Raw genomic sequence first — 54,837 nt, 5'->3', positions numbered from 1 at the left:
GCGGGTCCCCCCCCCCCCCCACCCCAGGCCCCCACACCCGCCTTGCGGGGGGGGGGGGTGGCCCCGCGTCCCCCCCCCCCACCCCCCGAAGTCAGTCCTAGTCCTTGGCCCTGGTGGGGCGCAGGAGGGCCTCGGCCAGGGCCAGCATGGTCTCCTCCAGGGCGCCCAGGCGCTTGGTGAGGTCGTCGGTCGCGGGCTGGACGATGCCGGTGACCGTCTCCGTGAGCTGGTCGCGGTCGGGACGCGCCGTGACGAGCTCGGTGAGCGCGCTCGCGGCGGCGGTCAGGCGCTCGGCCTGGTCACCGGCGTGCGCCTGGAGCAGCTCGCTCTGGCCCGCCAGGGCCTCGGGGAGGCGGCCCACGCGCTCGCTGACGGTCTCGATGCGGTCGTCGACGGACTCCAGGTGCGCGCTGGCCTGCTCGGCGCGGGTGGCCAGGCCGTTGAGGTGGGTGTCGAGCCCGTTGAAGCGGGTGTCGATGCCGTCGAACCGGCTGCTCAGGTGCTCCTCGGCCTCGACCAGGCGCTCGTCGACGGAGTCGATCTGGGTGTCGAGCTTGTTGAAGCGGCCCTCGTTGCGCGTGGACAGCTCGCCGAGGCGCTGGTCGGAGGTGGCCATGCGCTCGTCGAGGGCGCCGAAGCGGGCGTCGATGCGTACGTCGAGCGCGTCGAACCTGTCGTCGTGGCGCCCGAGGTGGCCGTCCACGGTGCCCAGCCGCTTGTCCACGCCGCCGAGCTGGTTGTCCACGGACAGGAGTCGCTTGTCGACGCCGGCCATCCTGCCGTCGAGGCCGTCGAGCCTGGTGTCGATGTCGGCCAGGCACTCGTCGGCGGACTCCAGACGGCTGTCGAACCCGGTGAGCCGCGAGTCGAGCCCCGTGAGCCTGCCCTCGACCCGGTCGAGCCGGGCGTCCACGCCGCTGAGGCGGGCGCTCAGGCGCTGCTCGCTCTCGCCGAGCTGGATGGCGAGGTGCCGGTCGGCTTCGTCGAGCCTGGTGGCGAGGCGCAGCTCGACGTCGGACAGGCGGCTGCCGAGCTGCTCGTCGGACTCCTTGAGGCGGCTGGCCAGCCGCTCGTCCGCCTCGACGAGGCTGGTGGCCAGGCGCTGGTCGGTCTCGTCCATCCGGGCGCTCAGCCGCAGGCCGGTCTGGTCGATCCGGTCGGACAGCCGCTGGTCGGTCTCGTCGAGCCGGTCGGAGAGCCGCTCTTCGGTCTGGTCGAGGCGGTCGGACAGTCGCTGGTCGCTCTCGCCGAGGCGGACCGTCAGCCGCTGGTCGGTTTCGTCGAGCCGGGTCGTCAGTCGCCGGTCGGTCTCGTCGAGGCGGTCGGAGAGCCGTTGGTCGGTGTCGTCGAGGCGGGTCGTGAGGCGCTGGTCGGCCTCGACGAGCCGCGTGGTCAGCCGCTGGTCCGTCTCGTCCATCCGGACCGAGAGCTGCTTGTCCTGGGCGCTCAGCCGGGCGGTGAGGTGCTCCGACAGGTCGCCGACCGCGACCTCGACCCGGTCGGTGCGGGTGGTCAGGTCGGCCATCGACTTGTCGAGCCTGGTGAAGCGGCTCGCGGCGGCCTCCATGCTGCTGTTGAGCGTGGCCAGCGTGGCGGCGAAGTCGGACATCCCCTTCGTGAGGCCGTCCGTGCTGTCGAGCACCGTCTGCAGGCGGGTGAGCGCCTCGTCCACGCCCTCGCCCATGGTGCCCAGGTCGGCCCGCAGGCCGGGCAGGTCGGCCACCGGGGCGACGCGGGCGTCCACGTCCCCGATCCGCTCCCCGACGGCGTCCACGTGGTCACGTACCGCCTCGACGTGCTGAGCCAGCCCCTCCGCCCACATCGGCGGCTTGGCGGTGATGTCGTCGAGCCGCCCGCTGACCGCCTGCAGCGTGCCGCTGAGGCCGCCGAGCTCGCGCTCGCGGACCTCGCGCAGCAGCCACTCCATGCCTTCGAGCCGCTGGCGGATCTCGTCCAGCACGGCCCCCTGCGTGCGCTGCTCGTACACATGATCCTGCGAGGCGCGCGCCAGCAGGTCCCGCATCCTCTCGGAGATGCCGGACTGGCCTCCTGCCTGGAGAAGGGTGGTGTGGTTGGAATGGTCCACCGAAAGCTCCTTTGGCTCGCCGACGGTCTGCCGCGCAGCGGTGGGATATAGGTCGATTTTCAGATGAACGAGCGGGAACGCGGAAAACCGCATCAGGGGAGAACTCCCGTCCGCCCACCTTAGCCTCTCGATCAAGGTCCGTCAGGGGCGAAGAGAAAGATCGAGGTTAACGGCAGAATGACCGGTTCAGGCAGGTGGAGAGGTGTCGCAGATGATGACCGATGGCTTATCGATGATTCGGGTAAGGATGATAGTTGCCGATTTTTCGCCATTTAGGCGGAGATCTGAGCGGAGGCGCTCGATGTCGACGGCGGAGCCGCGCTTCTTGATGGTGACATTTCCGACTTGTCGCTCACGGAGGGCGGCGCGCAGCTTTTTCCCTGAAAAGGGGAGAACGTCCTCTACTTCATATCTGGCCGCCCATGGGGTGTCGATCCGGTCGTCACCGGTGATGTAGGCGATCATCGGGTCGAGCAGGCGTCCGTTCACGATTTCCGACACCTCGCCCACGAGGTGTGCCCGGATGGCCGCGCCGTCCGGCTCGTAGACGTACCTGCCGACCGGGCCGACGGCGGCCTCGGCGCCCGTGGCGGTCAGAGTGTGGCCGCCGGGCAGCAGGGTGGCGCGGCGCCCCGCTGCTCCCTCCTGGCCGCTCCAGAGGGCGGCCTCCTTGACCTCGCCCTTGTACGAGACCCACTCGGCCTCGGCGCCTCCGGGGATGAACTCGTACGGGATGCCCGGGGCGACCTTGACGCACGCCCGGGAGGCCCTGGAGACCAGGTCGAGCACCACCGGCCAGGGCGGGGAGTAGGCCATGGGGTCGAACGTCCTGCCCCGGCTCGTCCGCCTGGCCGGATCGGCGAAGAGCACGTCGTACTCCTCCGGCCGGACCTCGGCCGCGTCCCCCACCGACACCGTCACCCTGTCGGCCAGCCCGAGCGCGTCGGCGTTGGCCCTGGCCACGGCGACGGTCAGCGGGTCGGTGTCCACGGCGGACACGGTGCAGCCGGCGCGGGCCAGCGCGAGGAAGTCGCCGCCGACGCCGCAGCAGGCGTCCACGACCCTCAGCCCACGCCCGAGCCCGTGCGGGGGTGCGTCCGGTCCGTGCGGGGGCGCGTCCGCGACGCCGAGCCCGTGCGGGGGCGCGTCCGGTCCGTGCGGGGGCGCGTCCGCTCGTGTCTCGGCGGTCAGGCGGCGGGCGCGGTGCTCGGCGACCTCCGTCCGCGTGGACTGCTCCAGGCCGTGCGGCGTGAAGTACATCCGCCCGGCGTCCTCGCCGAACTTGGCCCTGGCGCGCTCCCGCAGCCCCGCCTGGGTGAGCGCCGCGGAGGTCAGCGCGGCGTCGTACGTCTTGCGCAGCCTCGTGGCGGCGGCCACCGGATCCGTGCCCACCAGCTCCACGGCCTCCGCGAGCGCGCGCTGCCCGCGCGGTGTCAGCAGCTCGTCGAAGGCGTCAAGGTCCACATCACCCGACGTTAGTGCCATGTCCGACCCGGTCGGACCATGGGCGTACCGTATCCAGAGGGGGTGGATTCGGTCTGATCGCTCTCAGCAGACGCGTTCGTGTTGACTGTCAAGCCCCTCTTGCATATGTTTCCTGTTGGCACTCTCCCCTTGAGAGTGCCAACGTGCGACGAGGCAGGTCTGACACCCGCGACGGCAGGCCCAGCTGGTCGCCTCTTCTAGATCATTCAAATCTGAAGGGGAGGTCCGATCGTGACGACCGCCACCAAGGTTCCCGTTAAGCCGCTCGGCGACCGCATTGTGGTTCAGCCGCTTGAGGCCGAGCAGACCACCGCTTCCGGCCTGGTCATCCCGGACACCGCCAAGGAGAAGCCGCAAGAGGGCAAGGTCCTCGCGGTGGGCCCCGGCAACTGGGATGAGGACGGCGACAAGCGGATTCCGCTCGACGTCTCTGAGGGCGACATCGTCCTCTACAGCAAGTACGGCGGCACCGAGGTCAAGTACGGCGGCGAGGAGTACCTCGTGCTCTCCGCCCGCGACGTTCTCGCGATCATCGAGAAGTAAGCCGGATGTGTCGAGCCCCGGGCGCTCTTGAGGGCGGCCGGGGCTTTCGACGCTAGGAGAGGACTTTCAAACAATGGCGAAGATCCTGGAGTTCGACGAGGATGCCCGCCGCGCGCTCGAGCGCGGTGTGAACGCCCTCGCCGACGCCGTGAAGGTAACCCTCGGCCCGCGCGGCCGCAACGTCGTCATCGACAAGAAGTTCGGTGCGCCGACGATCACGAACGACGGTGTGACCATCGCTCGTGAGATCGAGCTGGAAGAGCGCTACGAAAACCTCGGCGCCCAGCTCGCCAAGGAAGTTGCCACCAAGACCAACGACATCGCGGGTGACGGCACCACCACCGCCACCGTGCTGGCCCAGGCCATGGTCCGCGAGGGCCTGCGCAACGTGGCCGCCGGCGCCTCGCCGCTGTCGCTCAAGCGCGGCATCGACAAGGCCGCCAAGGCGATCAGCGACAAGCTGCTCGACAGCGCCCGCGAGGTCGCCGACAAGAAGGAGATCGCCAACGTCGCGACGATCTCCGCCCAGGACGCGCAGATCGGCGACCTGATCGCCGAGGCGTTCGACAAGGTGGGCAAGGACGGTGTCCTCACCGTCGAAGAGTCCAACGCCATGGGCATGGAGCTCGAGTTCACCGAGGGCATGCAGTTCGACAAGGGCTACGTGTCGCAGTACATGGTGACCGACCCTGAGCGGATGGAGTCCGTCCTCGAGGACGCCTACATCCTGATCAACCAGGGCAAGATCGCCTCCATCGCGGACTTCCTGCCGCTGCTGGAGCAGATCGCCCAGACGAAGAAGCCGCTGCTCGTGATCGCCGAGGACGTCGAGGGCGAGGCCCTGGCCGTCCTGGTCACCAACAAGATCCGCGGCACCTTCACCTCCGTGGCCGTCAAGGCCCCGGGCTTCGGCGACCGCCGCAAGGCCATGCTGCAGGACATCGCCACCCTCACCGGTGGCCAGGTCGTCAGCGAGGAGGTCGGCCTCAAGCTGGAGCACGTCGGTCTCGAGGTGCTCGGCACGGCCCGCCGCGTCGTCGTCACGAAGGACAACACCACCATCGTCGACGGCGCCGGTGACCCGCAGGCCATCGAGGACCGCGTCAAGGAGATCAAGCTCGCCATCGAGCAGTCCGACTCCGACTGGGACCGCGAGAAGCTGCAGGAGCGCCTGGCCAAGCTCGCCGGCGGTGTGTGCGTGCTGCGCGTCGGCGCCGCCACCGAGGTGGAGCTGAAGGAGAAGAAGCACCGCCTCGAGGACGCGATCTCCGCGACGCGCGCCGCGATCGAGGAGGGCATCGTCTCCGGCGGTGGCTCCGCGCTGATCCACGTCTCCAAGACTCTCGACGACCTCGGCCTGACGGGCGACGAGGCCACGGGTGTCGGCGTCGTGCGCCGCGCCCTGGTCGAGCCGGCCCGCTGGATCGCCGAGAACGCCGGTCTCGAGGGCTACGTGGTGACGCACAAGGTCGCCGAGCTGGAGGCGGGCCACGGCCTCAACGCCGCGACCGGCGAATACGGCGACCTGATCGCGCAGGGCGTCATCGACCCGGTGAAGGTCACGCGTTCGGCCGTCCAGAACGCCGCGTCGATCGCGGGCATGCTCCTCACGACCGAGGCGCTCGTGGTGGACAAGCCCGAGGAGGAGGCCCCCGCCGCCGGCGGCGCGGGGCACGGTCACGGCCACGGCCACTGACCCGGCTCTTCTCTCGCCACGGCCCGCACACCCGAAAGGGTTGCGGGCCGTTCGGCGTTCCGGGGACGGTTCAACGCAGGCCGATCGCGCTCTCCCAGAACCAGTTCCAGCGGATCTCGTCCCGGAAGCGGTTCGCGCCCGCCTCGTACAGGACGCCGATCGCGCCGTTGCCGAGAAGCGCCATGTCGGAATATCCGGCGTGGTCGCCGTCGATCCTCACCCCCGCGTTGTTGGTGGAGTTGTCGTAGTTCCGCCAGGTCGCGCCCTCGTCGAAGGACGAGCGCACGTTCATGCCCACCGGGTTGTTGTCGGTCTTCGGCGTGGCGGGCGCGGAGAGCAGGATCCGGGTGTAGGGGGCCTTGTCCCGCTGGCGTAGCAGGGCCGGGTGGGTGGGCGGAGCGGTGACGGCGCCGTCGGCCCGGAAATCGCCGTCGAACGACTCGCCTCCGTCCGTGCTCACGCCACGGGCCAGGCCGTGGACGGAGGTCTGGTCGTCGGGTACGGCGCCGTTGCGGGCGATCACGAGGATGCCGCCGTCGGTCCGCTCGACCAGGGTCTGCTCGCCCAGCTTCAGGACCGACTTGTCGTAGGTCGCGGTCGCGCCGATCTGCCACGTCGCGCCGTGGTCGTCGCTGTAGATCAGCCGTACGCTCTGCGTGTCGCCCACGCTGAAGTAGACGGGCACCACCAGGCGGCCGTTGTGGGCCGGTTGGGTCAGCTGGATGCCGTGCCCCGGCCCCGTGGCGAACCAGTCCCCGGCGCCCGCGGGCGCCTTGATGACCCCCGACAGGTCCTTCGGGCTCGACCAGGTGACGCCGTCGTCCGTGCTGACCTGGACCTTCGGCGTACGCGGCGTCGTCTGGGACGCGGTCGGCTCCGAGGTCGTGAACAGGAACACCGGCCCGCCGGAGTCGGCGACCACGGTCGCGTTCCCCTGCAGGGCCGCTCCGGCCGTACTGGGCAGGACGACCCTGCTCGCCTCCCAGGTGACGCCGTCGTCGGTCGAGCGCCGCATGACGACGTCGAACGCGCCGTGGTCGGCGCAGTTGTTCTTGTTGCGCCGCTCGGCGAAGGCGAGCAGCACGTCGTTCCTGGTCTTCACGACCGCCGGCAGCCGGTAGCAGGTGGCCCCCTGGGATCCGCTGGCGGGGATCGACCTCCACAGGGTCTGCTTGTGGAAGACGTACGTGGGGGCCTGCGCGGCCGCCGCGGGTGATGCGCTGAGGGCCACGGCCATGAGTGCGCCGGCTGCCGCGGTGAACGTCCGAAATGTACGCATCAATGCCTCCATTTACGCGTTCGCGGCCATGATCGTCTCATCGGTCGTCCCCCTGATCCACTGCCTCCTGAAGATCGGCGCCGTGGTTGCGGTGCGTCGGCGACGGCCGGCGGCCACCTGGCGGTTCCACATGCGGTGCGGGCGCGGTTCGGGGCGTCCATGGAGCGATCCTTCGCCCGGTCGATCGCATCCGCACGACGCGGCACGAAAGCGCGTACCCGACCAGCAGCACCTGGATCGGTGAGGGCAGCGTCCGCGACGACCTGCCGGCGGCGACCGCGGTCGTGGACGCGGCGGAACGGGCGCTCCCGTTCGTCCTTCGGCGCGCATCGTGAAGGCCTTGTCGGCTGAGGGCTCGGTCGGCTGTGGGGCGAGCGGTTGCGCTTGTGGTGGTGACGACGCTCTGCCGGAACGGCTCTTGGTGGGTGGGGATCGGGGTTGCCCCTTCAGGGCTGCCTGGGCTCTCCATCGCGCGAAGCGGGTCGCCGGTGTGAGGAGCATGCCGTTTGCCCCGGGACCCCTTGGGCGCGGGCGGTTGGGGAGAAGTGGGCGGAAAAGGTGGATTATTGGAGTAAACCGGCAGTGGGTGATAAGCGTCCGGGATCTGACAATTGTCGTGCATTCCAGGTTATGGGATGAAACATTATGTCACTAGTTAAGCCTTAGTGTGGTCATTTGATTACTGCCCGTTATCGTCGCTTCAATGTGACCAATCCGTAGCCGTTCGCCATGACGACAGGCCGGATCAGTGCGGGCATCATGCCTATCGTGAGCGAGGGAAGCGTCGCCGACGCCAAAATTGGGGTAAGGCTCGCGTCGAGACTTCCGGCACGGACGGATGACTCCGACCTTAGGGAACTGACGAGCCTCGCCGTGCAGGGAGATCGCAGTGCGATCGAATCCCTGCTCGGTGAGTTGCGTCCGATGGTGGTGCGGTATTGCCGCGCCCGGCTGGGCAGGGTTTCAGGGCAATATCACATTGCCGATGACGTAGCCCAGGAGGTGTGCATCGCGGTCCTGTCCGCGCTGCCGCGATACCGCGACATGGGGCGGCCGTTCGCCTCCTTCGTGTTCGGGATCGCCTCGCACAAAGTGGCCGACGCGCTACGGAGTTCGGTGCGCTCGGCCGTACCGACTCAGGATCTGCCCGATGGGCCGGACGACGGGCCGGGGCCCGAGGAGACCGTGGTCCGCTACATCGAGGTCGAGCACGCGCGCAGGCTCCTGGCCAGATTGCCCGAGAATCAGCGCGAGTTGCTGCTGTTGCGGGTGGTGTCAGGGTTGTCGGCTGAGGAGACCGGTAATGTACTCGGTATGTCACCGGGTGCGGTTCGTGTCGCCCAGCATCGGGCGCTTGCCAGGTTGCGGCAGATGGCCGAGCTGGAGTCGGCTTGACGCCAGAGGAGGAGACCGACGCGCTGCTCGACGCGCTCGGTCGTGGAGAGAGCCCTGACTCAGGCGATCCAGCCGTGCGGTTGCTGGCCGTGCTGCTCGATGATGTCGGTCAGCGGCGTTCCTCCGTGTCGATGACGCCGTCGACGTAGCCTCTGGCGTACTCCCAGCTGACGTAGTCGGCGGGGTCCGGGTGAAAGGCCGGCTCGTGGACCTGCGGCTGGCCTTTCTCGATCATTTGTCGTAGGTTGCCGCGCAGCAGCTCCCAGTCGAAGAAGTGCTGCTCGCCGCATTCAGGGCAGTCGAGTACGAGGCCCAGGACCCCCTGCGGTTCGAGCAGGGAGCGGAAGACCTCGACGTCAGCGAGGTCCGTGATGGCCTCGTCGCGTTCGGCTGCGGTGAGTGGCTCGGCGTCGTCGAGGGCGCCCATCGCCGAGGAAGGGTCGTTCGGGTCGTCCGCGAACGGGTCGCGGGGGACGTCTTCCAGCACCTTCCCACCATATGACCGAAGCGGCCCGAGCGGTGGACATTACCTCAGCCATCCGCGCCTGGCCGCCTCCACGCCTGCGTGGAAACGCGACTGAGCGCCCAGTTCGGACATGGCGTCCGCGAACCTCGCCCGGACCGTTCGCACCGATACGCCCAGTTGGCGGGCTATGGAGTCGTCACACATGCCCTGGGCGGCCAGGCGGAGGACCTGGACCATGCCATCGCCCCGGCGGCCCCACGGCAGGGGCACGGCCCTGGCCCACAGCTCCCTGAACAGCGTGCGGAGCATGCCCACGACGATCGGCGTGCGGATCAGATAGAAGTTGTACGCGTGGTCCGGAAGGTTGCCGCCCCAGTACGGGGGCAGGCCCGCGACCTCGGGCCCCGCGGTCATGAACCAGCTCGGCACCCGGTCCAGCGTGCGTACCTTGCCGCCCGTCTCCAGCACCCGGGTGAGCTGGTCGCGTACGCCCGGCAGAACCAGAGTCGAAACCGGAATGATCACGTGAACCGTGAGAAGTTTTCGTTCTTGCGCGTCAATCCATAGTTCCGCAAATTTGCGCGCGAAATCGATCATTGTGCGTTCGTCGGGAACCGCGGTCAATAATTCCATCGGCGGAGACTGCACGGCTATACCGACCACGCTCTCGTACAGCACGTCGGCCCCGTTCACCATCTCCACCGTGAAGGTGCCGCTCTGGTAGTCGCGGCCGGCGTCGTAGTCGCGGATCAGCGACCGGATCGAGCCGAGTGCCGAGTCGATCCTGCGGCTCTCCTCCGCCAGCCGGTCGAGCCGATCGGCGATCACCCTGCCGAGGGCCGCGGCCGGGTGCCTGGCCAGGTATTCCCCCGATTGCTCGTCGATCACGCCCAGCTTGACGAGGTCGTCGAGCTGGCGGCCGACCTTCTCGACGGGACCGTCCATGGCCTGCGCGAGATCGGTGCGGGTCGCGCGGTGCAGGCGCAACACCGCGGTGTACAGCGCGGTCTGCGTCGGGTCGAGGCCCAGCGTCTCGAAAGGATCAGGCATCGTACGGGGCTCGTTGCGCATTATGGGCGGCTCCGTTGGGGGGACACGGGCGTGCCGTGAGGATAACCCCGCATTACGCTCGTGTCCCCCCGTTGCGGTGACTGGTCGGAGCGCGGTGTGCAACTTCGTGCAATTGCACGTTTTCACATTGCGTTGTTCCGTTCCGTAACGCAGGCTTTACCTAGCGTCGGCATCCTGTGAGGGCTGAAGCGACAGCGGGCCATCAGGACGCGGAGGGGGGTTCGGTGGCGCCAAGCGTCGCCTCGACCCGGATGCCGGTGGCCGAGACACGGGACGGATCACCGACCGTCCCGTGTCTCGGCACTTTTCGATGCCGGGAGTACGACGGGCCGTGGGGGTCATCGTGCTCCCGGCATCGCCGTTTTCGCCGCGGCCCGGGTGGTGCGGCCGACGGGTGGCGGCGGCGTCGAGCGGGGTATGCCGGATGGCGACTGGCCCTCGCTTGGTGCCGATGACGCCCCCAAGGGTGGCGGTCGTGGGACGTAAAGGGGTCGTGGTGCGGTGCGGGGTTGCGGTGGTTCGGGATGGCGGCTGTGCGGTGGCGGTGGGGAGTGGGGAGTTGGGGGCCGGTGGGGGTGATCGGTTGAAGGGGGTCCTGGGGGTGGAGAAGGCGGTGGGCGTGGCGGGTGTGGGTGCTGCGGCGCAGTTTGGAGGCAGGGCCTAGACTTGGCTCAATCAGAGCAACGGCAAGAGGGGGCCGCAGCATGTCCAAGTTCACCGAGACAGGTTTGACCTTCGATGACGTGCTGCTGGTGCCCGGCTATTCAGACCTGCAGCCAGGCGAGGCCGATACCAGGGCCCGGCTGTCCCGAGGCATCACGCTGTCCATCCCGCTGGTCTCCGCGGCCATGGACACCGTCACCGAGGCCCGCATGGCGGTCGCCATGGCCCGCCAGGGCGGCATCGGCATCCTGCACCGCAACCTGTCGGTCGAGGAGCAGGCCCAGCAGGTCGACCTGGTCAAGCGGTCCGAGGCCGGCATGGTCACCAACCCGGTCACCTGCAGCCCCGACAACACGCTGGCCGACGTGGAGAAGCTCTGCGCGACGTACCGGATCTCGGGTGTGCCCGTGACGGACGTGGACGGCACGCTGCTCGGCATCGTGACCAACCGCGACATGCGCTTCGAGACCGACCAGTCGCGTGCCGTGCGCGAGGTCATGACCAAGATGCCGCTGGTCACCGCCCCGGTCGGGGTGTCGCGTGACGAGGCGTTCGCCCTGCTCCGGCAGAACAAGATCGAGAAGCTGCCGCTGGTCGACTCCGAGGGCAGGCTGCGCGGCCTGGTCACGGTCAAGGACTTCACCAAGAGCGAGCAGTATCCGCTGTCCACCAAGGACGCCGACGGCCGGCTGGTCGTGGGGGCCGCCGTCGGCGTCGGTGGCGACGCCGAGCTGCGGGCCAAGGCGCTGATCGAGGCCGGCGTCGACGTGGTGGTCGTCGACGTGGCCCACGGTCACTCCAAGGGCCTGGCCGACATGGTCGGCAAGATCAAGGCCAACAGCAAGGTGCAGGTCGTCGCGGGCAACATCGCGACCCGGGCCGGGGCGCAGATGCTGGTCGACGCGGGCGCGGACGCGGTCAAGGTGGGCGTCGGGCCCGGCTCGATCTGCACCACGCGGGTGGTGGCCGGGGTCGGCGCGCCGCAGGTCACTGCCATCTACGAGGCGTCCAAGGCGTGCGCGCCCGCGGGCGTGCCGGTCATCGGCGACGGCGGCCTGCAGTACTCCGGCGACATCGTCAAGGCCATCGCGGCCGGCGCCGACACGGTCATGCTGGGCTCGCTGCTCGCCGGCTGCGAGGAGTCGCCCGGTGAGCTGATCTTCATCAACGGCAAGCAGTTCAAGTCGTACCGGGGCATGGGCTCGCTCGGCGCGGTGCGCAACCGCGAGCGCGGCGGCACCTCCTTCAGCAAGGACCGCTACGCCCAGGCCGACGTCGGCGGCGACGACAAGTACATCCCCGAGGGCATCGAGGGTCAGGTGCCCTACCGCGGCCCGGTCGCGGCCGTCGCGCACCAGCTCGTCGGGGGCCTGCGCCAGGGCATGTGGTACGCCGGCTGCCGCACGATCATGCAGATGCACACCGACTGCGAGCTCATGCCGATCACGGCGGCGGGCCTCAAGGAGAGCCACCCCCACGACATCCAGATGACCGTGGAAGCTCCGAACTATCACAGAAGGTAAGTTCATGACTCAGCAGGTGGAGATCGGCCGGGGCAAGGCCGGACGGCGGGCGTACTCGCTTGACGAGATCGGCCTTGTTCCCTCGCGGCGCACTCGGGACCCGGAGGAGGTCTCGATCGCCTGGCAGATCGACGCCTACCGGTTCGAGCTGCCGGTAGTGGTCGCGCCCATGGACAGCGTGGTGTCCCCGGCGACCGCGATCGAGATCGGCCGCCTCGGCGGCCTCGCGCCGCTGGACCTCGAAGGGCTCTGGACGCGTTACGAGGACCCGTCGTCGCTGCTGGAGGAGTGCGCCGCGCTCGACGCGGAGGCGGCCACCAAGCGGCTCCAGGAGATCTACGCGGCGCCGATCCAGGAGGACCTGATCGGCCGGCGGATCGAGGAGATCCGGGCCTCCGGCGTGACCACCGCCGTGCGGCTGTCGCCGCAGCGTACGGTCCAGTACCACAAGGCCGTGATCGACGCGGGTGTCGACATCTTCGTCATCCGCGGCACCACCGTGTCGGCCGAGCACGTCTCGGGCCGGGCCGAGCCGCTCAACCTCAAGCAGTTCATCTACGAGCTGGACGTGCCGGTCATCGTGGGCGGCTGCGCCACGTACACGGCGGCCCTGCACCTGATGCGCACCGGCGCGGCGGGCGTGCTGGTGGGCTTCGGCGGCGGCGCCTCGCACACGACGCGCAACGTGCTGGGCGTCGCCGTGCCGATGGCCACGGCGATCTCCGACGTGGCGGCGGCGCGGCGCGACTACATGGACGAGTCCGGTGGGCGCTACGTGCACGTGATCGCCGACGGCGGCATGGGCACCTCCGGTGACATCGCCAAGGCCATCGCCTGCGGGGCCGACGCCGTGATGGTGGGCTCGCCGCTGGCCAGGGCCGCCGAGGCGCCGGGTCACGGGTTCCACTGGGGTTCGGAGGCGCACCACCCCGACCTGCCGCGCGGCCGGCGGGTCGAGTTTGGGACGGTCGGCACGCTGGAGCAGATCCTGCACGGGCCGTCGAGCGTGGCCGACGGCTCGATGAACCTGATGGGCGCGCTCAAGCGGACCATGGCCTCCACCGGCTACTCGGACATCAAGGAATTCCAGCGCGTCGAGGTCGTGGTGGCCCCGATCCAGCGCTGACGCCCATGCCGGAGACCGCGGTCGAGCGGGTGTTCCGCGAGGAGTACGGCAGGTCCGTCGCGGTGCTCGTGCGGGTCTTCGGTGACATCGACATCGCCGAGGAGGCGGTGCAGGAGGCGTTCAGCGTGGCGGTGCGGCAATGGCCGTCCGCCGGCGTGCCGCCGAGCCCGGCCGGGTGGATCATCACGACCGCCCGCAACCGGGCCGTCGACCGGTTGCGCAGGGAGTCGGCGCGGCCTGGCAAGTACGCGCAGGCCGCGCTCCTGCACGCCCAGGACGAGCCCGCGGACGTGGGGCCCGTCCAGGACGACCGGTTGCGGCTGATCTTCACGTGCTGCCACCCCGCGCTGGCCGTCCACGCGCGGGTGGCTCTCACGCTGCGGCTGCTCGGCGGGCTGACGACGGCGGAGATCGCCCGCGCGTTCCTGGTGCCCGAGGCGACGCTGGCGCAGCGGCTGGTGCGGGCGAAGAGCAAGATCCGGACCGCGGGGATCCCGTACCGGATCCCGGCGCAGGCCGATCTGCCCGAACGCCTGCGCGCGGTGCTGGCCGTGGTCTACCTGATCTTCAACGAGGGATATACGGCCGTCCGCGCGGACCTGTGCGCCGAGGCCGTCCGGCTCGGGCGGTTGCTGGTCGAGCTCATGCCGGACGAGCCCGAGGTCATGGGGCTGCTGGCGCTGATGCTGCTGATCGAGTCGCGCCGCGCCGCCCGTACCTCCGAGGAGGGCGAGCTGGTGCTGCTGGGGGAGCAGGACCGCGGGCTGTGGGACCGCGAGCTCATCGCGGAGGGCCAGGAGCTCGTACGGCGGTGCCTGCGGCGTGACGAGCCCGGCCCGTACCAGATCCAGGCCGCGATCAACGCCGTGCACAGCGACGCGGCGAGCGCGAAGGACACCGACTGGGGGCAGATCGTGCGGCTGTACGACCTGCTGGCGCGGCTCGACCCGGGCCCGGTCGTGGCGGTGCACCGGGCGGTGGCGGTGGCCGAGGTGGAGGGGCCCGAGGCGGCGTTGGGGCTGCTCAAGGGGCCCGACGACTACTACATGTTCCACGCGGTGCGGGCCGACCTGCTGCGGCGGCTCGGGCGCGAGGAGGAGGCCGCGGCGGCGTACGAGGCCGCGGCCGCGCGGGCGGGCAACGACGTGGAGCGGGACTTCCTGCGCAGGCGGCTGATCACTGGCGGGCGTACGTCATGACCACCGCCCCGTTGCTGTACGTCTTCGAGCCGGTCAGCGTGAACACGGTCGGCCGGAACTCGCCGTCGAACGCCGGGATGCCCGCCCCGGCCACCACCGGGTAGCACTTGATGATCAGCTCGTCGATCTCCGGCAGCAGGGCGCCGGCCAGCTTGCCGCCCCCGCAGAGGTAGATGTCCAGACCCTCCTCCTGCTTGAGCCGGCGCACCAGGCCGAGCGGGTCGCCGGTGACCAGCTCGACGGCCGGGTCCTCGACCTCCATGGTGCTGGACACGACGTACTGCCGCAGGTGGGCGTACGGGCTGGTCACGGCCTTGTCGACCTGGTAGGTGGCGCGGCCCATGAGCACCGTGTCGAAGCGCTGGTTGGGCGCGTCGAGGCCGATCATGGCGCGGAGGTGGGTGGGGACGGTCTCGGGGTAACGGGCGTTGACGTCGGCCATCATGTCGTCGGCCCACGGGTAGAAGTCGAACTCGCCGTTCGGCCCCGCGATGTAGCCGTCGATGGAGGTGGCGAGGTAGTACACGAGCTTCCGCAACATGACTCCAGATAAAGTACTATGGTTGAAGTGGTTTGACCGTAGTACTACAGATGGAGTGGTGTCAACGTGGTCAGGCAGAACGTCGCCAGGCGGACGGCGCTGGTCGATGCCGCGATCGAGGTGCTGGCCAGGGAAGGGGCCCGCGGGCTGACGTTCAGGGCAGTGGACAAGCAGGCGGAGGTGCCGCCGGGCACCGCGTCCAACTACTTCCCCAGTCGCGACGAGCTGTTCACCCAGGTGGGCGGCCGGATCTACGAGCTCCTGCAGCCGGAGGCCGCCATGACCGCCGCCCACATGAGCGGGCCGCGTGACCGCGACCGGGTGGTCGCGCTGATGCACGAGGTGGTCGATCGCGTGGCGGCGTACAGATCGGGCTACCTGGCGCTGCTGGAGCTGCGCCTGGAGGCCACCCGGCGGCCGGAGCTGCGGGCCGTGCTGACCGAGCGGATCCGCGCCGACGTGGACGCGAACGTGCGCAACCACCTCGAATCGGGCCTCCCCGGCGACACGACGAGCGTGGTGCTGCTCTACCTCGCCATGAACTGGCTGGTCGTCGAGCGGCTCACGCTGCCCGACGTGTTCGGCGAGGAGGAGATCCACAAGCTCGTGACCAGCGCCGTTGAGCGGTTGGTGCCCTAGCATGCGGGCATGGCCGACCTACGCCACACGCACGAGCTGGCCTTCGCCGGCGACGTCGTCATCAAGCGCTACATGGACAGCAAGCCCGGCGCGGCCGAGCGCGAGTGGCGCGCGCTGAACCTGCTGGCCGAGCACGCCCCCGGCCTGGCCCCCGAGCCGATCGGCTACGAGGACGGCGTGGTGACGATGTCCCGGATCGACGGGGTGTCGCTGCGCGGGCTGCTCGCGACGGCCGTACACGTCGCGGCCCTGGTCGAAGCGCTGACCGAGCTGCACACCGCGGTGCCGCCGCACGTGCTCCGGGCCGTCCCGCTGCGCCCGTGGCAGCTGGAGGCGCTCGCCGACTGGACCGGGCGGCGCGGCGAGCGCTGGCAGCCCAGGGACCCGCTGGCGGACCGGGCGGTCAAGGAGGGCACACGGTGGCTGCGGAGCTGGTCGCCGGGCGAGTCGGGGGTCACGCCGGCGTTCGGGGCGGGAGACGGCAACCTGGCGAACTTCCTGTGGGACGGCACCCGCGTCCGCATCGTCGACTACGAGGACTCGGGGCGCAGCGACGTGGCGTTCGAGCTGGCCGAGGCGGCCGAGCACGTGTCGATGTGGGTGGACGGCGAGGTGGAGATCGCGCACCGGTTCGAGCTGAGCCCGGCGGAGGAGCGGCGGATGCGCGACTGCCGCAAGCTGCACGCGCTCGTCTGGCTGTTCCTGCTCTCGCACGAGCACCCGCGCAATCCGCCGGGCACCTTCGAACGACAGGTCGAACGCGTGCTGGCAACATTGGCGGCATGAGACTGGCGGATCACACCGACAAGGCGGCCGTGGAGCGGCTGGTCCACGACGCGTACTCGCCCTGGATCGAGGTCGTCGGCATGCGGCCGCTGCCGATGGAGGCCGACTACGGCGCGCTCATCGCGGCCGGCCGGGTGCACGTCACCGACGCGCTCGACGGGCTCCTCGACGGGCTCATCGTGCTCGTCCCCGAGGACGGCGTCCTGCTGGTGGAGAACGTCGCCGTGCGGCCCGGCCGCCAGGGCAAGGGCCTCGGGCGGGCGCTGATGGCGTACGCCGAGGAGGAGGCGCGCAGGCTGGGGCTGCCCGCGCTGCGCCTCTACACCAACGTCAAGATGACCACCAACATCGCGCTGTACGAGTCGCTCGGCTACGTCGAGACCGGCCGCATGGGCGTCGAAGGCCGCTCCGCGGTCATGATGCGCAGACAGCTCACCCCGTGAGGACACCCAGGAGGTGGCTGACCTCCCTGGCCACCGCGTCCCGCCCGGCCTTGAGATATTTGCGGGAGTCGACCACGCGCTCGTCGTGGGCCAGGTAGTCGCGCACCGCGCCGGTGAACGCCTTGTTGAGGTGGGTCGCGATGTTGATCTTCTTCATGCCGGTCCGCACGGCCTCGCGCAGCACGTCGTCCGGCACCCCCGACGAGCCGTGCAGCACCAGCGGCACCGGCACCGCGGCCCGCAGCTCGGCGATGAGCGCCAGGTCCAGCACCGCGTCCTTGGTCGTCATGGCGTGCGAGGTGCCCACGGCCACGGCCAGGGCGTCGACCCCGGTCTTGGCGACGTAGTCGACCGCCTCGTGCGGCTTGGTGCGCGCGCCGGGCGCGTGCACGCCGTCCTTGCCCCCGACCTCGCCCAGCTCGGCCTCCACCCACACGCCGCGCTCGTGGCACCACGCCACCACCTCGGCGGTCGTGCGGACGTTGTCGTCGTCGGGCAGGGCCGAGGCGTCGAACATCACCGAGCCGAGCCCCAGCTTCACCGCCTCCTCCACGAGCGCGCGGTCGGTGGCGTGGTCGAGGTGGACCGCGACCGGCACCTCGGCCCGCCTGGCCACCGCCAGCGACGCCAGCGCGACGGGCTCCAGCGCGCCGTGGTAGCGCACGCAGTTTTCGCTGATCTGCAGCACGACCGGCAGGCCCAGGGCCTCGGCGCCGGCCACGATGGCGGTGGCGTGCTCGAGCTGGATCACGTTGAAGGCGCCCACCCCGGCGGGCGACTGGCGGACGATGTCGCCGATGGCAACAAGGGGCATGACGTGCTCCTTACGTGATGATGATCTGGGGGTGTATGTCGGCGTAGACGTCGGGGTCGAAGTCGCCGGCCACGGGCGCGGCCACGGCGGCCGCGCCGAGCGCCGCGGCCCGCCTGAGGCTGTCGGGCCACGACGCCGACTCCACCAGCCCCAGCGCGAGCCCGGCGACCAGCGAGTCGCCCGCCCCCGTCGGATTACCCCGCACGGTGTACGGCATGCGCGCGGTGAAGGTGCCCTCCCCGGTGACCGCCAGCAGCCCGTCGGCGCCCATGGACACCACCACGGCCCCGGCGCCCTGGCTGCGCAGCGCCTGCGCGCCCTCGGCCGGGCTGCCGCCGGGGACGGCCCTGGCCAGCTCCTCCCGGTTGGGCTTGACCACGGAGGGGCGGCCCTTGGGAGCGTGGCGGAGGGGATCGCCGTCGGCGTCCACGATGGCCGGGACCCCCTTGCCGGCGGCGACGGCCGCCAGCGTGGCGTAGGTGTCGGCGGGGACGCCACGCGGGAGGCTGCCCGAGATGACGACCGCGCCGGCGGCGTCGAGGAGCGATTCGAAACGCCGGACGAAGCCCGCCAGCTCGGCGGGGGTGACCTCGGGGCCGGGCTCGTTGAACAGCGCCGTACGCGTGCCCGCCTGCTCCGAGACGACCAGCGTCGTGCGGGAGTCGGCGGCGACGGGGTGCAGGGCGGCGGGCAGGCCGGCCGCCCGCAGGTCGTCCTCGATCGCCCGCCCGGTGGGGCCGCCCGCGAGCCCCGTGACCAGCACGTCCTGGCCCAGCGCGGCCAGGACGCGGGCGACGTTGACGCCCTTGCCGCCGGCGCGCCGGTGCACCGCGCTGACCCGGTTGACCCCGTCCCAGTCGACGTCCGGGACCTGGTAGGTCACGTCGAGGGCGGCGTTGAGCGTCACGGTGAGGATCATCAGGGCTCCGTGATCCAGACGCCGTCCTTCATCACCCCGGCCACCTCCAGCGAGTCGGACAGGACCACCAGGTCGGCCGCCTTGCCCACGGCGATCGAGCCGATCCGGTCGGCCAGGCCCAGCACCCGCGCGGGCGTCAGGGAGGCCACCTGGACCGCGTCGGGCAGCGACATCCCGACCTCCTGGACGCTGCGCCGGAACGCGACGTCCATGGTCAGCGTGGATCCCGCGATCGAGCCGCCCTCGACCAGCCTGGCCACGCCGTCCTCCACCCGCACCCGCATGGGGCCGAGCACGTAGTCGCCGTCGCCGAGCCCGGTGGCCGACATCGCGTCGGTGATCAGCGCCGTCCGGCCGGGACCCGCCACCTCGTACGCCAGGCGCAGCATGGCCGGATGCACGTGCACGCCGTCGTTGATCAGCTCGACCGTCACCCGCTCGTCGTCGAGCAGCGCGGCCACCGGGCCGGGCGCGCGGTGGCCCAGCGGCGGCATCGCGTTGTAGAGGTGGGTCGCCACGCTCGCGCCCGCCTCGATGCCCTCGATCGTCGTCTCGTAGTCGGCGTCGCTGTGCCCCACGGCCGCGATCACGCCTTCGGCGGCGGCCATGCGGATGAAGTCGAGCGCGCCGGGCAGCTCGGCCGCGACGGTCACCATGCGGACGTGCCCGCGCCCGGCCTTCAGCAGCTCCGAGAGCTCCTGCCGGGACGGCTCCCGCAGCAGCGTCGGGTCGTGCGCGCCGCAGCGGGCCTTGGCGATGTAGGGGCCTTCGAGATGGATGCCGGTCAGCAGCCCTTCCTCGCACAGCTCGGCCAGCGCCGCCACGGCCCTGGTCAGCCCGTCGATCGAGTCGGTGACCAGGCTGGCCATGGTCGTGGTGGTGCCGTGGCGGCGGTGCAGCTCGACGGCCTCACGCGCCTTGTCCTGCTCGCCGGTCGGGAACGAGCCGCCCGCGCCCCCGTGGTTGTGGATGTCCACGAACCCGGGGATGACGTGCCGCCCACCCACGCTCAGACCCTGACCTGGGGCGGATCCGCGGCCGACATGCGTGATGCGGCCGTCTTCGATGGTCAGCCACCCCTCGTGGACCCCCTCGGGGGTCACGATCCTGGCGTCGGCAAGAGTAAGGCTCATGAAGAAAGGATCACAGATCGCGTGAGGTGCATGGGCTCGTCCGGGTTCAGCCCTTGGGCGAAGGCCCGGGCGACGGCCACCCGCTGCGCGCGGATCAGCTCGGCCATGGGGTCGAGCGCGGTCTCGAAGAACGTCCCGCCGGTCTCCTCGACCTGCGCGCGCAGGCCCTCGGGGGCGGCGCCGAGCATCCACGTCACGCGTCCGGGAGCGGCGATGCTGATCGGGCCGTGCCGGTACTCCATCGCCGGGTACGCCTCCGTCCACGAGCGGGACGCCTCGCGCATCTTCAGCGCCGCCTCCTGCGCCAGGCCGACCGACCAGCCGGCGCCGAGGAAGCTGAACTGCTCGGCCCGCACCAGCTCGTCGGGCAGCGGCGCGGCCACGGCGGCTTCGGCGTCCTCGACGGCCTTGGTGAGGTCCTCGCCGAGGCTGGCACGCAGCAGGGCCAGCTGCGTGGTCGCGAACCTGGTCTGCACGACCGACTGCTCGTCGGCGTAGTCGAGCACGACGACCTCGTCGGCGGCCGTCATGATCGGAGTGTCGGGGTCGGCGGTGATGGCCGTGGTCTTCGTGGTCGTCCTGGCCAGCAGCTCCAGCACCTCGGTCGTGGTGCCGGAGCGGGTCAGCGCGAGCACGCGGTCGTACGAGCGCCCGATCGGGGCCTCGGAGGCGGCGAAGGCGTCGGTCTCGCCGTGCCCGGCCCGCTCGCGCAGGGCGGCGTACGCCATCGCGATGAACCACGACGTGCCGCACCCGACCACGGCGACCCGCTCGCCGTGGCGCGGCAGCGCGTCGGCGGGAACGCTCGCGATGGCGCGGCGCCAGCACGACGGCTGGGACGCGATCTCGGCCTCGGTGTGGGTGGTCACCACTTGCCTCCCCGGCGATTGATTGTTTCTGCTGGTTTTATACCAGGAAAGTGCATTAATGGACACTGTTGGCCCTGCCCTGGCTGGTTGTGCCACGCTTGCCCTTGTCCCCATCGCCTAGGAGGCCTTGTGTCCCGGTACGACCGCTGGAACGCCATCCTCGAGCTGGTGGCCCAGGAGGGCAGACTGTCGGTGGAGGAGGCCAGCCAGGCGCTCGGCGTCTCCACGGCGACGATCCGGCGGGACTTCGACCAGCTGGCCCAGCAGCAGATGCTCATGCGCACGCGGGGCGGGGCGGTCGCGCAGAGCGTGAGCTACGATCTGCCGCTGCGCTACAAGACGGCCAGGCACGCCGACGAGAAGCACCGCATCGCGACGGCGGCGGCCGAGCTGGTGACGCCCGGCGCCGTGGTGGGGCTCAACGGCGGCACGACCACCTCGGAGCTGGCGCGCACGCTCGCCACGCTGTCCACGCTGGAGAGCGGGTTCACGATCGTCACGAACGCGCTGAACATCGCGGCCGAGCTGACCGTCCGCCAGCACGTCAAGATCGTGGTGACCGGCGGGGTGGCCAGGCAGCAGTCGTACGAGCTCATCGGGCCGCTGGCCACCGGGGTGCTGGAGCAGGTGACGCTGGACGTGGCGTTCCTCGGGGTGGACGCGCTCGACGTCGAGCTCGGCGCGTCGGCCCACCACGAGGGGGAGGCGAGCGTCAACCACCTGCTGATCAGCCGGGCCGCGCACGTGGTCGTGGTGGCCGACTCCTCCAAGGTCGGGAAGCGGGCCTTCTCCCGGATCTGCCCGATCGGGCAGATCGACACGCTGGTCACCGACGCCCAGCTCTCCGACGCGCTGGCCGCGGAGCTGACGGAGGCGGGCGTGAAGGTCATCCGCGCCTGACCCCCGGCGCCGTCGCCCGCCGCGTTACAGCGTGACCGCCCTGAGGGTAGGTATCGAGGCGCAGGCGACAAAGCCGTATCAGGGGGAGATATGACGCCGGGAAGGTGCGTGGCTCAGCTCGGGCCGGCGGAGCGGACCGCGGCCTTGGAGCGCATGGCCGGGGAGAACTTCGACGTGGTCGTGGTCGGCGGCGGCATCGTGGGCGCCGGGATCGCGCTCGACGCCGCGACCAGGGGGCTCGACGTGGCACTGGTGGAGGCCAGGGACTTCGCCTCCGGCACCTCCTCGCGCTCCTCGAAGCTCATCCACGGGGGCCTGCGATACCTGGAACAGCTCAACTTCGAGCTGGTGCGCGAGGCCCTGCGGGAGCGGGCGCTGCTGCTGCAGCGGATCGCCCCGCACCTGGTCAAGCCGGTGCCGTTCCTCTTCCCGCTGACCCACTACGTGTGGGAGCGGGTCTACGTCGGCGCGGGCGTGGCGCTCTACGACATGCTCGGCGCCGCGGCCGGGACCACCCGCGGGGTGCCGGGCCACCGGCATCTGTCCAGGTCGCGGGCGCTGCGGCTGGCCCCGGCGCTCAAGAAGTCCGCCCTCACGGGCGCCGTCCAGTACTGGGACGCGCAGATGGACGACGCCCGCTACGTGGTGAGCCTGCTGCGCACCGCCGCCACCTACGGCGCGCAGATCGCGCCGCGGGCGCAGGTGCTGGGGTTCCTGCGGGAGGGCGAGCGGGTCACCGGCGTACGCGTGCGCGACCTGGAGCTGGGCGACGAGCTGGACGTACGCGCCCAGCAGGTGGTGAACGCCACCGGCGTCTGGACCGACGACATCCAGGAGCTGGTCGGAGGCCGGGGCCAGATCCACGTACGCGCGTCCAAGGGCATCCACCTCGTGGTCCCGCGGGACCGGATCCACTCGCTGACCGGGATCATCCTGCGCACGGAGAAGTCCGTGCTCTTCGTGATCCCCTGGGGCCGCCACTGGATCATCGGCACCACCGACACCGAGTGGACGCTCGACAAGAGCCACCCCGCCGCCTCCCGCGCGGACATCGACTACCTGCTCGACCACGTCAACTCCGTCCTGTCCGTGCCCCTGAACCACGACGACGTCGAAGGCGTCTACGCGGGGCTGCGCCCGCTGCTGTCGGGCGAGTCGGAGGAGACCTCCAAGCTCTCCAGGGAGCACGTGGTGGCGCACCCGGTGCCGGGCCTGGTCATGATCGCGGGCGGGAAGTACACGACCTACCGGGTCATGGCCAAGGACGCGGTGGACGCCGTGGCGCACGGGCTCGACCAGCGGGTGCCGCGCTCGTGCACCGACCGCATCCCGCTCGCGGGCGCCGAGGGATTCCAGGCGCTGTGGAACTCCAGACACCGCATCGCCCTCACCTCCGGGCTGCACGTGGCCAGGATCGAGCACCTGCTGCAGCGCTACGGCTCGATGATCGACGAGGTGCTGGAGCTGATCGAGCACGAGCCGTCGCTGGGCAGGCCGCTGTCGGGAGCCGACGACTATCTGCGCGCCGAGATCGTCTACGCCGCCACCCACGAGGGGGCCAGGCATCTCAACGACGTGCTGACCCGGCGTACGCGCATCTCGATCGAGACCTTCCACCGGGGCCTGGCCGTGGCGCAGGAGGCCGCCGAGCTGATGGCGGGGCCGCTCGGCTGGGACAGCGAGCAGGTGAAAAGGGAGGTGGAATACTACACGAAGCGTGTCGAGGCGGAGCGCCGCTCGCAGGAGCAGGTCTCCGACCAGGAGGCCGACGCGATCAGGCTCGGCGCGCCGGAGATCGTCCCCGTCGTCGCCCCGGAGCAGCCCTCATGAGCGAGCCGTCCAACCAGCTTTCCGACCCCCGCGCGCTGCTGGAGGGCTACCTCGACCACTATCGCGAGGAGATCCTGCGCAAGCTGGACGGGTTCCCCGAACCCGAGGTGAGCCGGGTGCCGTCGGGGTGGACGCCCGTGTCGATGCTCAAGCACCTGGCGTACATGGAGCGGCGCTGGTTCGTCTGGGACTTCGCGGGCGAGCAGGTCGAGGACCCGTGGAGCGACCGCGACGAGGATGACATGCTCGTCGCGGCCGAGTCGTTCGAGGAGATCAAGGACTTCTACCTGGCGCAGTGCGAGCGGTCCAGGCGGGCGGTGGCGGGGGCGGGCCTGTCCGACGTGGCCTCGCGGATCGGCCGGTTCCAGCCGCCCGAGGAGCCGCCGACGCTGGCGTGGATCATGTTCCACGTCCTGGAGGAGTACATGCGCCACGCCGGCCACCTGGACATCGCCCGCGAGCTGGCCGAGTCGTAAGGGGGAGGGGGCGGCACGCGGCGCTGCGGGATCCGCGCACCGCCCCTATCCAGGATGGTTTGTCAGTACTGCGTGGCGTCGTGCACGTCGAGCAGGGGCTCCTTGACGCCGTCGCCGGAGTCGTCGGTCCAGTTGGAGTTACCGGTGGAGATCAGCTTGGTCCGTACGGCCAGCGAGCCCGCCCTGGTCGTCGGCTTGCGGGCGCCCGCGGTGAGGATGCCGGCCGCGCCCGCCACGTGGGGGCTGGCCATCGAGGTGCCGCTGATCGTGTTGTAGCCGCCGTTCATCCACGTCGAGTAGATGCAGGTGCCGGGTGCGGTGATCTCGACGGTGGCGCCGAAGTTGGAGTAGAACGCCGAGGTGTCGTCCTGGTCGGTCTCGCTGCGGCACGAGAGCGTGCTGCCGCCCGCGCCGCCGGCCAGGCCGTCGTTGTCGGTCAGCGCCGAGACGGTGACCACGTCGGGGTGGTTGGCGGGGAAGAACGAGGACGTGTTCGCGTGGTTGTTGCCCGCGGCCACCACGACCACGATGCCGGCGTTGACGGCCCTGGTGATCGCGTTGGTGATCGCGCTGCTCGTGCAGCCGTTGCAGCCCAGGCTCAGGTTGATGACCTCGATGGTGGAGGCGCGGGCCACCACCCAGTCGATGCCGGCGGCGATCCCGGCCAGGGTGCCGGAGCCGGCGGAGTTGAGCACCTTCACGGCGTGGATGCGGGCGCCGGGGGCGACGCCGACCGAGCCGACGGAGTTGTCGATCGCGCCGACGATGCCCGCGACGTGCGAGCCGTGGCCGTTGTCGTCGACGCCGGCGTTGTTCGTGCAGACGCCGGACACGCAGTTGGCGCGGGCGACCACGTTCAGGTCGGGGTGGGTGTAGTCGACGCCGGTGTCGATGACGGCGACGTCCGTGTCGATGCGCACGTCATCGGTGCCGTCGATGTCGAGGTTCGGGTTGCTGGGGCCGAAGATGCGCCGTACGCCGGTGGGCGTGGTCTGCGCGAAGGCGGTCACCTCGGCGTCGGGCTCGACGCTGAGGACGTTCGGGTTCCGCTTGAGCTGCTCGGCCGCGCTCGCGCTCAGGCGGGCGGTGTAGCCCTTGAACGCGTGCTCGTAGACGCCGACGAGCTGGCCGCCGGCCTGGGACACCTGGTCCTGGGCCGCGCTGCGGGGCGCCGCCCGCATGGTCGGCTTGAGTTCGACGATGTACGTCCCGTCCGCGGCCTGCGCGTCCTGCGTGGCGGCGGAGGCGGGCGGCGGCGCCATGGCTAACGCCACGGCGCTGACGAGCAATGCGAGCAGGGGGGTGCGTGTTCGCATCGGCGTGAGCCCTTCCTGTGTCGCGGACCCAGGAGACCCATGTCATGACAAATCCACTGAGTCCGACATTACATGGTTAGTAAAGTTTTCATCAGTTGTCGGGTCCTGTCCATCGAAAAAGGTGCCAATTTCATACGAAATCAGCACCTTTTCTTGGGTGGATTTTTGTGCTCAGCGGAGCGGGATCCAGGCCTGTTGCGCCAGCGTGGCGGCGTCGTTGACCTGCATGCCGTCGTACGAGAGCGTCCAGATCGAGTCGCCGATGACCAGCGCCCGCTCGATCCCGGCCTGGTACTCGTCCTTGGCCGGGTGCTTGATCATGCCCAGCTTCGTCACGCCCGAGTCGTCGATCTTCAGGACGAGCCCGCCCGACTCGCTCTGCTGGGTCAGCGGGATCACCGCCAGGCCGGTCTTGGGCCAGTACAGGAACGCGTGCGGGTCCCACTCGGCCGCCGAGCCCGAGTCCTTCTGGAACAGCTGCGACAGCCTGCGCGGGCCGGCCGGATCGCTCACGTCGAACAGCGAGACCTGCGTGCCCAGCGTCCTGCCCTTCTCGCTGGCCTCCTGGCCGATGCCGATCAGCCGGCCCTCGGCGCCGGGGTGCAGGTACGCGGAGTAGCCGGTGATCTTCAGCTCGCCCGTCACCTTGGGCGCCGCCGCGTCGCGCAGGTCGAGCGTGTAGAGCGGGTCGACCTGCTTGAACGTGACGCAGTAGCCGACCGGGCCGATGAACCTGACCGAGTAGATCCGCTCGCCCTCGCCGAGGCCGCCGACCTCGCCGGTCTTGGCCATGGTGTCGGCCTTGAGCACGTACACGGCGCTGGAGCTGTTCTTGCCGTCCGGGGAGGTGAGCGTGGTGGCGACGCGCAGGTGGCCGTCGTACTCCGACAGCGAGTACTGGTTCAGCAGCCGGCCCGGGACCTTGCCCGAGGCCACGTAGGCGGGCGCGCCCGGCGAGCCGATGTCGAACCGGTGGACCTCGGTCTCCTCGGGCGGGATCGTCGGCTCCGGGCTGGGCGTCGGGGTGTCCGGCACCGGAGGGCTCGTGGGCGTGGGCTCCACGGCCGGGGCGGCGTCCCCGGAGGACGGTGCGGTCGTCGGGGTCTCCACCGCCGGTTCGCTGATCACCACCGGCATCCACCAGCGCGGGTTGCTGGCCACGTAGAGGCTGCTGCCGGTGCCGTACACGATGTCGCCGTCGGCCGCCAGGCTGATCGGGTCGGTGCCCGCGGCGGTCACGCCCTGCGCCAGGTCGATGGTGTGCACGGTCAGCAGCGAGGTGCCGGTGTAGTCGGCCGGGTGGCTGATCCGCTCGCACTTCACCGAGTCCTTCTTGACGGTGCCGGACGCGTCGGTGATCTCGATCTTGGGGAGCCAGGCGTCCGCCGGGGCCTGCCGGACCGCGGCCTGGTTGCGCTTGACGCGCTCGGCCTCGGAGACGTCGTCCTTGAACTCGGGGAAGGCGATGTCCGGCTGGCTGCGGGTGACCAGCCTGACCGTGGAGCCGACCATCCTGGCGTCCACGTACGAGCCCTGCGGCTTGATCGTGCTCAGCACCTTGGGCTTGCCCGACAGGTCGACCAGCACGTACCTGGTGTCGCCGGGCGGGGCGAAGCCGGCCATCCGCTTGTACATGATGTCGCCGCCGCGCATCAGCACCAGCGCGCGGTCGCCCGAGACGAGCAGGTCGGCGGGCACGCCGGGCCCGTTCTCGCCCTCCGTCAGCTTGAGCGAGCCGGTGACCTTCCTGGTGGCGGTGTCGATGATCCGCAGGACGCCGTCCTTGACGGTGATGACCCGGTCGCCGTCCGTCTTGACCACGTCGGGCTCGTCCACGCCGGTCTCGTGCACGTTCGTCGTGGAGTGCTCGGGGGTGCTCGTCTTGGCGTTCGCGGTGACCGAGCGGGCGGAGTCCTCCACGGCGGCGAAGGGCAGCACGTTGTCGAACCCCCACGGGGTGACGCGCTGGGCGGCGTGCTCGCGCAGCCCGGACAGCAGGTCGTCGCAGCCGGTGTAGGCCACCAGGCGGATCGCGCCGAGCGAGCTCATCCTGGGCTTCGGCGGCGCGCCCGCGGTCGTGGAGGTGCAGGCGACCGCGGCGGTCGCCAGCGCCGCGACGGTCGCGGCCGTGCGGATCAGCGTCTTCATGCCCTCATGACGGCTGCTCCGGGCGGATGGTTCAGGAGCCCTTGTTCGGGTTGACGGTGAAGACCGGGCTGAAATCGATCTCGTCGGGCACCGAGAGCAGCTTGCGCACGAGTTTCCCGGTGAAGTCGACCACCTGGACCTCGTCGTCGGCGCCGTTGTCCTGCTCCCAGCAGTAGAGATGGCTCTCGTCGTAGAAGCCGAGGACCTTGTCGCACTGGGAGGAGAACTTACGCAGGCGCTCGCCCGACCTGGTGTCCCAGATGCAGTGGTCGCCGTCTCCGCCGTTGGGGCAGTTGGTGACGAACGTCTTGCCCGAGGGCGAGAAGAGGTCCTGCGTGCCGGCGGACAGCGTGCCGATCTCGCTCGCCGAGCTCGTGGCCTTGCCCAGGGCGTTGAAGAAGCGCAGGCTGCGGTTCTTCTCGTCGCCGTAGACGTTCACCGCGCCGTCCTCGGTGCCGTCGAACCCGAAAGCCGTCTGGCGTACGGAGGTGTCGCTGACGTCGACCTGGGTGGCCTTCTTGGCGGCCACGTCCACCATGACGAAGCCCAGGTAGAGCCACTTGCTCCCGACCTTGCGCTCGGTGTTGAGCAGGATCTTCGAGCCGTCCCTCGACCACGCCCTGATGCTGCTGATCAGCGGCTCCTTGACGGTCTTGATCGTCGAACGGTCGCCGCTCTGCCGGTCGGTGAGGACGATGAAGTCGAAGTCGTCGGAGCTGTAGCTCCTGCCCCTTTCGGCGAGGTAGCGCCCGTCAGGGGAGACCATCGACTCCCAGTTGGCGGCGTACTTCGTGAACGAGCCGCGCAGCGACCCCCTGGCGTAGTCGATCCAGTCGTCCTTCTTCTTGTCGTAGATCTCGTAGGAGGTCAGCACGATCGCGTCGCCCGGGTCCTCGTAGAGGGAGATGTTCGCGCCGGGGAGCGTCTTCTTCACGCCCGGCCTCGGCACGGCCTGCTCGGTGGGGGCCGGGCTGGTGGTCGTCCTGCTCCTCGTCGAGGTCGTCGCCGGGGTTTTGGCCGGGCCGGCCAGCGTCGACGACTTGTCGGCCTGGATGTAGACGACCACGCCGGCGAGGATCAGCAGCGCGACCGCCACCGTGATGCCGGCGACCAGCGGCGCCCTGCTCTTCCTCGGCCGCTGCTCGCCCCAGCTCGGGTGCGTGGGCTGGCCGTAGCCTCCGGGAGGCTGCCACGGCGGCTGGGGGGACGGGGCGACGGAGCCGGTGTGCGGGATCGGGCCGGAGTGCCCGCCGGGCCCGTACGGGACGGGGCCCGACGGCGGGACCGGGTGCGGGGCCGAGTGCGGACCCGACGCGGGCCCTGGCGGCGGCCCTGGCAGGGGACCGGACATGGGCCCCGACGGCGGCCCGGAGTGTGGACCGGAGTGCGGGCCCGGGTGCGGGCCCGGCGGCCCTGACGGCGACGCGAAGGGCGACGGCGGCGCGGGGGCTGCCTCGGCGGCGGCCTGCGCGAGGAAGCCGGAGCCGGGCGCGGGCTGCGGCCCGGAGACGGGCGTGGCACCCGGCGCCGGGTGCCGCAGCAGCTGCATGATGACCTGCTCGGCCGTCGGCCGCTGCGCCGGGTCCTTGGACAGGCACGCGGCCACCACGTCACGCAGCTGCCCGTCGAGCATGCCCAGGTCGGGATGCTGGTTGAGGACGCGGTTGATCACCGCGGGCATCGTGTCGCTGCCGAACGGCGCCTGCCCGGAGGCGGCGAAGACCATCGCGCTCGCCCACGAGAACATGTCGGCCGCCGGGCCGACCGTGTGCCCCATGATCTGCTCGGGCGACATGTACGCCGGCGTGCCCACGACCATGCTGCTGATCGTGGAGGTGGCGTTCAGCGCCCTGGCGATGCCGAAGTCGATCACCCGGGGCCCGTCGGCGCCGATGATCACGTTGGCCGGCTTGAAGTCACGGTGGACGATGCCGGCCTGGTGGATGGCGGCCAGCGCGGTGGCGGTGCCGATGGCCAGGCGGTGCAGGACGGTGCCCGTGCGCGGCCCGTCCTCCTGCACGACCCGGTGCAACGAGGGCCCCTCGATGAACTCGCTGACGATGTACGGCCGATCCTCCTCCATCCCGGTGCCGAGGACGGCGGCGGTGCAGAACGGCGCCACCTGCTGGGCCACCTGGACCTCGCGCATGAACCTCTCGGCGCTCACCTGGTCGCCCGACAGGTCGGGGCGCAGCCATTTGACGGCCACGCGGGAGTCATTGTGGCCTTGGGCGAGGTAGACGACGCCCTGACCGCCCTCACCGAGCCGGCCGAGGAGATCCAGGCCCCCCAGCCGCTGTGGATCTCCGGGGCGTAGCGGAGCGAAGGTTGCCATGTAGGGATTCTGTCGCTACGGCGCGAATCCGCAAAAACTACCCGTGGGTAGCCGGGCGGAATATCCTTCTGGCATGCACGTGACGTCCAGCGGTAGGACACGGCACATCATCGCCCCCTTCACCGGCGAAACCCTTGCTGAGCTGCCCGTCTCGGACGTCGGCGACGTCCGCAGGGCGTACGAGAAGGCCAGGGCCGCCCAGGACGAGTGGGCGCGCAGACCCGTGGCGGAGCGGGCGAGACCGTTCCTGCGGCTGCACGACGCGATCCTCGACCGGCGCGCCGAGATCCTCGACATCGTCCAGGACGAGACGGGCAAGGCCCGCAAGCACGCCTTCGAGGAGGTGCTCGACGTCGCGGGCTGCGCTCTCCACTACGCCCGCCGGGCGCCCGGCCTGCTCGCGCCGCGCGCCCGCAAGGGCGTCTTCCCCGGCGCCACCCGCGTCGTGGAGCTGCGCCGGCCCAAGGGCGTGGTCGCGCTGATCTCCCCGTGGAACTACCCGCTCGCGCTGGGCGTCACCGACGCGGTGCCCGCGCTGCTGGCCGGCAACGCGATCGTGCACAAGCCGGACACGCAGACCGCCCAGTCCACGCTGTGGACCATCGACCTGCTGGCCGAGCTGGGCATGCCGCGCGAGATCTGGCAGGTCGTGCTCGGCGAGCCGGCCGAGATCGGCGACGCGCTGCTGGACGACGCCGACTACGTGGCGTTCACGGGATCGACGCGCGGCGGCAGGAAGATCGCCGAGGAGGCGGCCAAGCGGCTCATCGGCTGCTCGCTGGAGCTCGGCGGCAAGAACCCGATGGTGGTGCTCGACGACGCCGACCTCGACGTGGCCGTCCAGGGGGCCATCCGGGCCTGCTTCACGAACGCCGGGCAGCTCTGCCTGTCGATCGAGCGCCTGTACGTGCACGCGTCCGTGTTCGACGCCTTCGCCGAGCGCTTCGTCGAGCAGGTCCGGGGCATGAAGCTGGGCGCGGGCCACGACTGGTCGGTGCAGATGGGCTCGCTCACCTCGCGGCGCCAGCTCGACACGGTCAGCGCGCACGTGGACGACGCCCTGGCCAAGGGCGCGAGGCTGCTGACCGGCGGCAGGGCCAGGCCCGACCTGGGCCCGCTGTTCTACGAGCCGACCGTGCTCACCGGCGTCGCCGAGGACATGGAGCTGTGCCGCAACGAGACCTTCGGGCCGGTGGTCGCGCTCTACCCGTTCACCTCCGAGGACGAGGTGGTCGAGCTGGCCAACGACACCATCTACGGCCTGAACGCCTCCATCTGGACCTCCAGCCTCCCGCGCGGCCGCGCGCTCGCAGCCCGCGTCAAGGCCGGCACGGTCAACATCAACGAGGGGTACGCCTCGGCCTACGCCTCCTACGACGCCCCCATGGGCGGCATGAAGGCGTCCGGGCTGGGCCGCCGGCACGGTTCTGAGGGCCTGCTGCGCTACACCGAGTCCAAGACCGTGGCCTCGCAGGCGGGCTGGCTGGGGTTCGAGCCGCCGTTCGGGCTGCCGTACGAGAAGTGGGCCGCCACCCTGGCCACCACGCTCAAGACGATGCGGCGGCTGCGCTTGAAGTGACGTCTACGCTGTAAACGTGAACGATCAGGGCACGGCCGGGCGCATCGTGGCCGTCGCGCGGCGGATCCTCCTGGAGGACGGCGCCGACGCGGTCAGCATGCGGCGCGTGGGCGACGCCGTGGGCATCACCGCCATGGCCATCTACCGCCACTACCCCAACCGGGACGCCCTGCTGCGCGCGGTCGCCGACCGCAGCGCCCGCGAGCTGGCCGAGTCATGGCGGCAGCGCTCTCCTTCGGGGACGTGGGACGAGCGGTGCATGGCCGCGCTGGACGACTTCCTCGACTTCGCGCTCGGGAGCCCGCATTTGTACCGGTTCCTGATCCTGGACGCCTGGGCGGGGGCGCGGCGCTTCCCGGAGGACTTCCGCGACGGGCAGGGGCCGCCGTTCAGCGTCGTCGCCGAGCTCGTGGAGGAGGGCATGCGTACCGGGCGGCTGCGCGAGGACGATCCCCTGGAGACGGCGATGACGATCACGTCGAGCGCGCAGGGGCTGGTCCAGCAGTACCTGAGCGGGCGGATCGGGATGGCCGAGGCCGACTTCCGCGCGCTCTGCCACCGGTCGACCGTGCGGATCATCAACGGGCTCGTCGTGGAATAAGCCGTCCTGGGCCGGTGTCGTTGACATCCATGGAGATTCGTTACCTCGGAGGGCCGACGGCGGTCCTGGAGATCGGCGGGGTGCGCCTGCTGACCGACCCCACGTTCGACGCGCCCGGCGACTACCCGATCGGGAACAGGACGCTCACGAAGACCGCGGGGCCCGCCTCCGGCGCGGCCGAGCTCGGGGCCGTGGACGCGGTGCTGCTCTCCCACGACCAGCACCCGGACAACCTCGACAGGGCCGGGCGGGACTACCTGGCGTCCGTTCCGCTGGTGCTCTCCACCGGGTCGGCGGCCGGGCGGCTGGGATCCTCCGTGCGGGCGCTGCCCAACTGGACGTCCGTCACGGTGGGCGACGGGCTGCGGGTGACCGGCGTCCCCGCCCAGCACGGGCCCGACGGGACCGAGCACCTGGTGGGCGAGGTGACCGGGTTCGTGCTCAGCGGCGACGGGCTGCCGACCGTCTACGTGAGCGGGGACAACGCCTCGCTGGAGGTCGTACGGGAGATCGCCGGGCGGTTCGGCTCCGTGGACGTGGCGCTGCTGTTCGCGGGCGGGGCGCGCACGCCGCTGGTCGACGGCTACCTGACGCTGACCAGCGACGACGCCGTGACGGCGGCCGAGATCCTGGGGGCCAGGCACGTGGTGCCGCTGCACTTCGAGCACTGGGCGCATTTCACGCAGGGGCGGGACACCGTGGAGAAGGCGTTCGCCGGGTTCGGCGACCGGCTCCGGCTGCTCGCTCCGGGCGAAACCACCGAGATCCCCTGAGCGCGGCACCCGCATCCGCCCGCCGCCCGCCGGATCGGTCGGCTTGTGGCGAACGGCGCCGCCCGGCCCGCCCCGGCCTGGCAGGGTGGAGCCGTGAGCTGGAACGCGCGGGCCCTCGACGTGCTGGCGGCGGGGGAGCCCACCCCGCTGATCGACTTCCCGGTCCAGGCGCCCGGGATCAGGTTGCTGCTGAAGGACGAGTCCGCGCACCCGACCGGGAGCCTGCGGCACCGGCACGCCAGGGCGCTGTTCCGGCGGGCCGTCCTCGACGGGCTGGTCGGCGAGGGCACGACCGTGGTGGAGGCCACGGGCGGCAACGCGGCCGTCGCGCAGGCCTGGTTCGCCAGGCGGCTCGGGCTGCCGTACATCGTGGTCATGCCGGGCGAGCGCAGCCAGGCGCGGGCCAGGGCGGTGGAGGCGCTGGGCGGGGAGTGCAGGTTCGTGACGCCGCCACTGGCGATCTACGACGCGGCGCGCGGGATCCCGGGCCATTTCCTCGACCAGTTCGGCCGGGCGGCCGAGCACGACCTGGGGGAGGAGCTGTTCGCCCAGGTGCGGCCCGACTGGGTGGTGACGGGCGCGGGCACGGGTGCCACCTCCGCCACGCTCGGGCGGTGGGTACGCGAGCACGACGTGCCCTGCCGGGTCGCGGTGGCCGATCCCGATAATTCGGCATATTTCCCGGGTTGGACGCTCGACGTGTCCGACTACGCGACCGGGATGCCGTCGCGGATCGAGGGCATCGGGCGGCCCCGCGTCGAGCCGGGGTTCCGGCCCGATCTCGTCGACCTCGTCATCCCGGTGCCCGACGCGGCGAGCGTGGCGGCGGCCCGGCACCTCAGGGCGGTCACGGGGCTCGCGGTGGGCGGCTCGTCGGGCACGGCGCTCTGGGCGGCGCTGGAGCTGGTCGAGCGCATGCGGGCCAGGGGCGAGACCGGCACCGTGGTGTCGCTGGTCGGAGACGCCTCCGACCGGCATCTGGCGACCTGCCACGATGACGCGTGGGCCACCGCGAAGGGGCTGGACGCCGGGCAGTTCGCCGATGAGCTGCGGCGCCGGGTCGCGCTCAGGCCAGGGGGTGGCTGACCCAGACGTTCGGCTCGACGTACACGGCGTGGTCCTGCTCCACGTCGCAGTGCACCAGGGTGAGCGCGCCGGGCACCTCCACCGGGCCAGGACGGTCGAACGGCAGGTCAGTCCACCGCCGCCACTCCGCCAGCGTGCCCGAGACGACCATCGAGCGCGGCGCCACCTTGACGATCTTCCCGCCCACCCGCACGTGCACCCGTAACCAGGCGTCATGGGGCAGGCCGTCGGCGCGGGTCCTGAAGGCGTACTCGGCCATGGGGGTGCGCGGTTCGAGGTGCTTCCGGTTGGGCCTGACGGGCGCCACCAGCTCGCGGTAGCCGAGGCCGGCGGCGCGCTCGCGCATGGCCGCGAGCATCAGGTAGGAGAGCCCCGTCCCCTGGAGGTCGCGGCGGACGGAGATCTCCAGGGCGGAGATGCTGTCGGGCCGCTCGCCGCGCTCGCGGGCCAGCCAGCCGTACCTGATCACGCCGTCCCACCCGTCGTCCGGCAGTTCGGAGCCCCCGGAGAGGAACGGGATCATGCACGCCCGCGCCGCCAGCCGTCCCGGCTCCTCGTCGGAGTCGGCCACCAGCATGTAGTCGGCGTAGGTCGTGGTGGCGAACGGATAGAACAGGTCCGCCATCGGGTCCTCGAGCACGAAATCGTGCCACGTATGGTCCATCTCGAACAGCGACGACGCGAACTCGGGACGCTCCGCGAGCGTCGTGATCCGGAGGGCCATGAGAATCATTCTCACATTACGGCCGACCGCTACGCACTTGTATAAAACAGGGCGAAAGGTGTGCGCTAGCGTCGGCCGCATGACAGAACTTGACGCCAGGCTGCGAGCCATCACCGACCTGTTCGTGGCCGAGGCTCGCGAGGGCGGCGGCAGGCACGAGTACGACGGCCGGATCCAGGACCTCTCGCCCGCGGGCGTGCGGTCCGGTCTGGCGCGACTCGGCGAGGGGCCGCTGCCCGCGGACGCGCATGACGCCGAGCACCTACAGGTGTTCGAGGAGAGCCTGCGCACTCAGTTCGGCGAGCTGGAGCTGCATCGCAAGAACCCGCTGATCCATCTCTCGAACCTCGACCTCGCCTGCTACGACCGCGACTACGCCCCCGAGGAGGAGCGCGAGGCGGCCAAGGCGGCCCACCTCGCGCTCTGGCCCGAGGCGGTGGACCAGGCGCTCGCCTCGCTCGACCAGGTCCCGGCCCCCGTCGCGCAGTCCCTGCTCGCCGCGACCAGGGGACTGTCCGCCGGGGTCACCGACGAGGCCGCGCTCAAGGCGCACAGCCTGCTCGTGGCCCACGTCGAGCGGGCCGCGGCAGAGGGCGACCCCGACGCGGCGCTCGGCGGCGAGGCGCTGGCCAGGCTCATGGGCACGGCCGAAGGGCTGCCCGTCGACCTGGGCAGGCTCGCCGAGCGCGCCGACGCCGAGCGGGACCGGCTGATGGGCCTGCTCGCCGAGTCCTGCGCCAAGCTGGGGGAGCGGGACCGGGCGCCGCTGGACGTCGTACGGGAGCTGGTCAAGGACCATCCCGACCCCGACGGGGTCATCGAGGCGGCGCGGATCGGCACCGAGAAGGCCATCGCGTTCACCCGCGAGAAGGACCTCGTGCCCTACCACGACGGCGAGTGCCTGGTGGGGCTGGCGCCCGAGTCGCGGCGCTGGGCGATGGCCATGATGGCGTGGAACTCGCCCGGCGAGCCCGAGGGCCCGTCCTGGTACTACATCACGCCGCCGGACCCGTCCTGGCCGGAGCAGGACCAGGAGGAGTGGCTGGAGGTCTTCAGCAACGCGACGCTGCCGGCGATCAACGTGCACGAGGTCGCGCCCGGGCACTTCTCGCACGCCCGCGCGCTGCGGCGGGCCAAGTCGGACGTGCGCCGGCTCCTGCAGTCCCTCGCGTTCATCGAGGGGTGGGCGCACTACGCCGAGGAACTGTGCGTGGAGGAGGGCTTCGAGCCGGACGACCCGCGGTTCGAGATCGGCGTCTGGGTGGAGGCGCTGCTCCGCGTCACCCGGCTGGCCTGCGCGATCGGCGTGCACACCGGGCAGATGACGGTCGAGGAGGGCGCCAGGCGCTTCGAGTCCGACACGCACCTGGCCGGGCCGGCCGCGCTCTCGGAGGCCAGGCGGGCGACGTTCGACCCGACGTACGGGCGTTACACCTGGGGCAAGCTGCTCATCCTCGACCTGCGGGAGCGGGCGCGGGCGGAGTGGGGCGCGGACTTCAGCCTGCAGCGCTACCACAAGGCCCTGTTCGACCTCGGCTCGCCGCCCCTGGGCCTGATCGACCGCATCCTCTAGATCGCCCCCTCCCTTCTCAGGAAGGGAGGAGGTAGCGTCGGTCGCGAGCGAGGGGAGGATGATCCTGTGCGGGAGCTCTCCGGCAAGGTCGCCGTGGTGACCGGCGCGGCCAGCGGCATCGGGCGGGCGCTGGCGCTCAGGTTCGCGGCCGAGGGCATGGCGCTGATGCTCGCCGACGTCGATCCCGGCGGCCTCGCCGAGACGGCCTACCAGGCAGGCGACGGCAAGGTGCTCACGCAGGTCACCGACGTCTCCGACGCGGCGGCCGTACGGCACCTGGCCAACCGCTGCTTCGGCGAGCTCGGCGCCGTGCACGTCCTCTGCAACAACGCCGGCGTCTTCCAGGGCGGCCGCATGTGGACCCGCGGCGAGGAGGACTTCGCCTGGCTGCTGGGTGTGAACCTGTGGGGCGTGCTCCACGGCATCCACGAGTTCGTCCCGCGCATGATCGAGCAGGACACCGAGGGGCACATCGTCAACACGGTGTCGGTGGCCGGGCTGTTCACCACGCCGGGATCGGGCGGGTACGCGGTCACCAAGTACGCCGCCATGGCCGCGTCCCAGGCCCTCGCCGAAGACCTGGCCGCCACGGGCGCCAAACTTCGGGTGACCGCGCTCTGCCCCGGCGCGGTCAGGACCCGCATCGCCGACTCCGAGCGCGTACGCCCGGCCGGTCTGGTCGCCACCCCCACCCAGGACGAGGCGGACGCGCGGGAATGGGTCGGCCGGGCGGCCGAGCGCGGCATCGAGCCGGCCGAGGTGGCCGGCCTGGTCGTGGCGGCCATCCGCGAGGAGCGGTTCCTGGTGCTGACCGATCCCCGGTACGCCGCCCGGCTGCGCCTGCAGACCGAGACCCTGCTCACCGGGAACCTGCCGCCCTACCAGTGACGTTCGTGCGCCAGCACCCGCACCACCGTGCCGCTGTGCGGCCTGACCAGCAGCCGGACGTGGTCGCCGGGCAGCACGTCCTGGTAGAGGCCCTGCGTGACCAGGAACGACCTGGCCTTCTCCGAGCTGCCGTCGTGCACGGCCACGTAGTAGGCGCACCTGCCGCTCGTCGTCTCGTGATCCGGGTCGGCGACGGCCCAGTGCTTGACGACGTAACCGGAGACCTCCTGCCGCTTGGGGCCGGACGCGGCTGACCCGGGCGGCTCGATCTCGTCGCCGTGCCAGCCGCTGCCCGTGAAGATCCACTCCTGCCCGGGATCCGTCGGCTCGGCGTCCGGCCCGGCGATCTCCCGCCCGGCCGGGGTCAGCAGGAACCCCCGCCCCGCCATGAGCAGCCCCACCCCGGCCACGAACGACACCATCGTCGCGATCATCCCCGGCCATGACAGCCCGGCCGCGGAGATGGTGGCGTACCAGGGGATGAACAGCCCGGCGGCCAGGAGCACCGGAACGATCATGGTCGGCCAGCGCCGCCGCGCCAGGCCCAGGTCGATCGCGGTCTGCCGGGCCAGCGGGACCAGGCCGCCGTCCAGCTCGGCCCCTTCGGGCATGACCGCCATCACGGGCGCGTACGGCCGGCCCGCCAGGCGGGCGGCCACCCGTTCCAGGACCCATCGCTCGTACGGGAGGAGCGGCTCCTGCCTCAGGGGCGCCAGCGAGAGACGATCGTCCTCGATCGTCAGCCACCCGCGCCCGGCCAGCTCGAACAGCGCCGAGTGGAACACCTCCTGGGCCCGCATGCCGCGTAACAGCTCGACCACGGCCGGTGGCGTCTCGTGTCGCGGCGCCCGTCGCGGGCGGTCGCGGCTGGACACCTTGAAGGCGGCGGCCAGCGTGGCGGCCCACAGGGCCCACGCGGTCACCGGCCAGACAAGATCCATTGTTCTGTGTTAGCACGAGTGCCGGTGGCAGGCCAGGCGTAATGCACAAGGCCGATAGACTGTAGTCACCGCATTTCGCCTTTGGGGGGTTCTCACGGTGTCTGAATTCGACACAGTGCTGGTGGTCGACTTCGGCGCACAGTACGCGCAGCTCATCGCCAGGCGTGTGCGCGAGTGCCACGTCTATTCCGAGATCGTGCCTTCGACCATGCCGGTCGAGGAGATGATGGCCAAGAACCCCAAGGCGATCATCCTGTCCGGCGGCCCTTCCTCGGTCTATGCCGAAGGCGCTCCGCCGGTGCCGCACGGGCTGTTCGAGACGGGTGTGCCCACGTTCGGCATCTGCTACGGCTTCCAGGCCATGGCGCAGGCGCTGGGCGGCGAGGTGGCCCGCACGGGCGTGGCCGAGTACGGCGGCACCGCGCTGGACGTGCTCGACGAGGGTGTGATCTTCGCCGGGCTGCCGGACGCCCAGACGGTCTGGATGTCACACGGTGACAGCGTCGCCGCCGCCCCCGAGGGCTTCACGGTGACCGCCTCGACGAGCGAGACCCCGGTCGCCGCCTTCGAGCACCCTGAACGCGGCCTCTACGGCGTGCAGTTCCACCCGGAGGTGCTCCACTCCGAGCACGGCCAGGTGGTCCTCAAGCACTTCCTCGACGCCGCCGGCTGCCGCCCGTCGTGGACCATGCTCAACATCGTCGAAGACTCCATCGACGCCGTGCGCCGCCAGGTCGGCGACGGCCGCGCGATCTGCGCCCTGTCCGGCGGTGTCGACTCCGCGGTGGCCGCCGCGATCGTCCAGCGCGCCATCGGCGACCGGTTGACCTGCGTCTTCGTCGACCACGGCCTGCTGCGCAAGGGCGAGGCCGAGCAGGTGGAGCGCGACTTCGTGGCCGTCACGGGCGTGAAGCTGCGCGTGGTGGACGCCGCCGACCGCTTCCTGAAGGCGCTGGAGGGCGTCTCCGACCCGGAGGAGAAGCGGAAGATCATCGGCCGCGAGTTCATCCGCGTCTTCGAGGACGAGCAGCGCGCCATCATGGCCGACGGGCCGGTGGAGTTCCTGGTCCAGGGCACGCTCTACCCCGACGTGGTGGAGTCGGGCGGCGGCACCGGCACCGCCAACATCAAGTCCCACCACAATGTCGGCGGCCTGCCCGACGACCTCCAGTTCAAGCTGGTCGAGCCGCTGCGCGCGCTCTTCAAGGACGAGGTGCGCCGGGCCGGCGAGGAGCTGGGGCTCCCGTCCGCCATGGTCTGGCGCCAGCCCTTCCCGGGCCCCGGCCTCGGGATCCGCATCGTGGGCGAGGTCACCCGCGAGCGCCTGGACCTGCTGCGCGAGGCCGACGCGATCGCCCGCGAGGAGCTGTCCCGGGCCGGCCTCGACCGGCAGATCTGGCAGTGCCCCGTGGTGCTGCTGGCCGACGTGCGGTCGGTGGGGGTGCAGGGGGACGGGCGCACGTACGGGCACCCGGTGGTGCTGCGACCGGTGACGTCCGAGGACGCGATGACGGCCGACTGGGCGCGGGTGCCTTACGACGTGCTCTCGCGCATCTCGACCCGGATCACCAACGAGGTTCGGGAGGTCAACCGGGTGGTGCTCGACGTGACGAGCAAGCCTCCGGGCACCATCGAGTGGGAGTAGTCCGCTAGCCGGGGCGGGAGAGCTCGGGGCTCAGGGGGCTTTTCGGGGCTCAGGCGGCGACCGGGGCTTTTCGGGCCTGGGTGGTTCTGGGTGCGGGGCTCAGGCAGCGACCGGGGCGAGGGCGCCGATGGGGGCGTCGGTCTCGGCGTGGGCGAACACCGGCAGCTCGAACCAGATGGCCTTGCCGCGCGCCGTACGCTCGCCGCCCCAGCAGCAGGACAGCATGTCGACGAGGAACAGCCCGCGTCCGCTCTCCGCGTCCGCGTCGACGATCAGCATGTGCGGCAGGTCGGGGTTCTCGTCCTCGACCTCGCAGCGCAGCAGGCCCTCCTCGGCGGAGAAGCTGAGACGGACCGGCCCGTACGCGTGCTCCAGCGCGTTGCCGACCAGCTCGCTGACGAGCAGCTCCGCGGCCTCCACCTGGTCGTCGAGACCCCAGGCGGCGAGCTTGTCACGGGTCAGCCGGCGGGCATCGCACACCGAGCCGAGGTCAGGCGAGAGCCACCACGAGGCCGTGCGGCACGTGGTCTGGCGGCGGCCGGTGACCGCGGTCAGGATGCTGCTCATCAGAAGCCTGTTCATGTCCTACCCCGAGTGGGTCCTCTTCCTTGCCTCTCGTTCAGTGAGCCTGGGTTGCTCACACCATCGAGAATGCCTCAGTGAGGTGCCGCAAGAAGAGGTGAAAACTCCCCGTATAGGTACCTATTTCACGTACGTAGGCAGCCCACGGCAGGGACTGGGGATGCTTTCTGATGCGAGGGTGCCCTATGGGGTGGTCTGGGGTACGACGCAGTTGTTGTTCGGGGGCTTCCCCTCCGGCCAGGCGACGCCCTTGAACGTCAGCTTTCCCGAGGCCGGGTCCAGGCGGACGACCGGGAGGGCCTTGTCGTACGGGTTGCCCGCGCCGGTCAGGCAGATCAAGCCGCTCGCGCCCTGGATCCGGTAGGCGGCGTGCAGGTCGGCGAGAACGTCCTTGACGTCCTGCCGGGAAGGGACCTCCGTGGGGCTGATCGCGACGGCTTTCGCCAGGGCCCGGTGGGCGGTCAGGATCACGTCGTGGGTGATGATCGTACGCCCGTCCTCGAGCGCCACAGGGCCGATCTTGGCGGTGGCGATGAGGTGCTGGAGCCGGGCCAGGGACTCCTGCGGCTCGGCGAGATAGCGCGGGAGGTCTTCCCGCTTCGGCTTGGAGCCTTTGCGGGTGTTCTCCCGCCACCACTTCGCCACCTCGACGTTCCAGGCGGCGGGGTGGGCCGGGGCGGCGTACTCGACGGACACGGACGGTCTGCCGCCGCCCGGGTCGCCCCGGATGAGTTCGAGATCCTCGGCGTCCAGGCGGCTGTCGAGTGTCGTCGCGTCGGAGCCGGTGATCACGGTGTAGGACTTCTTGCCGGCGCAGTAGGTGTTCGCCAGCGTCTTGACGAAGAGCTTCAGATGGAAGGCCCGGCCGGCGAAATAGATGAAACGGGCGTTCGACTGGCAGATGTTCAAGGCGAAGTCCTGGAACCGGTTCGGCGTGCGGCCGGGCTCCTCGAGGCCGGGTGACTCGTACGTCATGTCCTGGACCCCGGTGCCCTTCTTGCCCTTTCTGGCCTCGGTGAAGGCGTCGCGCAGAGACTTGTCGTAGTTGTCCAGGGGCCGGGTGTCCGCGACGAGCGCGCTCTCGGCGCCCGCCAGCTTCGGGTCGGACTTGAGCAGCGCCTCGGCCTGCTCTTTGGTGGTCGAGACCACGCGGGCCAGGCCGGGGAACGGATCCCGGCTCCGGTCCTGGGTCTCCGGGTTGGCGAAATCAGATGAGGTGACCAGGCTTGCGACGACGGGGATCCCCAGGTCCTTCGTCAGGTGGTGCATCGCGTTCCAGGTGTTGGTCAGGCTGAGGTTGAACCCGGCGACGACACGGAGCTGCGGTTCCCTCTCGGTGAGGTAATCCACGGTCTTCTGCCAGTACCCGTAGTCGCGGCCGGGGTTGGCGAGGACGAGGCGGATCGGGGGCTTCGCGGCGTCGGGGAAGTTGGCCTGCAGCTGGGCCAGATAGGCGCCCTGCACCTCGCTCAGGATCTGCTTGCGCACTGCCGGGATGTCCGACTGCATGGGGATCATCAACGCCACGGTGGCGTACGGTTTCGCCGCGATCCGATTGTTCTCCGCCTCGATGCGCGCGAAGACCTCCGGCATGCCGTCGAGATCCGGCATGAGCACGCCTGTGCCGTCCGACACGCCGATGCAGTCGCGGCCCATCACCACGAGCCCTTCCCCGCAGCTCGCCGGCTCCGGCGGCGGGAGGATCACCGTGTACGCGACGAAACCCAGGACGCCCGCGAGAGCGAACATCTCGGTGGCGAGGGTCAGCGGTCCCGGCCCCCTGCGGGGCGGTTTCGGCGCCGGACCCGATCCCAGGGTGACCGGCAGCAGCCGGCTGGGCACCGGCTCGGCGCCGCCGGCGATGATGTTCTCGATGGCCTCTTTCCGCCGGGCGAACAGCGCCGGAATCTCCTTGGCGAGTTCGCCAGGAGAGACGGGCGGATTGGCCCCTCTCGCGACCGGCGCCTCGCCCCGCGCCGAGGTCGCCACGACGACGGGATAGGCGCGCAGGCCGCGGGATCCGTGATCGTACGCGGCGAGGAGCGTGTCCCTGATCTTCCGCCGTGCCGGGACGAGGTCGACGTCGGGCAGGAGAATGACGGGACGGCGCACCCGGTTGAGCCGGCGGAAAAGCCCGTGGTGCGCGTTGATATCCGCCAGCAGGGCCTTGACGAGCAGGAGCTCTTTTTCGTCGATGTTGTTCTTGGACGGCTCGATCAGCAGCCGGCGCAGTTCCCTGACGAGCTCCTCGGTGGTCCCCAGCGGTCGTCTGAACGCCTTCTTCCGGTACCAGCGCAGGGTCCAGTGGGCACGGACCTGGAAGGCGCCGAATATGCCGATCACCAGGCCGACAATGCCGCTCGCCAGGTTTCCGAGGTAGGAGTTGGTGACGACCTTCTTGATCGCCTTGCGGACCTCCCGCAGGTTCTTCTGCCGGGCCTTGTCGATCGCCTCCTTGACCTTCTCCTCCAGCTCGGCGTCCAGTTCGCCCAGCTCGGCGAGGCGCTTCTGCTCCGGGTCGCGGAGATTCCAGTTCGCCAGCGCGTACGCGGCCTCGAAGCGGGGGAAGACGAGGGGGAGCCGGTAGGCGGGACGCGAGAACCTGTGCGCGACGGCCCGCAATTCCGCCGCGAACTGCGACAGGTCGGCGTTCGGCGGGGTTGTGCACGGCTCGTTGATCGGCAGGACGCTCGAATACTCTTCGTAGTACTCCGCGGGCCACGATCGAATCGCCTCGAGGTCGGCCGCGTGGTAGTCCGAGGGCTCGCACTGAAGGACCAAAGGCCCGGTCCGGCGGCCGAAACGGACCTTCCTTCGGCGGAACCGACGGAGGATCACCAGCTCCGCCAGCGCCGCGTTCAGGTGCTGAGCCACCTCGGCCCCCATCGTCGTCATCCCTGCGCCAGCGAGTGGGTTGGACTTTAACCGGTCGTGACCACGTCGTAACTGGATTTGGAGAAATGCCGAGGTCCTGTACGGCGGCGCCCGCCGTACAGGACGAGGGTTATGCGGGGTCAGTTGGCTTTCTTGTCCTTGTCGGCGAGCGTGCCGCAGGTGAAGCCCTTTTCCCGGTCGGGATCGAGCTGGATGTCGATCAGGATCGTGCTCTCCGAGAACTTGCGGAAGGTCATCAGCTTGTCGCAGTCGTAGAAGGCGTATCCGCCCTCGAACTCGCCCAGCAGCATCATCCAGCGCCCGTCGTAGAGCGTCTTGCCGCTGCTGTCCTGGAGCCTGGCCCACTGGTCCTGGAAGCCGAGGCTGTCGAGCAGTGCGTTGGCCTGCCCGGTCTCCTGCACCTGCACGGCGCCGAAGACCATCTGGATGATGAGCGCGTATCCCAGCCCGACCCCCGTGAAGGCCCCGATCAGGACCTTCATCCCGGCGCGGCCGATCGACTTGCGGCGCAGCAGGCGGAAGGGCACCACGTAGGCCAGGAAGCCCAGCAGGATCGCGAAGACGACCTCACCACCCCCCAGGTGCTCTTCCACCGCGGTGTACACGTAATAGAGGAATCCCATGTAGGACAGACCGGCCCAGACCGCGGCGATCACGGCGACGATCCACGGGCGCTTCCGGACGGCCTGGAACAGGCGGCCGGCCCAGCCGCGGGTGATGAGGTTGAGCAGCCAGCCCAGGCTGATGAGCAGGCCGATACAGGAGGCGGCGATCAGCGTCAGCGGCAGCAGGGAGCCCAGGAGCCGCCCGAAGAGCACGGACTGGTCTATGCCGGCCTGCTCGGGCGTGATGCCGAAGACGCTGTACATCTCCTTGAAGCCCATGTACAGCAGCGCGTACAGCGTGACACCGGCCGGGACCACCACCGAGCCGATCTTCTCGAGTACGTCGAGGACGCCGCCGCTGTCCTCTTCGCCCTCTGCCGGCGCCTTGACGGCCTCGGCCGGGGGAGCGTCCGGCGTCGCCGGCTGAGCCGGAAGCGGCTGATCTAACGGGTAAGACTGATAAGTCATGATAAATCGGAATCCATGCCTGTTTGACGGAGTACGGGAGCAATTGCAAGATCATTGGCCGCTTGAGGGCAGTGCGGATTGACCCCATCCCGATCGCCCTAATGGCGATCCAGCACAAAGCCCTCAAAGCGGGCGGGCCAGGATCTCGGCAAGAGTAGGGGGACGCGGCGACGCCGCAGTCGTCACTTCAACTTCATCGAAATGTTCCCCTGATCTTCGCTGATCGTCCGAGGTCGCCGCCTCGGCGGCGGCGCTCAGCCCCATACCGTAGCGGTCGAGGCGGCACAGCCGCGACAGAACCCCCTTGATGCCGATATGTGGCTGTAAGCCGCCCGAAGCTGCCACAAGTGCGCGGCGTTTTCGCTGACTCGCACATTTACCTGACCGGTCCTGTGGTCAGTCGGAGTCATTCGTGTCATCACGTATTCACCAGCCGGGTGTGTCGTCCGCGTGTTCGCCGATCAGGGGGACGAACCGGGCGGGTGTCAGCAGGCGCTCCTGGACCAGGCGGTCGTGCCGCTTGCCGAAGAGCACGACGGTCTCGTCCAGCTCCTCGTGGATCGGCATGACCAGCCGTCCGCCCTCGGCGAGCTGCTCGACGAGCGGGGCGGGCACCGTCCGGGCCGTGGCGGACACGACGACGGCGTCGAAGGGCGCGTGCTCGGGCAGTCCGGCGGTGCCGTCGCCCACCAGTACCTCGGCGCCGGTCACCCCGGCCCAGGCGAGGTTGGCCCGCGCGTGCCGGGCCAGGTCGGCGTGGCGTTCCATCGAGTACACCCGGCGGGCCAGGCGGGCGAGCAGGGCGGTCTGGTAGCCGTACCCGGTGCCGATCTCCAGGACCGTCTCCGTGCCCGACAGCCGCAGCGCGTCGATCATCTGCGCGATCAGGGACGGCTGCGAGGTGGGCTGGCCGTGGCCGATCGGGATCGGTTCGTCGAAAGGGGCGCGGTCGGCGTAACGCGGCGGTACGAACCGGTCGCGCGGTGTGGTGGCGAGGGCCGCCAGCAGCCGGGGATCTTCCACCCCGGCCCACTGGGCGGCCTTCACCAGCGTCTCGAACTCCATCGGCGGTCACCCGCCGACGCGCTGCTCCGAGCCATGCCCACCTGCTTCCCCACAGGCCGGGCTCGATGCTGTCGGTGTCAGCAGTTCTTGCCGCTGTTGACGCAGCGGACGATGGCGTTCATGAGCCTGTGCGACATCACGCCGATGGCGCCGGCGTGGTCGGTGCTCGGGTCGTTCTGCTCGCTCGCGGGTCCGTCCACCGCGAAGGGGACGTCTCCTGAGGTGGGCACGTCGTCGTAGGTGAGCGTCATCCGGAGCTGCGGCACGGCCTCGGTGCCGCTGGGGCAGGCGCCGGTCTCGTCAGGGAAGACGAGGTGCGTGCGGTGGTCGGCGCTGTCGAGGTTCTGACCGTCCCAGCAGCTGGGCATGTCGAAGACGCGGACCAGGTCGCTGCCGGAGGGGCAGATCGGATACTTGTCGGTCAGCCGGTCGGTGAAGCCCGTGCAGGTGAACGTCGGGCGGGCGTTCTCAGCGCCGTTGCTGGCCGCCCTGGCGTCGCCGGAGATCATCCTGAGGAACCGCGGCGCCGCCGTCACCTCCGAGGTGAGGTTCCCGCGGTACTCGAGCTTCACAGACGTCGGCTGTACGGGGGTGCCGACGTTGTTCGTGTCGTCCCCGGCCGCGGATTCGTCGTCGGATCCGCGTACGCGCAGGGTCGGCCAGAAGTAGGCGGACCGGTCGTCGCTGGTGCGGCAGGTGGTGTCCGCGGCGGCCAGGCTCTCGTTGGTCGAGAACGCGTCCGTGGACATGTTGCCCACGTAGTCCTGCCTGAACTGGGCCCCGTCCGACATGCCCGGGGCGAGGATGAGGTTGTCGGTGTTGGAGTGACCGTCGCGGTTCGTACCGCATCGGGAGGCGTACGTGCCCGTTGAGGCGTTCTCGCCTGCCTCTGGCTGCTCCGCCTTGGGGACGTCACGGATGTCGACGTAGTCGTCGGCCGTGGGCCCGGCGTCCGCCGAGTTCTGGGCGTCGTCGAGCGAGCAGGTGGCGAGTTCGTCGAGGCCGGTGGGGCGTTCTGCGACGCGTCCGATGGCTATGGAGATGCGGTCGATGGCGGCGGCGCGTTTGTCGGCGAGTGGGCCGAGGATGGCGTTCTGGACGAAGTTGGCGCCTCCTTCTCCTGCTGAGGTGGCGAGTCGGTCGTTGGCCTCCTGGAGTTGTTTGTCGAGTTGGGCGAGGTTGCGGTCGACCTCGGCTTTGGCGGCGGCCGGGACGTCGGCCAGCTTGTCCGCCACGTTCGGGCAGACGATGGTCTGCGCCGCCGGGGCCGCGGTCTGGCTGCCGCTGGGATCAGGCGTGGCGGAGCCGGTCGCCGGAGGTGCGGTGGTTTGTTCCGGTGGGGTGGCTTGGTCGGATGAGGTTGCCTGGTCGGTCGGGGTGGCTTGGTCGGTCGGGGTGGCCTCCTGGGACGGGGCGGCGGTGTCGCCGACCGAGCAGGTGGCGAGCTCGTTGAGGCCGGTGGGGCGTTCTGCGACGCGTCCGATGGCTATGGAGATGCGGTCGATGGCGGCGGCGCGTTTGTCGGCGAGTGGGCCGAGGATGGCGTTCTGGACGAAGTTGGCGCCTCCTTCTCCTGCTGAGGTAGCGAGTCGGTCGTTGGCTTCCTGGAGTTGTTTGTCGAGTTGGGCGAGGTTGCGGTCGACCTCGGCTTTGGCGGCGGCCGGGACGTCGGGCAGTTTGTCCGCCACGTTCGGGCAGGAGATGCCCTCAGTCGCGATCGTGCTCAGATAGACATCCACCGCCCCGGTCTGCGCGTACGGCGGAGAGCCTGACAGGACGAGCGCGACGCTTCCGCTCAGGCAAACCGCCCCCAACCACGGCCTGAATCGTCTTTCCCCCGATGGACTCCACATGCGACCACTCCCTCCGGTTTTGTCGTGGGCAAGGAAAGTCCGATCTTCGACAGGTACGGGGGTTCTTCCGGGAGGGTTCACCCGCATGCGTCCGGGAGGGGCCGCCAGACCGCCTCCCACCAGCGCGAATGCGTATTTATACACATTTGCGGATTGAACCCGGCGCGAGGCGCGGGTCGTACAACCGGGCGTCGAACACCGCTACGGGCCTCACCCCTGAGGCAACTGAAAGGGTCAATCATGACGAAGCGCATCCTCACCGCCTCCGGCCTCGCGCTCGCCATCGCGCTGATCGCCGCCTCCGTCAGCCCGGCCATGGCACAGGCGGACACGCAGTCGAGCACCGACGTCTATCTGGCGGCGACGCTGCTGGGCAAGAACGAAGTACCCGCCCCCGGCGCGAAGGTGGGTGACCGGAACGGCAGCGCGATCGCCGTGTTCCGCATCCACGGACAGCAGGTCGACTATGCGATCCGGTGGCAGAAGGTGGCCGCGCCGACCGCGTTCCACATCCACCGGGGCAAGTCCGGCAAGAACGGCGACGTCAAGATCCCGTTCTTCGGCGCGGCCCTGCCCGCCTCGCTCAGCGCCGTCAAGGGCACCGTCACGGTCAAGGACTCGGGCCTGCTCGCCAGGATCGCGAACAACCCCAAGGGCTGGTACGCCAACCTGCACACGGGCGAGTTCCCCGGCGGCGCCGTCCGCGCCCAGCTGCACCGGGTACGTCCCGTTTCGCTCGAATCGGTGCTGGCCGCCGGCTCGTCCCACCACACGCTCACCGCGCCGGCCGACGGCCGCCAGGAAGTGCCCGCGCCCGGCACCAAGGTCGGCGACCAGGACGGGCGCGCCGCGTGGCTCGTCTGGGTGAAGGGCACCAAGGTGCACTTCGCCACCGCCTGGAAACGCCTCGCCCCGCCCACGAACGGCCACGTCCACCGTGGCGTGAAGGGCAAGAACGGCCCGGTGGTCGTGGACTTCTTCGCCGCCGCCAACGGCCTGCCGGCCGGCGTCAACGGCATCGCCGGCACCGGCACCGCCTCGGCCAAGGTCGCCGACGGCATCAAGCACAACCCCAAGGGCTGGTACGTCAATCTGCACACCGCGGAGTTCCCCGGCGGCGCGGTGCGCGGCCAGCTCCACAACGGCGGCTGGTAGCGGCGCACACGAACGCGCCGCGCGGGATCCCGCCCGCGCGGCGCGTTCGCGTGTCCCGGCTCAGGCGCTGATCAACGCCACCAGGACGAGGATCGAACCGCCCATCACCACCGTGTGCCGGACGTTCTGCAGACCCGGCATCACCCAGCTCGGGAAGCCGCTCTCGGCCGCCTTCAGCAGCGCCGGCACGTCGACGCGCCGGAGCATCGGGTCGCCCTTGCGTTCGAAGGCCTTCCGCACGGACGTGGCGGCGGTGAGCTGGCTGTAGAGGATGAGGACGTTGCCGGCGAGCACGAGCGGCTGGAAGATCCAGGACAGGACCTGCCCCCAGTGGTTTCCCATCAGGTTGAGCACGGCCAGGGCCGTCATGACCAGCGCGACCGTGGCGGGCACGATGGTCTCGTGACCGCTGGCGTCGAAGCTGATGTTGTTCTCTTTCAGGATGCGGGCGGGGACGCCCTGACGCTCCAGCTCCCGCACCGCGGCGACCCCTGCCTGGCGGCCGTAGCGGTGGCGTACGAGGGGGATGCTCACGAAGCCGAGAGCGACGAGCAACTGCAGAACGGCGGCGAAGGTCATCATGGCGGGGGCTCCTCATCGGGGGTGCTTCTCGATGAGGAAGACGATGCCGACCACCGCTGCTCCCGGGCTGACCGCGCGCTGTCACGGCCCCGCCGTCACATATCAGCGACATCCCGCTCGGCAGAGCCTGCGCCCTATGGCAAATGGGGCCCTGTCACACCGGCACCCGGAGCCCCACCGTGCGCTGGAACCCCTGACGTGCAGCTACGTAGGTACCTACGTAGTCCGGAATAGGTGCCTATATGGGGATTTTTCACCTCTCCTCCAGGGGGCTCACCGAGGCATTCTCGTGGTGTGAGCAATTCACGCTCGCCTGAAGAAGAGGACCGGAGGGAACCGGACGGCAGCCACCTCAGCTGCCACACGGGATGCAGGGCAATGAACAGCGTTACGCGGACCACCAGCCACAGCCCGGCAACACGCCGCACGGCTTCGTGGTGGCTGACGCCTGACCTCAGCTCGGTGCGTACCGCCCGCCGGCTGACCCGCGACAAGCTCACCGACTGGGGCTTCGACGACCAGATCGAAGTCGCGGAGCTCCTCGTCAGCGAACTGGTCGCCAACGCGCTGGACCACGCCCACGGACAGGCCCGCCTCAGCCTCTCCACCGAGAACGGCCTGCTGCGCTGCGAAGTCGAAGACGAGAACCCCCAGCTGCCCACCATGCGCACCGTCGACCTCGACGCCGAGCGCGGACGCGGGCTCTTCCTGGTCGACACGCTCTCCGGCTCCTGGGGCGGCACCCCCACTCCCCGCGGCAAGGCCATCTGGTTCGAACTCCCGACATTCGCCGAAGCCGAAGCCGACTCCTTCGAGGCCTTCACCCCGATGGCAGCCTGAGAAACAGACAGGCCGGTTCCGCGTGGGAACCGGCCTGTCTGAGGCGGGGCGGTCAGGCGGACACCGCCGCAGGCTCCCGGTCCCTGGCGGGCCTGGGGAGCATCGTGAGCGCCGCCGCCAGGCCGACCGCGGCCAGCAAGGTCGAGCCCAGGAACGCCATCCGGTAGCCCGAGACCAGCGCCTCCGGCGCGGGGGAGCCGCCCGTGACCCCGGCCGCGATGGCCACCAGCACCGCGATGCCGACCGAGATGCCCACCTGCGTCGTCACGTTGAACAGGCCCGACACCATCCCCGACTCCTCCGGCGAGGCGTCCGAGGTGGCGGCGACGGTCACCGCGCCGACCAGGAGGCCGAAGCCGAAGCCGGCCAGCAGCTCGGCGGGAAGCAGGACCAGCAGGTAGTCGACCTGCACCCCCACCCGCAGGTAGAGCGCCGCGCCCACCAGGATGAAGGCCATGCCGGCGGCCGTCGTCGTGCGCAGGCCGTACCTGGTCAGCACGCGTCCGCCGAGGAACGAGGCGGTCAGCGCGATCGTCGCGGGGATCGCCAGCGTCGACAGGCCCGACAGGGTAGCGCTGTAGCCGAGCACGAGCTGGGTGTAGAGGCTGAGCAGGAAGGCGACCGGCTGCATCGCCATGGCCACCAGGAACATGATCACGTTGCCCGCGCGGAGCGTGCGCCTGCGGAAGACGTTCAGGGGGACGAGCGGGTTGGCCGAGCGGTGCTCGATGGCGAGGAAGGCGACGATGAGGGCGATCGCGACGGCGCCGACGCCGAGCGTCCTGGCGGAGGTCCAGCCCGCCTCCGCCGCGTCCACCAGGGCGTAGATGAGCAGGCCCAGCCCGGCGGTCGAGGTGACGGCACCGGCCACGTCGAAGCCGCGGGTCCGTTCGGCGGAGCGCGCGGCGGGCAGCAGTACGAGCGCCAGCGCGGCGACGCCCAGCCCGATGGGCGCGTTCACCAGGAACACGGATCGCCAGCCGAACAAGTCGGTGAGCAGCCCGCCGAGCACCAGCCCGGCCGAGGCGCCCATGCCGCCGACGGCGCCCCACAGGCCCATCGCCTTGTTGAGCGCCGGGTCGCCCTTGAAGATCGTCATCACCAGTGACATCCCGGCGGGCGCCACCAGCGCGCTGGCCAGCCCCTGCACCGCCCGTACGGCGATCAGCAGCACGCCGGACGCGGCCACGCCGCCGATCAGGGACACCGCGCCGAACAGCAGCATCCCGGCGATGAAGATCCGGCGCCTGCCCACGTAGTCGGACAGCCGCCCGCCGAGCAGCAGCAACCCGCCGAACACCAGCGAGTACGCCGTCGTCGTCCACGACAGGTCCTGGGCGTTCATGCCCAGCTCACGACCCATGTGCGGCATCGCGATGCCCACGATCGTAGAATCCAGGATCAGTACGAACTGGGTGGTGGCCAGTAGTGAGAATGCGGCCCATTTGTTCTTCATGACCAAGTCTTCCTAGGGGAACGATTTGTAACAGTGGCCATGATGTGTGACCATCGAGGTCAACCGGAAGAAGGCACTTTCATGTCCCAGAGGAACACCGCTGTACCAGAGCAGCTCAGGACGTTGGACGACGCGCAGGCGATGATCGAGCAGGGCTTCTGCCCCATCCCGCCGCGCGAGATCCTGGACAAGATCGCCGGGAAGTGGGCCATCCAGATCGTCGTGGTGACCGCTCGCGGGCCGAGGAGGTTCACGGAGCTGGAGCGGGAGATCGAGGGCATCAGCCGCCGCATGCTCACCCTCACCCTGCGCAATCTGGAGCGCGACGGGCTGCTGGAGCGTACGGTCTATCCGACGGTGCCGCCCAAGGTCGAGTACCAGGCCACGCCGATGGCGCTGGAGCTGTACGAGGCCATGCTGACGCTCACCAACTGGTCGCGGAAGCACAGCGCGTGCGTGGCCGCCTCCCGGGAGCGGTACGACGCCCGCCAGACCGCGGAGGAGACGCCGGGCTTCGTACCCGCTCCGGGACGCTTCCCCGCCACCGTCTGAGCCCGCCCCGCCGGCCTACTCCCGATCGCCCTCCCGCCCAAGCGCCCCCGTCCCGCCCGGCGCGCCCGGGGCTCCTGGTCCATTCGGCTCGCTCGGCTGAGGATCTGGCGTCACGGGCTCGGAGAGCGACGCCGCACGAGCCGTGCGCTCACCCGGCTCGGGCCCGTGACCCGCAGTCCCGTGAGCCGTGGCCTCGTCCGCTGACGGCGCATCCGGCGCGGCGGCCGGAGGTGTGTCCGGCGCGGGGGCGTTCCCTGAGGGCGCGTCCGGGGCGGGCTCGGGGGCGCCGGGCTGTGGCAACGGGGGCCGGGGCTCGGCAGGCTTGCGGCGTACTGCGCGCCCGGCCCCCCGTACCGAAGCCACCACCAACCGCCCCACAGCTCCCAGCAGCAACGGCACCAGCAGCACCCCCACGAAGATGGGCGAGGCCATGTACCGGAAGTCCTGCGCCGAGATGTTGGCCAGCACCGTGAGCTGCTGCCCGGCCACCACGGCCGCCACCCCCAGCACGTACCGGTTCCGCAGCGCCAGCGCCCCCAGAGCCACCGCCAGATACGACACGTACGCCCACAACGCCCCCCGCCACAGCACCCAGTCGTACTGCGGCGCCAGCGCCCCGGTCAGCCACGGGTCGGCCACCTGGTTCAGCTCCAACGACTGCGGCCGCAGCGAGTAGACCCACCGCCCCGGGAAGTCGGGCACCTTGTTCGGCCCGACGTAGGTGTCGGCGTTGGGCCGCAGCGAGAACCGGTACGTCATCCCGCCGATGGCGAACTCGTCCTGCACGGGCCGCCACGCGATCGCCCCACGGCACAGCCGGGTGTCGATGATCATGCGGGGTTCGGAGATCAGCAGCCGTTTCCACAGGCCGAGCAGCTCGGAGGCGTGCGCGTCGGCCTGCGGCCAGCTGAAGTCCCGCCGCCAGATCAGCGGGTTGATCGTGTAGCAGGTGCCGCCGTCCCACCACCGCGTCAGCGGCGCCACGGTGGCCATCAAGGTCTTGTCCTGCTCGGTGAACAGCTCGGGACGGTCCCGGTACGCCACCGCGATGTCGCCGAAGGCCGTGTGGTACACGTACGTCTTGGACGGGGCCATGATGCCGAACTGCGGGAAGACGAGGTTCGTGAGCACGAGCGGCAGGGCCGCGGCGAGGGTGCCGGCGAGCAGCAGCCGTACGCGCATGGTCGTGACGATCACCAGCAGCGCGAGGACGGCGACGCCCACGACGAGGAAGCCGTTCGCCCGGAAGAGCCCCAATGTCGTGAAGAGCAGCCCGAGCCCGACCAGCGTGGGCACGGTGACGGCACGTCTGGCCGCGATCCGGGCGCACACGCCCGCGACGGCGATCGCGCAGATCGTGAACGGCACGTCCTTCCACAGCGTCACCGAGAACGCGCCCACGGGGGGCGCCAGCGGCATGAGCATCGCCACGAGCGTGGTCGGCAGGCGTGGCGCGCCGAGCGCCTTGAGCGACTGCGCCAGGTACGTCAGCGCCGCCGCCATGGCGGTGGTCTGCGCGAACGTGACCGCGCCCAGGTCACCCGTCTTGGTGAAGCTCAGCGACAGCAGCGCGTCGTAGAGCACCGAGTGGTCGCTCACCCAGGGGCCGACGACGGTGTGGCTGAGGTAGAGGACCGAGTCGCGGCTGAACAGGCCGGGGTAGAAGGCCGCCCACCAGCAGGCGAGGACGGCCTGAATGATCAGAAAGGTCGGGATCGCGACCCACGGCCTTGGCTTCGCGGTGCCCATGGCCCGTCAGGGGTAGCTCACTCCGGGCTCGGGTTTCTTGCCGCGTAGCAGGGTCGGCACCGTGACGAGGTGGTAGCCCTGCTTCTTGAGCTCCTTGAGGATGGACGGCATGGCCTTCACGGTCGCCGGGACCGTGTCGTGCATAAGAATCACTCCGTCGCGCTTGGCCAGCCTGAGCACGGCGGCCTTGATCTTCTTGGCGTCACGCAGCTTCCAGTCGAGCGTCGTGCCGGTCCAGAGCACCTGCGCGAGCTCCACCTGGTCGGCCAGGCCCAGCACGCGGTCGTCGGTGTGCCCGTACGGCGGGCGGAACATCGCCGGCCGCAGCCCCGTGGCCTGCTGGATGGCTTCCTGCGTGGTCTTGAGCTCGTCGAGGATCTGGTCGTCGAGCAGTGTCGGCAGGGAGGCGTGCGACCAGGTGTGGTTGCCGATCGCGTGTCCCTGCGCCAGCGTCTGCCTGGCGATCTGCGGCCGCCGCTCCACCTGCTTGCCGACCAGGAAGAACGTGGCCTTGACCCCCTCCTGCTTGAGAAGCTTGAGCAGGGTCGGGGTGCCCTCGCCCGGACCGTCGTCGAACGTCAGCGCCAGGCACTTGACCCGGTCACAGTCGACCGTCGCCGCCTGGGCGGGCAGCGAGGTCGTGGCCAGCACGGCCGCCAGCAGGGCATGAATCACCACGGATCACAGCCTAAAGCCAATGCGCGCACACCGTGGAACACCCCCACGTCTCGGTCTGAACACGCTCATCTCCCGAGCCGGGCCCGCAGGAACAGCGTGACGCCCTTGAGCGACTTGACCGGCAGGTACCGCTCGGCCCGCACGACCGCCGACAGCCCCGCGTTGACCAGGAGCGGCATCTTCCGCAGGTCGCTGCCCCTGGACCGGCGCCGGTGCCGGGCGACGAGGGGACGGAGCAGCACGTTCCAGCTCCAGACGCGATCGACCTTCAGCCCCGCCTGCTCCACCACGACGGTCAGCGACTCGCGGGCGTAGCGGCGCACGTGCCCGACCGCGTCGTCGTGGGCCGACCACAGCGCCATGTCGCACGGGACCGCGATCAGCGCGTGCCCGCCGGGCGCCAGCACCCTGGCGATCTCCTCCACGACCAGGTGGTCCTCGCGAACGTGCTCCAGCACGTCGAACGCGGTCACCAGATCCAGGCTCCCCGGCTCGAACGGCAGCGCCCGCGCGTCGGCGCGCACCGCCTTGAGCCCGCGCTCCCTGGCCACCTCGACCGCCGTCGCGCACGAGTCCGTCGCGGTCGCCTCCCAGCCCGCCTCGACCAGCACTCTGGTGTTCCCGCCGCCGGCGGCGCCGATGTCCAGCGCCCGCCCGGGACGGCCCAGCCCGCGCAACTCCCTGCGCAGGATGGCCCGGCGCTCGCGGTACCACCAGTGGCGGTCCTCGAGCGCGATCAAGCGGCGGATCTCAGTGGTTTCCATCGATCAGTTCCTCGTACGGGAGAAGACCCAGCGGTCCAGGGCGGTGAAGCGGATCAAGGTGAGCAGGCAGTACGTGCCGGCGACCGCGCCGACCTCCGCCAG

The 54,837-nt window shown here is 70.4% G+C and carries 48 protein-coding genes (1 of these 48 only partly in view); 22 read left to right on the top strand and 26 right to left on the bottom strand.

The annotated features are described in order from the left end of the window. Nucleotides 1-97 precede the first annotated feature (97 nt). Nucleotides 98-2,086, bottom strand: a complete 1,989-nt coding sequence (locus ACWEPL_RS27950) for a hypothetical protein (protein ID WP_452437885.1) — start codon at nucleotides 2,084-2,086, stop codon at nucleotides 98-100. Nucleotides 2,087-2,272: 186 nt separating this feature from the next. Next, a complete protein-coding gene (locus ACWEPL_RS27945) occupies nucleotides 2,273-3,550 on the bottom strand; it encodes a class I SAM-dependent methyltransferase (RefSeq protein WP_452437884.1) in 1,278 nt (425 codons plus the stop codon). Nucleotides 3,551-3,802: 252 nt separating this feature from the next. On the opposite strand from ACWEPL_RS27945, the gene groES reads away from it, so the two are divergent. Together groES and groL are read left to right on the top strand one after the other, a co-directional pair. After that, on the top strand, nucleotides 3,803-4,114 hold the full coding sequence (gene groES, locus ACWEPL_RS27940; protein ID WP_043623565.1) for a co-chaperone GroES: 312 nt from the start codon (nucleotides 3,803-3,805) through the stop codon (nucleotides 4,112-4,114). A 73-nt stretch (nucleotides 4,115-4,187) separates the two neighbouring features. Continuing rightward, the gene (gene groL, locus ACWEPL_RS27935; RefSeq protein ID WP_363962220.1) at nucleotides 4,188-5,810 is read left to right on the top strand and encodes a chaperonin GroEL; all 1,623 of its coding nucleotides are present in this window, start codon (nucleotides 4,188-4,190) and stop codon (nucleotides 5,808-5,810) included. A gap of 70 nt (nucleotides 5,811-5,880) precedes the next feature. On the opposite strand, the gene ACWEPL_RS27930 is transcribed toward groL, so the two are convergent. Continuing rightward, nucleotides 5,881-7,089: a sialidase family protein gene (locus ACWEPL_RS27930; protein WP_452437883.1), complete on the bottom strand. Its 1,209-nt coding sequence runs from the start codon at nucleotides 7,087-7,089 to the stop codon at nucleotides 5,881-5,883. Between the two features lie 759 nt (nucleotides 7,090-7,848). Between ACWEPL_RS27930 and ACWEPL_RS27925 the strand changes: the two genes are divergently transcribed. Next, nucleotides 7,849-8,484 carry a sigma-70 family RNA polymerase sigma factor gene (locus ACWEPL_RS27925; RefSeq protein WP_132334441.1) on the top strand — a complete coding sequence of 212 codons (636 nt, stop codon included), beginning with the start codon at nucleotides 7,849-7,851 and terminating at the stop codon, nucleotides 8,482-8,484. A 109-nt stretch (nucleotides 8,485-8,593) separates the two neighbouring features. Here ACWEPL_RS27925 and ACWEPL_RS27920 read toward each other — a convergent pair whose 3' ends face one another. Together ACWEPL_RS27920 and ACWEPL_RS27915 are read right to left on the bottom strand one after the other, a co-directional pair. Then, complete coding sequence (locus ACWEPL_RS27920) at nucleotides 8,594-8,971, bottom strand: DUF5319 domain-containing protein (protein ID WP_090930411.1); 378 nt, start codon at nucleotides 8,969-8,971, stop codon at nucleotides 8,594-8,596. A gap of 39 nt (nucleotides 8,972-9,010) precedes the next feature. Next, nucleotides 9,011-10,000, bottom strand: coding sequence for a helix-turn-helix transcriptional regulator (locus tag ACWEPL_RS27915; protein ID WP_363962222.1), 990 nt, complete (start codon nucleotides 9,998-10,000; stop codon nucleotides 9,011-9,013). Nucleotides 10,001-10,725: 725 nt separating this feature from the next. On the opposite strand from ACWEPL_RS27915, the gene guaB reads away from it, so the two are divergent. Genes guaB through ACWEPL_RS27900 form a run of 3 tightly spaced genes read left to right on the top strand, consistent with a single transcriptional unit; the run spans nucleotide 10,726 to nucleotide 14,532 of the window. Then, the gene (guaB, locus tag ACWEPL_RS27910) at nucleotides 10,726-12,207 is read left to right on the top strand and encodes an IMP dehydrogenase (RefSeq protein WP_363962223.1); all 1,482 of its coding nucleotides are present in this window, start codon (nucleotides 10,726-10,728) and stop codon (nucleotides 12,205-12,207) included. Between the two features lie 4 nt (nucleotides 12,208-12,211). Then, on the top strand, nucleotides 12,212-13,333 hold the full coding sequence (locus ACWEPL_RS27905) for a GuaB3 family IMP dehydrogenase-related protein (RefSeq protein WP_355190294.1): 1,122 nt from the start codon (nucleotides 12,212-12,214) through the stop codon (nucleotides 13,331-13,333). A gap of 5 nt (nucleotides 13,334-13,338) precedes the next feature. Next, entirely contained in the window at nucleotides 13,339-14,532 is a 1,194-nt protein-coding gene (locus ACWEPL_RS27900; protein ID WP_452437882.1) for an RNA polymerase sigma factor, read from the top strand. Here the strand turns inward: ACWEPL_RS27900 and ACWEPL_RS27895 are convergent. Beyond that, the gene (locus ACWEPL_RS27895) at nucleotides 14,510-15,070 is read right to left on the bottom strand and encodes a dihydrofolate reductase family protein (RefSeq protein ID WP_452437887.1); all 561 of its coding nucleotides are present in this window, start codon (nucleotides 15,068-15,070) and stop codon (nucleotides 14,510-14,512) included. The genes ACWEPL_RS27900 and ACWEPL_RS27895 overlap by 23 nt on opposite strands. Before the next feature lie 69 nt (nucleotides 15,071-15,139). Here ACWEPL_RS27895 and ACWEPL_RS27890 point away from each other — a divergent pair, with 69 nt between their 5' ends. Genes ACWEPL_RS27890 through ACWEPL_RS27880 form a run of 3 tightly spaced genes read left to right on the top strand, consistent with a single transcriptional unit; the run spans nucleotide 15,140 to nucleotide 16,941 of the window. After that, nucleotides 15,140-15,712 carry a TetR/AcrR family transcriptional regulator gene (locus ACWEPL_RS27890; RefSeq protein ID WP_452437881.1) on the top strand — a complete coding sequence of 191 codons (573 nt, stop codon included), beginning with the start codon at nucleotides 15,140-15,142 and terminating at the stop codon, nucleotides 15,710-15,712. 9 nt (nucleotides 15,713-15,721) lie between these two features. Beyond that, entirely contained in the window at nucleotides 15,722-16,498 is a 777-nt protein-coding gene (locus tag ACWEPL_RS27885; RefSeq protein ID WP_363962226.1) for a phosphotransferase family protein, read from the top strand. After that, complete coding sequence (locus ACWEPL_RS27880) at nucleotides 16,495-16,941, top strand: GNAT family N-acetyltransferase (RefSeq protein ID WP_452437880.1); 447 nt, start codon at nucleotides 16,495-16,497, stop codon at nucleotides 16,939-16,941. The genes ACWEPL_RS27885 and ACWEPL_RS27880 overlap by 4 nt, the downstream gene beginning before the upstream one ends. Here ACWEPL_RS27880 and ACWEPL_RS27875 read toward each other — a convergent pair. From ACWEPL_RS27875 to ACWEPL_RS27860, 4 genes are read right to left on the bottom strand one after another with little or no spacing between them, the layout of a single operon-like run. Further along, nucleotides 16,931-17,755, bottom strand: a complete 825-nt coding sequence (locus tag ACWEPL_RS27875) for a class II fructose-bisphosphate aldolase (RefSeq protein WP_355190304.1) — start codon at nucleotides 17,753-17,755, stop codon at nucleotides 16,931-16,933. The two genes, ACWEPL_RS27880 and ACWEPL_RS27875, sit on opposite strands and share 11 nt — an antisense overlap. 10 nt (nucleotides 17,756-17,765) lie before the next feature. Beyond that, a complete protein-coding gene (locus ACWEPL_RS27870; protein ID WP_350731067.1) occupies nucleotides 17,766-18,674 on the bottom strand; it encodes a 1-phosphofructokinase family hexose kinase in 909 nt (302 codons plus the stop codon). Further along, on the bottom strand, nucleotides 18,674-19,807 hold the full coding sequence (gene nagA, locus ACWEPL_RS27865; protein ID WP_452437879.1) for an N-acetylglucosamine-6-phosphate deacetylase: 1,134 nt from the start codon (nucleotides 19,805-19,807) through the stop codon (nucleotides 18,674-18,676). The genes ACWEPL_RS27870 and nagA overlap by 1 nt, the downstream gene beginning before the upstream one ends. Then, entirely contained in the window at nucleotides 19,804-20,676 is an 873-nt protein-coding gene (locus ACWEPL_RS27860; protein WP_363962229.1) for an SIS domain-containing protein, read from the bottom strand. Before ACWEPL_RS27860 ends, nagA begins: the two co-directional genes overlap by 4 nt. 129 nt (nucleotides 20,677-20,805) lie before the next feature. On the opposite strand from ACWEPL_RS27860, the gene ACWEPL_RS27855 reads away from it, so the two are divergent. The 3 genes from ACWEPL_RS27855 (at nucleotide 20,806) to ACWEPL_RS27845 (ending at nucleotide 23,882) form a co-directional block, all read left to right on the top strand. Beyond that, nucleotides 20,806-21,576 (top strand): DeoR/GlpR family DNA-binding transcription regulator, encoded by a 771-nt coding sequence (locus ACWEPL_RS27855; RefSeq protein ID WP_363962230.1) that lies wholly within the window; start codon nucleotides 20,806-20,808, stop codon nucleotides 21,574-21,576. A 153-nt stretch (nucleotides 21,577-21,729) separates the two neighbouring features. Beyond that, nucleotides 21,730-23,406 carry a glycerol-3-phosphate dehydrogenase/oxidase gene (locus ACWEPL_RS27850; RefSeq protein ID WP_452437886.1) on the top strand — a complete coding sequence of 559 codons (1,677 nt, stop codon included), beginning with the start codon at nucleotides 21,730-21,732 and terminating at the stop codon, nucleotides 23,404-23,406. Then, the gene (locus tag ACWEPL_RS27845; RefSeq protein WP_355190308.1) at nucleotides 23,403-23,882 is read left to right on the top strand and encodes a DinB family protein; all 480 of its coding nucleotides are present in this window, start codon (nucleotides 23,403-23,405) and stop codon (nucleotides 23,880-23,882) included. The genes ACWEPL_RS27850 and ACWEPL_RS27845 overlap by 4 nt, the downstream gene beginning before the upstream one ends. A 62-nt stretch (nucleotides 23,883-23,944) precedes the next feature. Here the strand turns inward: ACWEPL_RS27845 and ACWEPL_RS27840 are convergent, their stop codons facing one another. The 3 genes from ACWEPL_RS27840 to ACWEPL_RS27830 all read right to left on the bottom strand — a co-directional run bounded on the left by ACWEPL_RS27840 (nucleotide 23,945) and on the right by ACWEPL_RS27830 (nucleotide 29,681). Continuing rightward, entirely contained in the window at nucleotides 23,945-25,198 is a 1,254-nt protein-coding gene (locus ACWEPL_RS27840; protein ID WP_452437878.1) for a S8 family serine peptidase, read from the bottom strand. 171 nt (nucleotides 25,199-25,369) lie between these two features. Further along, the gene (locus ACWEPL_RS27835) at nucleotides 25,370-27,346 is read right to left on the bottom strand and encodes a beta-propeller domain-containing protein (protein ID WP_452437877.1); all 1,977 of its coding nucleotides are present in this window, start codon (nucleotides 27,344-27,346) and stop codon (nucleotides 25,370-25,372) included. Between the two features lie 31 nt (nucleotides 27,347-27,377). Continuing rightward, complete coding sequence (locus ACWEPL_RS27830; RefSeq protein WP_452437876.1) at nucleotides 27,378-29,681, bottom strand: protein kinase domain-containing protein; 2,304 nt, start codon at nucleotides 29,679-29,681, stop codon at nucleotides 27,378-27,380. 73 nt (nucleotides 29,682-29,754) lie between these two features. On the opposite strand from ACWEPL_RS27830, the gene ACWEPL_RS27825 reads away from it, so the two are divergent. The 4 genes from ACWEPL_RS27825 to ACWEPL_RS27810 all read left to right on the top strand — a co-directional run bounded on the left by ACWEPL_RS27825 (nucleotide 29,755) and on the right by ACWEPL_RS27810 (nucleotide 33,720). Next, nucleotides 29,755-31,260, top strand: coding sequence for a succinic semialdehyde dehydrogenase (locus tag ACWEPL_RS27825; protein WP_452437875.1), 1,506 nt, complete (start codon nucleotides 29,755-29,757; stop codon nucleotides 31,258-31,260). Between the two features lie 16 nt (nucleotides 31,261-31,276). After that, on the top strand, nucleotides 31,277-31,861 hold the full coding sequence (locus ACWEPL_RS27820; RefSeq protein WP_355190318.1) for a TetR/AcrR family transcriptional regulator: 585 nt from the start codon (nucleotides 31,277-31,279) through the stop codon (nucleotides 31,859-31,861). A 29-nt stretch (nucleotides 31,862-31,890) separates the two neighbouring features. Then, nucleotides 31,891-32,634 (top strand): MBL fold metallo-hydrolase, encoded by a 744-nt coding sequence (locus ACWEPL_RS27815; protein ID WP_452437874.1) that lies wholly within the window; start codon nucleotides 31,891-31,893, stop codon nucleotides 32,632-32,634. Between the two features lie 93 nt (nucleotides 32,635-32,727). Further along, nucleotides 32,728-33,720 (top strand): PLP-dependent cysteine synthase family protein, encoded by a 993-nt coding sequence (locus ACWEPL_RS27810; protein ID WP_452437873.1) that lies wholly within the window; start codon nucleotides 32,728-32,730, stop codon nucleotides 33,718-33,720. Here ACWEPL_RS27810 and ACWEPL_RS27805 read toward each other — a convergent pair. After that, nucleotides 33,701-34,444 carry an N-acetyltransferase gene (locus tag ACWEPL_RS27805; RefSeq protein WP_363962238.1) on the bottom strand — a complete coding sequence of 248 codons (744 nt, stop codon included), beginning with the start codon at nucleotides 34,442-34,444 and terminating at the stop codon, nucleotides 33,701-33,703. The two genes, ACWEPL_RS27810 and ACWEPL_RS27805, sit on opposite strands and share 20 nt — an antisense overlap. Nucleotides 34,445-34,523: 79 nt before the next feature. On the opposite strand from ACWEPL_RS27805, the gene ACWEPL_RS27800 reads away from it, so the two are divergent. Further along, entirely contained in the window at nucleotides 34,524-36,017 is a 1,494-nt protein-coding gene (locus ACWEPL_RS27800) for a DUF885 family protein (RefSeq protein WP_363962239.1), read from the top strand. Between the two features lie 66 nt (nucleotides 36,018-36,083). Then, complete coding sequence (locus ACWEPL_RS27795; RefSeq protein ID WP_452437872.1) at nucleotides 36,084-36,905, top strand: SDR family NAD(P)-dependent oxidoreductase; 822 nt, start codon at nucleotides 36,084-36,086, stop codon at nucleotides 36,903-36,905. Here the strand turns inward: ACWEPL_RS27795 and ACWEPL_RS27790 are convergent. Further along, nucleotides 36,896-37,846 (bottom strand): DUF2207 domain-containing protein, encoded by a 951-nt coding sequence (locus tag ACWEPL_RS27790; protein ID WP_363962241.1) that lies wholly within the window; start codon nucleotides 37,844-37,846, stop codon nucleotides 36,896-36,898. The genes ACWEPL_RS27795 and ACWEPL_RS27790 overlap by 10 nt on opposite strands. 97 nt (nucleotides 37,847-37,943) lie before the next feature. On the opposite strand from ACWEPL_RS27790, the gene guaA reads away from it, so the two are divergent. Beyond that, on the top strand, nucleotides 37,944-39,491 hold the full coding sequence (gene guaA / locus ACWEPL_RS27785; RefSeq protein ID WP_452437871.1) for a glutamine-hydrolyzing GMP synthase: 1,548 nt from the start codon (nucleotides 37,944-37,946) through the stop codon (nucleotides 39,489-39,491). A 99-nt stretch (nucleotides 39,492-39,590) separates the two neighbouring features. On the opposite strand, the gene ACWEPL_RS27780 is transcribed toward guaA, so the two are convergent. The 5 genes from ACWEPL_RS27780 to ACWEPL_RS27760 form a co-directional block, all read right to left on the bottom strand. Then, on the bottom strand, nucleotides 39,591-40,073 hold the full coding sequence (locus tag ACWEPL_RS27780; protein ID WP_363962243.1) for an ATP-binding protein: 483 nt from the start codon (nucleotides 40,071-40,073) through the stop codon (nucleotides 39,591-39,593). Between the two features lie 183 nt (nucleotides 40,074-40,256). Next, on the bottom strand, nucleotides 40,257-42,959 hold the full coding sequence (locus tag ACWEPL_RS27775; RefSeq protein ID WP_452437870.1) for a hypothetical protein: 2,703 nt from the start codon (nucleotides 42,957-42,959) through the stop codon (nucleotides 40,257-40,259). 128 nt (nucleotides 42,960-43,087) lie between these two features. Beyond that, nucleotides 43,088-44,041 (bottom strand): hypothetical protein, encoded by a 954-nt coding sequence (locus ACWEPL_RS27770; protein WP_452437869.1) that lies wholly within the window; start codon nucleotides 44,039-44,041, stop codon nucleotides 43,088-43,090. A gap of 426 nt (nucleotides 44,042-44,467) precedes the next feature. Then, nucleotides 44,468-45,106 carry a protein-L-isoaspartate(D-aspartate) O-methyltransferase gene (locus ACWEPL_RS27765; protein WP_452437868.1) on the bottom strand — a complete coding sequence of 213 codons (639 nt, stop codon included), beginning with the start codon at nucleotides 45,104-45,106 and terminating at the stop codon, nucleotides 44,468-44,470. Nucleotides 45,107-45,183: 77 nt separating this feature from the next. Beyond that, nucleotides 45,184-46,845 (bottom strand): DUF1996 domain-containing protein, encoded by a 1,662-nt coding sequence (locus ACWEPL_RS27760; protein ID WP_452437867.1) that lies wholly within the window; start codon nucleotides 46,843-46,845, stop codon nucleotides 45,184-45,186. Nucleotides 46,846-47,199: 354 nt separating this feature from the next. Between ACWEPL_RS27760 and ACWEPL_RS27755 the strand changes: the two genes are divergently transcribed. Continuing rightward, nucleotides 47,200-48,114: a CHRD domain-containing protein gene (locus tag ACWEPL_RS27755; RefSeq protein WP_452437866.1), complete on the top strand. Its 915-nt coding sequence runs from the start codon at nucleotides 47,200-47,202 to the stop codon at nucleotides 48,112-48,114. A 60-nt stretch (nucleotides 48,115-48,174) separates the two neighbouring features. On the opposite strand, the gene ACWEPL_RS27750 is transcribed toward ACWEPL_RS27755, so the two are convergent. Continuing rightward, on the bottom strand, nucleotides 48,175-48,696 hold the full coding sequence (locus ACWEPL_RS27750) for a hypothetical protein (protein ID WP_452437865.1): 522 nt from the start codon (nucleotides 48,694-48,696) through the stop codon (nucleotides 48,175-48,177). A 378-nt stretch (nucleotides 48,697-49,074) separates the two neighbouring features. On the opposite strand from ACWEPL_RS27750, the gene ACWEPL_RS27745 reads away from it, so the two are divergent. Next, nucleotides 49,075-49,536, top strand: coding sequence for an ATP-binding protein (locus ACWEPL_RS27745; RefSeq protein ID WP_452437864.1), 462 nt, complete (start codon nucleotides 49,075-49,077; stop codon nucleotides 49,534-49,536). A 52-nt stretch (nucleotides 49,537-49,588) separates the two neighbouring features. Here the strand turns inward: ACWEPL_RS27745 and ACWEPL_RS27740 are convergent, their stop codons facing one another. Next, entirely contained in the window at nucleotides 49,589-50,992 is a 1,404-nt protein-coding gene (locus ACWEPL_RS27740; RefSeq protein ID WP_452437863.1) for an MFS transporter, read from the bottom strand. Between the two features lie 81 nt (nucleotides 50,993-51,073). Here ACWEPL_RS27740 and ACWEPL_RS27735 point away from each other — a divergent pair, with 81 nt between their 5' ends. Continuing rightward, nucleotides 51,074-51,544 carry a winged helix-turn-helix transcriptional regulator gene (locus ACWEPL_RS27735; RefSeq protein ID WP_452437862.1) on the top strand — a complete coding sequence of 157 codons (471 nt, stop codon included), beginning with the start codon at nucleotides 51,074-51,076 and terminating at the stop codon, nucleotides 51,542-51,544. Nucleotides 51,545-51,559: 15 nt separating this feature from the next. Here ACWEPL_RS27735 and ACWEPL_RS27730 read toward each other — a convergent pair whose 3' ends face one another. The 4 genes from ACWEPL_RS27730 to ACWEPL_RS27715 all read right to left on the bottom strand — a co-directional run. Continuing rightward, on the bottom strand, nucleotides 51,560-53,293 hold the full coding sequence (locus tag ACWEPL_RS27730) for a hypothetical protein (protein ID WP_452437861.1): 1,734 nt from the start codon (nucleotides 53,291-53,293) through the stop codon (nucleotides 51,560-51,562). A 6-nt stretch (nucleotides 53,294-53,299) separates the two neighbouring features. Next, nucleotides 53,300-53,971 carry a polysaccharide deacetylase family protein gene (locus ACWEPL_RS27725; RefSeq protein ID WP_363962253.1) on the bottom strand — a complete coding sequence of 224 codons (672 nt, stop codon included), beginning with the start codon at nucleotides 53,969-53,971 and terminating at the stop codon, nucleotides 53,300-53,302. A 65-nt stretch (nucleotides 53,972-54,036) separates the two neighbouring features. Beyond that, complete coding sequence (locus tag ACWEPL_RS27720) at nucleotides 54,037-54,735, bottom strand: class I SAM-dependent methyltransferase (RefSeq protein WP_363962254.1); 699 nt, start codon at nucleotides 54,733-54,735, stop codon at nucleotides 54,037-54,039. A 3-nt stretch (nucleotides 54,736-54,738) separates the two neighbouring features. Then, nucleotides 54,739-54,837: the final stretch of a glycosyltransferase gene (locus ACWEPL_RS27715; protein WP_363962255.1), read on the bottom strand. The gene runs 1,113 nt beyond the window's last position; only the last 99 of its 1,212 coding nucleotides appear in the window; the start codon falls outside the window, past its right edge; it ends in the stop codon at nucleotides 54,739-54,741.

The organism is Nonomuraea sp. NPDC004186 (assembly GCF_053603495.1).
This window is presented reverse-complemented; position numbering and strand designations above follow the sequence as displayed.

Coding starts and splice junctions, on each gene's coding strand:
- ACWEPL_RS27930 (WP_452437883.1), bottom strand. CDS start 7,089: ATGCGTACATTTCGGACGTTCACCGCGGCAGCCGGCGCACTCATGGCC.
- ACWEPL_RS27880 (WP_452437880.1), top strand. CDS start 16,495: ATGAGACTGGCGGATCACACCGACAAGGCGGCCGTGGAGCGGCTGGTC.
- groL (WP_363962220.1), top strand. CDS start 4,188: ATGGCGAAGATCCTGGAGTTCGACGAGGATGCCCGCCGCGCGCTCGAG.
- ACWEPL_RS27800 (WP_363962239.1), top strand. CDS start 34,524: ATGACAGAACTTGACGCCAGGCTGCGAGCCATCACCGACCTGTTCGTG.
- ACWEPL_RS27805 (WP_363962238.1), bottom strand. CDS start 34,444: ATGGCCCTCCGGATCACGACGCTCGCGGAGCGTCCCGAGTTCGCGTCG.
- ACWEPL_RS27735 (WP_452437862.1), top strand. CDS start 51,074: ATGTCCCAGAGGAACACCGCTGTACCAGAGCAGCTCAGGACGTTGGAC.
- ACWEPL_RS27830 (WP_452437876.1), bottom strand. CDS start 29,681: ATGGCAACCTTCGCTCCGCTACGCCCCGGAGATCCACAGCGGCTGGGG.
- ACWEPL_RS27915 (WP_363962222.1), bottom strand. CDS start 10,000: ATGCCTGATCCTTTCGAGACGCTGGGCCTCGACCCGACGCAGACCGCG.
- ACWEPL_RS27720 (WP_363962254.1), bottom strand. CDS start 54,735: ATGGAAACCACTGAGATCCGCCGCTTGATCGCGCTCGAGGACCGCCAC.
- ACWEPL_RS27730 (WP_452437861.1), bottom strand. CDS start 53,293: ATGGGCACCGCGAAGCCAAGGCCGTGGGTCGCGATCCCGACCTTTCTG.
- ACWEPL_RS27925 (WP_132334441.1), top strand. CDS start 7,849: ATGCCTATCGTGAGCGAGGGAAGCGTCGCCGACGCCAAAATTGGGGTA.
- ACWEPL_RS27750 (WP_452437865.1), bottom strand. CDS start 48,696: ATGATGACCTTCGCCGCCGTTCTGCAGTTGCTCGTCGCTCTCGGCTTC.
- ACWEPL_RS27845 (WP_355190308.1), top strand. CDS start 23,403: ATGAGCGAGCCGTCCAACCAGCTTTCCGACCCCCGCGCGCTGCTGGAG.
- ACWEPL_RS27825 (WP_452437875.1), top strand. CDS start 29,755: ATGCACGTGACGTCCAGCGGTAGGACACGGCACATCATCGCCCCCTTC.
- ACWEPL_RS27900 (WP_452437882.1), top strand. CDS start 13,339: ATGCCGGAGACCGCGGTCGAGCGGGTGTTCCGCGAGGAGTACGGCAGG.
- ACWEPL_RS27790 (WP_363962241.1), bottom strand. CDS start 37,846: ATGGATCTTGTCTGGCCGGTGACCGCGTGGGCCCTGTGGGCCGCCACG.
- ACWEPL_RS27815 (WP_452437874.1), top strand. CDS start 31,891: ATGGAGATTCGTTACCTCGGAGGGCCGACGGCGGTCCTGGAGATCGGC.
- ACWEPL_RS27875 (WP_355190304.1), bottom strand. CDS start 17,755: ATGCCCCTTGTTGCCATCGGCGACATCGTCCGCCAGTCGCCCGCCGGG.
- ACWEPL_RS27740 (WP_452437863.1), bottom strand. CDS start 50,992: ATGAAGAACAAATGGGCCGCATTCTCACTACTGGCCACCACCCAGTTC.
- ACWEPL_RS27770 (WP_452437869.1), bottom strand. CDS start 44,041: ATGACTTATCAGTCTTACCCGTTAGATCAGCCGCTTCCGGCTCAGCCG.
- ACWEPL_RS27835 (WP_452437877.1), bottom strand. CDS start 27,346: ATGAAGACGCTGATCCGCACGGCCGCGACCGTCGCGGCGCTGGCGACC.
- ACWEPL_RS27850 (WP_452437886.1), top strand. CDS start 21,730: ATGGCCGGGGAGAACTTCGACGTGGTCGTGGTCGGCGGCGGCATCGTG.
- ACWEPL_RS27745 (WP_452437864.1), top strand. CDS start 49,075: ATGAACAGCGTTACGCGGACCACCAGCCACAGCCCGGCAACACGCCGC.
- nagA (WP_452437879.1), bottom strand. CDS start 19,807: ATGAGCCTTACTCTTGCCGACGCCAGGATCGTGACCCCCGAGGGGGTC.
- ACWEPL_RS27765 (WP_452437868.1), bottom strand. CDS start 45,106: ATGGAGTTCGAGACGCTGGTGAAGGCCGCCCAGTGGGCCGGGGTGGAA.
- ACWEPL_RS27905 (WP_355190294.1), top strand. CDS start 12,212: ATGACTCAGCAGGTGGAGATCGGCCGGGGCAAGGCCGGACGGCGGGCG.
- ACWEPL_RS27775 (WP_452437870.1), bottom strand. CDS start 42,959: ATGGGGGCCGAGGTGGCTCAGCACCTGAACGCGGCGCTGGCGGAGCTG.
- ACWEPL_RS27885 (WP_363962226.1), top strand. CDS start 15,722: ATGGCCGACCTACGCCACACGCACGAGCTGGCCTTCGCCGGCGACGTC.
- ACWEPL_RS27755 (WP_452437866.1), top strand. CDS start 47,200: ATGACGAAGCGCATCCTCACCGCCTCCGGCCTCGCGCTCGCCATCGCG.
- ACWEPL_RS27840 (WP_452437878.1), bottom strand. CDS start 25,198: ATGCGAACACGCACCCCCCTGCTCGCATTGCTCGTCAGCGCCGTGGCG.
- ACWEPL_RS27780 (WP_363962243.1), bottom strand. CDS start 40,073: ATGAACAGGCTTCTGATGAGCAGCATCCTGACCGCGGTCACCGGCCGC.
- guaB (WP_363962223.1), top strand. CDS start 10,726: ATGTCCAAGTTCACCGAGACAGGTTTGACCTTCGATGACGTGCTGCTG.
- ACWEPL_RS27870 (WP_350731067.1), bottom strand. CDS start 18,674: ATGATCCTCACCGTGACGCTCAACGCCGCCCTCGACGTGACCTACCAG.